This window comes from Pseudarthrobacter sp. CC12 (genome assembly GCF_039907755.1).
GTDB lineage: Bacteria > Actinomycetota > Actinomycetes > Actinomycetales > Micrococcaceae > Arthrobacter > Arthrobacter niigatensis.
Map to the genome: position 1 here is coordinate 1 of NZ_JARDJH010000040.1, position 43,197 is coordinate 43,197.

Sequence of the window (43,197 nt, forward strand, 5' to 3'; positions counted from 1 at the left end):
CATCGGGCAGTTTTACTGGCCGTCAGTGGGCACTTTCGTGGCCGCCTATGGGCAGTTTTTCATGGCCGCTAACAAACGCGGACGCTGGAGGAAATCCCTGACGTGGTCCGCTCCGCGGCCGCTGCCATATCCGGGCAGCCGGCCGCTTTTTTCGACGTCGTCATAGACTTCTAGCAGGACCGCCGGGTCCAAGTTTTTCCTCAACGGGAAGAGCCGGTCCTCAACAGCGAAGACAACAGCTTAACGACGCCACCAGTCGCGGGCCCCTACAACCTTTGAAGTACCCGACGCCAAGTACACGAAACCGGGGATTGGGGCGCTGGTGTTATTACCTGGTTTCTGGGACGCCCTGCGCGGTCATCGGCCCTCGCCTTTATCCGGACGCCGGTCCATACTGACCTCATGGCTGATGATGAAGGTTTTTTGGCCCCGGGTGAAGTCTTCTCTCTACGAGGCGGAGCTGGCGCTCCACAACGGTGACACCGGTCCACGCTGGGCGATTTGGTCCCGTAAGGAGCCGGTGAGCGTCCTTGGTGCCTGGCGCAGCGCCTTCGGGCAGCAGGAACTCGGCGATCTGTTCAGGAGCATGGGCCGGCAGTTCTCCCATTGCACTTCATACAGATTTGAACTGCAGGCGTATGGAGTCTTGGGCGACACGGCCTAAACGGCCGGACTGGAACACATCTCAGCCTCCGTAGACGGGGAACCGCGCACCTACGTCCTCCGGGCGACATAGATCTACCGCCGCGAAGGCGGCGAATGGAAGGTGGCCCACCGTCATGCCGATACCGCGAACGGGTGATGGACCGACATTAGCGCGGTCTTTGGTAACGCTTTCGCTACAGCGCCTCTCATGCCTTGCACGTCATATTAGCAGCATGCTTAGTATGGATGCAGTCGATCGGAAACGGCTGCGAACGGGGAATTGAGAAGGGTGTGCTCAGCGAACGGGGCGCACCTTTTTCATGCCCGCTTCCCGGCCGCCCGACACCGCCCGGGGACAACCCATGCGCTGATGCCGGTTGTCCGTTCATGACCCGGAGTAAACGCAAGGCGCCCTGCGCTGAGTGGGTGCTGATGCGCCGGAGGGCATCACTGCCCCGAAGACTGTGCGGGAGCCGGTGTTGCACAATCCGTGGTCCGGCACCACTTGGCCATCGCCGCCAAGCAGGAGCCAGGCGTCACAGCCGAGCCTCAGGCCGGCGAACAGCAGAATCGGCCAGCGGGCTGGGTTAGGCAGAGCTGCGGACGAACCACTCCACGCGGGCTACCTGGTCTTCTGTCAGGCCCTGGTCGGGGTCCGGCTGCTCCAGGTGCACCGGCTGGTCGTGCCCTTGCGCCCAAGCCCGGGCGTCCGGCCCGAGGACGTCATCGACCCACACGACGGAGTCCCATCCGGCATCCTCCGCTGCGCCCATCCTGTACAGCCACCGCTTTACCGAGGTCAATTTCGGCGTTGGTACGTCAGCGTCAGCCTGCCGGAACACCATGGTGACCCGCAGCGGCTCCGTGTCGAGCTCCAGCTGAGTTTCCAGTGCGGCGATCATGTCGGCGGGCCAGGTCGACACCCAGGCGATGCGTCCGCTGCGGGCCAACCGGCGGACCAGGGCGCGCTTATCGTTGGCGAGACGAACCAGCGGTCGGTCCCCGCCGCTGCCGGGGCATACGGCCGGGTTGAGTACCCCGTCGACATCCAGCAGGATGACCGGCTTCATGATGCTCCCAAGTCGCTACGAATGGGTAAATTCTATATTCCGGGGCAGATATCTACGGGCAGGACGCTCGGGGAAGGTGTCCCGCAAACCGGGAACCAAGGCGAGGAACGGTGCCAGCGGGCCCCCAGCCGCGAGCTCCAAAGGCACATCAAGACCGGTTGCGGCGCCTGCAAAGAGTTCCACTTAGCGCTGCAAAAAGACCGCCATTCCCAGGACGCCCGCGCCAAGGGCCGCACCGCCGAGGACGCCGCCTGTCTCGTTGGCTGGAGCCGCGCAACGCTCTACCGCCACCAGCAAGCCCATGCTGCACGCGAGAGCACCACGACCTAGACCGGGGTCCACGCGCTGAAGGTTCCGGCTTTCGGCCTCCTTAGCCAGCGCCAGGGTCTACTGCTCGGACCTCACTTCGCTCGGGCTGTAAAGGCGTCTTTCCGTTTTTTGCTGCTGTCCTGCGGATCGTACGTGCCCGCTCCACCGGTTCAACCGTCCTGCGGACGGCTGCGCAGCTGATGCCTTGTGTCGGCGCTTCGCTTATTTCCTCCCACAAGCCATCAGCTGCTTGCCCTTCGGGTTGCCCCGGTTCCGTCGGGCACAGCTACGCGCTGCTCCGCCAGCAGGCAAAAACAACCTGTGAGTCTTGCAGTGGTTGGTCTGGGACTAGCTGGCAGTGTTGATGCCGGTCGTTCTGCCTGGTGCGTGACTCGAAAAACAATTTGCCCCTTGAGGGTGCGTTTCCCCCGACTTGTCCGCGCTGGGTGGAGCGGCCGGTGTTGGCCTGTCCCACGTCGGTGGCTTGATTAGAAGCTTGCCCAGCCTTTGCAGGTTGTGGCTCATCACAGTTTTGCCTCGGGGTGACTCTTCCCAGGTTCAATGCCGGCCGTCATGCGGCCTGTCTTGTCCGTTCGAAAGGAAGGAGGGTTGCAGCGTTGGCTATCGTTGCTCAGACCCGCCCGTTCGTCATCGGCGTGGACTGCCACGCCCGCACCCACACTTACGCCGTCATTGAGGCCACCACCAGGCGACAAGTCGCGAGTGAGCAGTTCCCGACCACCCCGGCAGGGATTTCCCGCGCACTTGCCTGGGTAGGCCGAAGGACAGACGGAGATATGGCATGTTTATGGGCAATTGAGGGTGTCGGCACTTATGGGGCACGTCTGGCCAGGGCAGTAACCGACGCCGGCTATGACGTCGCCGAAGCCCCACGGATGGACGCCCGGGGTCGCCGGGGGATCGGCAAATCCGATCCGCTGGACGCGGCAGCCATTGGAACCGCTGTCCTGGGCCTGGAGGAGTCCCAGCTCCGAGCTCCCAGACGGGATGAAGGAACCCGTGCCGGACTCAGGATCCTCAGCGCAGCCCGCGATCAGTTGACCCGCGACCGAACATTGAATGTCAACGCACTCCTTGCCTTGCTTCGGGCACATAATCTGGGAATCGACGCCCGTAAGCCGCTGGTTCCCGCCCAGATCGCCACGATCACCCGGTGGCGGGAACGACAGGAGCCGGTCGAACTATCAATCGCCCGCGAAGAAGCCGTCCGGTTGGCGCGCCGCGTCCTCGAAGTCACCACCCAACTGTCTGCGAACCAGAAGCGCATGACAGAGCTGATCCAGCAAAGCCCCGCTGCGCCGCTGTTGGAAATGGTGGGTGCCGGGGCTGTCACAGTCGCCACCGTTCTGACAGCATGGTCGCACCCCGGCAGGGTTCGCAGCGAAGCTGCCTTCGCCTCACTGGCAGGGGTGAATCCCTTGCCAGCCTCAAGCGGCAATACCGTCCGGCACAGGCTCAACCGGGGCGGCGATCGGCGCCTCAACCGAGCCCTGCACACGATCACCATGACCCGGATGGTCCACGACCCCGGAACACGGGAGTACGTCGCCAAACGCACCCAAGAAGGCCGCAGCTACCGCGAAATCCGCAGGTCTCTCAAGCGCTACATCGCTCGAACCCTCTACCGCCAACTCAACACCCTTTACGCCACTGCCGAGCCGGCTCCATCCCACGTTCCAGAGGTGGTCCCTACCCGATAGGAGCACACGAACGCGCGGTTTAACGTGCCGGGGAATTCATGGGCGCGGCTGGAACATCCCGGAAACCGCTGCCCTGTACAACCTGGGCGTGGGCGGGGCATCTGAGGCGGACTTTTAGCGCACATGGTGGGAGCAGGTGTTCAGCGCCCAGACCCATGCCAGTTCCCCAAACTGGAGATGATCAACTGGTTCGAATGGGACAAGAACGAGGTCGAAATTAACGGCCGCATCCGACCGGACCGTCACTAACACACCCCAACCATCCGCGGCGCGTTCACCCGGCGCCCTGCCGGACTGGTTGCACTACGGGTCCGGAGCTAACTGCCGCCCCGCAGGGACCTAACCGCTTCCTTACAGCTGCCGGAAGTCTTTGTGCTTTTGCGGCTATGGGCGCATAGACGCTGTGCCGACGGTGAGCCAAGGAAAAGGAAGATATAAGGGCGTGGCCGGTCAGCAGACCGTGATGGGGTTTGAGGCGCTGGACCAGGTGCAGCTGGTTACTGGAACTTTGTACTGGGGCGTCGATGTGTAGGTCCACTTGGTGCCCACCTATCGCTCCGGCCAGGTTACTCAATAATGAGGAGGGTTCTGTCCTCAGAACCGGACCTGAGTACGTTAGCGTTCCAGGCCAGGAACACCAGGGAAGTGCCGTGATCTATCCTTTTGTGGTCGGACGTCGGGCTGTGATGACTGCTGCGGTGGCGACGAGGGAGTAAACGAGTGCGATTACAGCAAAGTTGGTGATTCTCCCCGGCTCGGCAACCGCTGCACTGACTGTTCCGGCAAGCCAACGTGGCGCTGATATGGCGAACCAGATTATTGCGACCGCATAGAGTGCTATGAGGGTGCGAGCGAAGCGGCGGTCAGCTGCGCGTTGGCTATGGACGGCTTTCAGTAACTTGCGCGGAGCAGCCCAGGTAGCGCTCATGGGGCGGGCTTCCAATAGATCTCGTAATGCCCAGAAGCCATCGTATTTATCGGTGGGTCTGAGATTGCTTAGGGCCACCGCGCACGAAGTAAGGAGGAGAGCAGCTGTAGTGCTGTCGCTGGTGGCTAGATAGAGTCCGGTGAGACCCGCAGTGACCCAGCCATCTATCGCGGCACCGGCGAGATCCGCCCGTATTCGTATTGATCTTGTCTGCGTGTCAAGACATGTGAGATCTACATAAAGAACTGGACCGTAGAGGTAGAGGCCCATTCCTACTGGAGGATCTTGGCCGGTCGCGCGGGCCACGGCATAGTGCCCGGACTCATGAGCTGCTCCTCGCAGCATTTGCCAGACAATCGCGGTGAGTATGAAACCCAATGCGTTGTCAGAGACGAAGTCCACGGTCGGTTGTACGGGCATGATGAGAGTGGAGTAGACACTCGTGATCATGAGAAGTAGCAGCCCCGTAAGGACTCCGGCCCATGACGTTAACGGCCTTGTGACGACAGCGATGGAGCGTACAACAGCGCCAATCCAGGGCGATGGGCGCTTGATGACGAGATCGGTGATCGTCGTGCCGTACCTGCTAGCCGCCTCAGTTGTCTCTATGGATCGGCCGGTGGACTCTATGATCCCCATCTTTGCGAGCAGTCTGATGGACTCCTGTGACACCGGGTCGTCGCTGATGTTTGGTTGAGCACCGCGCTGCAGCTCGAGCAGGAAATTGAGTGTCCCTGCGTCGACAATCAGTGGAGCAGGAGCCTCCGGAACTGTGACAACGGGATTGTCTTCAGTTCCAAGTCGAACCCCCTCACGCAGAACAAGCAGTTCCATAGCCGCCCCGCAGTACTTCGCCTGTTTCAGGAACGGCCGAGGCGAGGGCGGTGATTCTTTTGTCGAACTCCTCCGGAAAGCCATCGCAGACGCCCCACTGGGTCAGCGCGTCTTGCTTGAGACGGGCACCACACCCGCCTCCATGGGCAAATGCAACGGGGCACTCACTGCAGTTGGCGAGCTGATCGATCGTGCGCGACCTCCATTTGTCCCAAACCGGAAGCTCTTTTGTCTTCTCCGATGTGAAGGAACCAACGGCCTCGGAGGGCCGGCCGATGAGTTCGTGGCAGTTGTAGAGCTGACCACCCGGTGAGAAGTAAATGTTGCGGGAAGGAGCGCCACAAGCATCAACCATCGGGTTCTCCATAACCCACCTTAGGTATTCGCCGAGCGGGTTTGCGCCGGAGATAGTGTCGCCGCCGACCGATGGGAGATCCCTCTCACGGAGATACTCATCAATTTCGCTGAGTGTCATGTAGTGCTCTCCTGCCCCAGCATCAGCCGAAAACGGATCAGGATGAACGTTGACGTAATGGAGGCTGACTAATGGGTGAGCGAGCAGTCCGCGCGTCTGCAGGAGTTCAATCAGCCCTGGCAGGTCGTGAATATTACGTCGATCAATGTTTGGGCGGATCATGACACTTGACCCTCGCTCGAGGGCCAACTCGATATTGGCGAGGATTTGCCCAAACGTGGGCTTCCCGGAGAGTGGGATGCGCCGTTGATCGTGTGTAGCGGCAGTACCATCAAGACTAATCTGGAGTTCGGCTATTCGTGTTGGACCAAGGAGGTGCGCGAAGCGGTCTAGGAAGACCCCGTTTGTGGTGACGCGGGTCGGCAGCCCTTTCTCTTCGAAGTGGACCACGAGCTTCTCAATAACGTCCTGGAGGCGTGGGAGCAGAGGCTCTCCTCCGATCAGCTCGGCGACAGCCACTCCACGCTCGGCGATAAGACGATCCACGTGCCGAATAATTCCTTCTGCCTCGACCATGGTCAGATGTCGTTCGAGCAAATTACGCATTCCGCTGTCGGCCTGGAAGCAGTAAGAGCACGCGAGGTTGCAGCTGTTGGTCGTGACGACCATGACGTTCGCAGGTTCCGTGCCCGCGCGCATTTCCGCAACGAGTCCACGAAACCAAGCGACCTCCTCGTCCCGGTTTAGGCTGGTCAGGTAGCCCACGTCGAACGCGTAGTCGCGCCATTCAGGGGATACTTCCCGCTCTGCTACGTTGCGCAGCTCGTTTGCGGCGGATCGCGGAACAATATCGGCATTCCGCTTGGGAAGATTCATAACGACGGATCGGTCGCCTGGAATGTCAACGATCCGTGTGTAGGTGCTGAGGCGCATGAGACTTTGCTTTCTATTGGTTTGAATCGGCATGTTGGGTGAGTCCACTGACGAGTCGTTCAACCAAGTGACCGTCCTTGCTATCTGCCGCCGAGAACAGCCCGTCCGGGTTGATATCGCACCACCACCAACGGCCCTCTTGGTCACAAAGAACATCGGCTGTGAAGACGTTGAGGTCAAGTGCGCGAGCAACGTCGCGGCACTGATTCTCAATGATCAAGTTTTGGACGGGTTTCCTGGACGTATCGACGTATCGCTTGTCCACGAGGTCTGTATCGACGAGCGGTATCTGTGAGGTGAGCCCGACAATGCCGAACGAATACCCAACTCGCAGCTCTAGTGCGACATCGATCTTTTCCTGATAAAACCCAGGGCAGGGCTGGCGGATACCGCGGTCCGCTGCAGGTACCAGGATGGCCGCGGCGCGCTGTTCTCCGACTGATTGATCGACATGGATTGGCTTCCATATCCAATCCCCATAAGCCGGTGCGCTGAGACCGATTTTCGTCCGCGGTGCGAGGCCCATGTCTCCGAGAAGCATAAGCGTCTCGATCTTCAGATCTCGATGCAGCGGTGAGAGGGACCATCGTTCGCTCGCCTTGTCATGCTCACGTGCGAGAATTGGGGCCAGGGTATCTTCCCACTGGCGCTCGACAAAGAGGGCTTCCGCAAGGGGCGCTCCTTTATCTGCCTGGACTACAGGAGCAGGTGGGGATGACCTCCATCGCCGGTAAAAGACAGTGGCTGCCTTGGCCAGACTCGCGGGGGTGAGGTCGCCGGTGGGCGTTCGTAGCAGCCAGTCATGGCCGAGTTCCCACGAGAATTCATAGTCTGAGTTTGGCCAGCCCAGCTCAATCACGTCTACGCTTGCAATCGCCTTGATGGCGCAGAGGTCAGGGTCATCATGGTCGACAATGAGCAGTGGAACGGGATCGGTCATCTTGCTTTCATTTCCGCCGCTGAGGAGGCGATGGCTGCAAACCGTATCGCGTCCCATACCTGATCCTCCAGAAGCGCCGCCCACGCCGTACCGACATATGGCTTTGCCTCGTGCCACTGCCTTAGCAATTCCTCAGCGCTTTCGTTCGCAATACTGATTGCACTGTAAAATTCGCTATCCGTAGGCGGATGCTTTAGCCAGCGAGTTGCGAAACCACGTCGTCGCACGTCGCCGCGCGCCCAAGCGAAAAGTTCCCGGGAGATCGATTCCAGGGCCGCGAATTGTTGAGTTGCGCGGACCACGGGTTCGGCTGTGTGATATTCGATCGCGCAGACCACTGTGGATACAGCAAGAGGAGTGAAGCGGGAAGAATGGCCATTAGTGATAGCCTCGTCCGAGCACGAGTTCCAGTCCGCAAGACGTTCCAGTTGGAAATGTCTCCACTCGTCTATTGCTCCGCCAGGTCGGCAAACGATGGTGGCTGGAACGTCTACGAGCTTTTCGACGAGTTCAGGGGCGGCGGTACGACGATCTGCGTATGCGCTAACAATCCGTAGAGCTGCGAGGGCCGCGTCGAGCCGCTGCTCGGCACCATTATAAAAACCGTTCTCCTGTTCGCCGGACAGCACTCGGAACCAAACATCCTCCGGACGAATGAATTGGAGATCCTCCATAAGAACGCGGACAACCCGGTTTTCCCGTGATAATCCTCCCTTATCGCACGCATCCAGAAACATGGCTTTACGCTTTTCTGCACATGTGTCAGGAAAGAGGGATTCTACCCGGCCGACCCACGCTCCACCCGCTGTCCGGGAGGTGACTTTTACTTTCATTGATCTCCTGAGACCTGGGGGACCACATCACAAACCCGAGTAATCCCCCAGGCACAGTGGATCTACTTGCCGTACGAGCTGTAGCTGCACATCTTTCCAGTGCCGCTCATGGTTGCACGCACGTCAGTCGCCTTGACCACGCTCTGCAGGAACGTCGGCGTGGCCTTCTCAGAATTATTCTTTTCGGTCATCAATTTCACCCCCTTTTTTTGGTTACTTTAGAGAGCGGAAGCAATAAAGGGATAGATTATTTCTCCCTTGATTGGAAATATTTCAGGAAATTGATGGAACCTTGAGCGAAACTTGATCAAAGTCGCGAAAGCCGATATCTGACCCTCGGTTCGTCGGGTATGTCTGACGCTATCCGCCATTCCGGCAAGGCTGGTGTCTGGGTTTTTGCCACAGTGGAATGAACGTCGGCTCCGGCCATTCATTGGGACTGGGGGTGGTTGCCCGGCCCTTCCCTCTTGTTGGATGCACTGTCGCGCTCGTTAGATCGGTAGTGGATGGGCTGCTGGGAGGATGTCCCTATGTCTAAAAGACGGTGGGGAAGTGGGATTAGGTGCGACCAGCCGACGCTGATACCGCTCCTTCTTCTCCCGCCTCCGTGTCTTATAAAACAACAGCTTTTCAAGACACTGACCCCGAGTCTCGGGAGGGCCAGCGGCGGCCGCGCAAGCGGGCGGAATAGCCGGGTACCCGGCGTCTCGTAAAGGCGTCTCGCAGTAAATCGTCCCGCCGCGGGTCCATCAGGGGCTTTTCGAGTCAGAATTTCTTTGTGAGGCAATTGGGTTACATGTCATTTTCCGAAGTCGGCTGCACGGAATGTCCAAAGTCGCCTGCACTGCGCTCAGCCTCCACTTCAGGTTCATGCGAGCTATGGTGTGTCGTTAGAGCCTGTTGCGTTCTGAGTGAAGAGACGTTCCCGTTCCGTTGCGATAATGTCGCGCGCCAGCTCTGCTTCGGAGATGTCGAAGGCTTCGGGTGCGCTGTCGGCGGTTTCGCTGACGCGTGCGAAATCGTCGAAGAGTTGCTGCTTGCGGGCTAGAATCTCGGTGATCCTCCGGTCGACGCCCTCTTCGGAGAGCAAGCGGTGGACCTGGACTGACTTGAGTTGGCCCATGCGTCGAGCCCGAGCGATGGCCTGCCACTCGGTAGTTGGCTTGAGTTGGGGTTCGCAGATCACGACGACCGACGCGGCCTGAATGTTGAGGCCGACCCCTCCGGCAACGATCTGGGAGACGAGCACAGCGCCGTGTCCTGCGGCTGAGAACTGGTCGACCATGACCTGTCGAGCGGCGGCGGGCACTGAGCCTGTGAGCGGACCGAAGACCTTGCCCGGCAAGGTGTGGGCCACTTGGTCCAGTACGTCGCGGAAATGGGAGAACACGATCAGGCGTCGGCCGTTGTCTTCGGCTTCCTGGACGATCTCCACGAGGCGCTGCATTTTCACGGACTTGCCGCCGCACGTCATTGCCGCCCGACGCATGGCCATGAAGTTCCCAGCTGCGACGGCGTCGACGTAGGCGGCGGCATCCTCGATCGAGAGAGGGAGCCATTCGTCTACCTCGACTAGCTCGGGGAGCTCGGTGAGGACATCTTCTTGGTTGCGGCGGAGGTAGGCCGGCGCAACCTGCCGCCGGAAACGATGCGGAACCAGGTCGTTGCCATCGACTACGAGATCGGGGCGGATGTAGCCAACCAGATTTCGGAACTCGTCGATGCGGTTCTCCAGAGGTGTTCCAGTCAGTAGGATGGCGCGTTCCGTAAGGCTAATGATTTTTGCAGCCCGCTGGGAGCGCTGGGTGGTGGGGTTCTTGATGTAGTGAGCTTCGTCGACCACGACACATCCCAAGGACGCGAGGCCATGAAGATGGGGTTCAAACCATGGCAGGGTTTCGAAGGTGGTCACAGCGATGCCGCCGTTGCGGAGCCAGTGGCGAGCTGCAGTCGCTCGCCCTGGCCCATGAACGCGGTGCGGCTGGAGCCTGGACTTGGCTTGGACCTCGCGGACCCAGTTGGTCACGACCGCTGCCGGGCAGATTACCACTGAGTGGTGGGCCCCCTGGGAGCGAAGATGGGCGAGCACAGCGAGTGCTTCGATGGTCTTCCCGAGACCCATCTCGTCGCCGATGATCACCTTGCGCTGGACAAGGGCAAACCGGGCCCCGAAGCTCTGGTAGCCGCGCAGCGACGCGGAAAGATGCTGAGTGTTGAGTTCGAGTCTGCGTACGGCCTCGACGATATCGTCGGGAAGGTCGCCGTGAGCCTTCTGCTCGTCCTCAGTGATGAAGCCAAGCTCGGCGAGCAACGAAAAGTAGTCCGCCGGCCGACGGAAGAAGTCGTCCCAGGGGTCTGCCGCTACAAAAGCAGCCGTAGTTGCGCCGATCTGCTCTGCGCGGCCGCTGACGGCCTCTACTGCCCCAGTGAATTCCGCCACTGTTCCATCACTGGCGAGTACGACAATGTGGCTGACCTGATGATCGAGGGTGCGCGCCAGGGGAGTCAGAGATTCCTTTAGGGCCAGGTCAGTGGTGGCACCCCTGGTCTGCCGTATGGCGTCCCATGCGGCGAGCCGTCGAAGCAGCTCGGTGGCCTCTGGGGTGCGGCTCTTGATGTCAATCCGGACGGGCGTCTCGTCGTACGTTGTCTGCCAGAGCGTTTGGGCGGCACCGCGTATTCGAGTGGCGGTCGTTGCCCCAATCCCGGGTAGGTGCGATAGCAGGGTCCCACGGTCCAGGACGACCTGAACAGTGTTCAACCCGGCCTCGGTGAGCGGTCCGATGCGCAGGCGGTCCCGGGTCGCTTCTTTGAGTCGCTCCACGGGCATGTCGGCCAAGAGCCGCCGCACTTCGTGCTCTCGCACGGCTTCGCCCGCGGCAACGGCATTGGTGCGGAAGTGCTCCTCTCGCCGCAACGCGGCATCGATGGCCTCGACAGCATGTGGCAAGTGTGCGACTGCCTCGATGGGGAGCATGCCCTGGCTGCTGCCGAGATCGGCGAGCCGCTCACTCAGCCCCACCCAGTCGGCCAACGCAGCGGTAAGAGGGATCTGGGTGGGGCCATCGTCATGACGGTCGAGGCGATCGAGCAGCGGGGGGACACCAGCCGTAAGGGCCCACTCGCGGTACTGGTGCAGGAAGGTGGCGGCACCGGCACCGGATTCCCGCTTCTTATTGTCTAGGAAGAATCGGCGCATGCCGATGATAGTTTTCGCATCGTTGATTGCAGTAGCAGCATCGGTTGTCAGACTGTAGAGCGCCTTCCGTTGCTCTGGCCCGAGTTCCGGAAGGAGGGCTTGTCGTGCAGCGTAATTAAGGTACGCAGTGTCAGCTGGACGCAGTGGCACGACTCGCCAGGCGACTCGCCCCTCCCGCCGTACTTCCACAACTCGGCGGCGCAGGGAAGCGACGGCCTCGTCCCCGGCCTTTTCGACCATTGAACGGCGTTCCAGAACCGAGCGAGCTTGAGCGACCCAGTCGGCGACCTCGTCAGAGGTCGCACGGAGTCGCTGGCGTTCGTCCCGTTCCACGGCACCCCTTTATCGATCGGCTTTGCTGTAAAGATTAGTGCCGAGCACCGACGAACCCGCGGTTCTGTCGGCCGGTCTGGTAAGGAGAGTTGGCTGTCGATGGGGAACGGTCAATGGTGCTTCTGGAAGAGAGCTCACGCCCTCCGGCTGCGACAGAGGGAGCTGCGGGAAGAACTGGGACTGTCCACAGCCCTCGGGGTTCAGGTGTCGAGGAAGTCCCATTCGGCGCCAAGAACCCACCTCAGCGCAGAGAGCTTTCCGTGGAGCATTCCCCACTCAAAATCCGAATACGGGCCCAGGGCCTCCCCATATTGGGCTTCGACACGCTTCATAGGGTCTCCAGCTATCTTGAGGTACTTAGCCAGGCCTGCCGAGTCCTCGGCATCCTCAAGCTCATGGATACGGTTCAGCTTCCGCTGATACCAAATCCGGTCGAATAGCTCCTGCTCCCATTTCTGGATTTCAACGAGCAGGCGGGGATCTTCCACAAAGTCCGACTCGTCCAAGATCCCGGTCAACTCATCGCCAAAGTGATCCTGCAATGTTGAGTCGAGTCCATCGAAGCCGAGAGCGTATATAGAGCCCTTGTGCGCGAACGCATGCTCAAGATCCTTATGGGGTTGCCGCTTGTCGCCGTTGTCCAAGGAGAAATCGTTGGAGTTGCTCGTCACGAAGGCATGAGGGTTCTCTGCAAGATCGGCTTTCGCAGTCGCGGAAAGGTACAGCTCGATAAGAAGTGCGTCGGCGACGCTGTTCCGCGAACGATGAAAAGGGGCCTTCTTTTCCAGGCCTCTTTGGACGACCCGGCCGTTTACGCCGCTGCCCGGTTCCATCCGAATCCCTGCTTGAAGCAGCTCAAAGATGTCATCGAAATTCCGTGTAGTCATGGCTCCGATGAGGGGAACATGGTGTGCCAGGCCGTCGAGGGCGTTCAAGGCCTGTTCCAAGTCATGGTTGTCGTAGATTGTTCCGATATCTGTCCGCAGGAGTCGAAAACGATCTGCCACTCGAGTTGTCATTGCTTGCTCAGCACGAGGACGGTTGCGCTCAAATTCCTCTATGACGACTGCGGGTACAAGAAGACGCAGATCGCCCTGCCTGATGAACTGACGTAAGGTGACGATCCATTTTTGACCGTCACGCCGGGCCGCGAGATCAAGCCACGTCGACGTATCTACAAAGAGGTTCAGCACGGCCCCACACTAGCGGTCGATTCGGGGCTACCTCTAGACGGTTTAGCGCGTCGCAGGCAGTAACCACAGCACTCAAACAGAGGACAGCGGGGAAGCCGAGTACGAATAGACCAATAGTTAGCAAAGATCCCGGACGAGACAGGTGGGTATCTATGCCAATTGTGAGCCGCGCGGATACAGTTGAGGACAAGGCGCGACTGAATCGCCGGCCGTATGGGGGATGAGTATGGACGCACTCATAGACGCGTTCGAGCGTGATGTCAGGACGATCCCGAGGGACCAGTTCAAGGTCTACCAGAAGGGTTGGGAGGGGCAGATCGGGATGGCCCTGGTCGACGCCGTCTACTCGAAACAAACGCTTTACAAGACCAAGCGGGGCAGGGGACTCCTGCCCCGGTTGCTAGCGTTTCAGGGAAAACACCCGCAGGCTGGCATTGACTTGCGTGAGCTGATCAGGCTGGCGGAGTCGGAGTTGCGACACGTCCTCGGCAATGGGGTGACCAACGGTAGGACTAAAGCTTCCGCCGTGTTGGAAGCCGCCTCAGGCCTCGTTGAACTTGAGGTATACACGCACGAGCAGTACGACCACCAGAACGGGAGCCATCGAGGTGCCTACCTCGATGTTCACGGGCTAGGTCCGGTCACGCACAACTATTTCGGCATGCTGCTCGGCTACCCGGACACGAAGCCGGATACATGGATTATTCGAGCAGTTCAACGGGTAACCGACGCCGAGAGCTTGGGCGTCGTGGTCAAGTCCAAGCTGGCCAGGACTGTGGTGACGGAGGTCCACAGACGCACGAAACTTGGAAAGACGGTCACGCACATGGACCATGCCATCTGGCTGTCGGAACGCGAGCGGTAAAGGTTTCCCGGATGCCATCGTTTCGGAGCGACCACTGGGACTGATAGTGGGGAACGATGTTTGGGCCGGCACTGGGGCAAGAAGCCTGATTTGTCGGGCCTGTCGACTAGCGTGTTGGTGGGCTGTATATCAGGAGGTCAAACGTGCTGCTTGAGGAACTCAAGACGGGTCTACGCCTTCACGGGCTCATTCCCGCCGAGGTGGTCACTGTAATCGCCGTGCAGTGGCACGGTGGGGACGCATTGGAGTTGACCTACAAGACGACAGCTGGCGGCCTTGGGCAGCAGGTGGTGTTCCGCAAGGACGAGGACGCGTTGACGGTCGCTCAGACCGGCAGTCGTTCGTTTGACGCCTCTGCCAACGATTTCAAGCTCGTTGCCGAGGCCCAGCGGATCACCCTGGCGGGCCTGTTCGACCCGATGTTGGCAGTTGCGACCAGCGACGTGCGACCCCTGCCGCACCAAATCCGTGCGGTGTACGGCGAGTTGCTGCCACGCACTCCGCTTCGCTTCCTGCTGGCCGATGACCCAGGGGCGGGCAAAACAATCATGGCCGGCCTTTACATCAAGGAGCTGATCCTGCGGGACGATGTGAAGCAGTGCCTGATCGTCGCTCCAGGTGGATTGGTGGAGCAGTGGCAGGACGAGTTGTTCTTCAAGTTCGGACTTCGATTCGATCTGCTGAGTAATCAGTTGATCGACGCCAACGTTAACCTCAACGTCTTCGAGTCCAACCCTTTGCTGATCGCGCGGATGGACCAGCTCTCCCGCAACGAGGAGTTGCAGAAGCAACTCAAGGAGACTGAGTGGGATCTGATCATCGTCGATGAGGCGCACCGGATGGGGGCGCACTACTTCGGCGGCAAGCTGGAGAAGACCAAGCGGTTCCAACTCGGTGAGGTGCTCGGAGATATCACCCGCCACCTTCTGTTGATGACCGCCACCCCACATTCGGGCAAGGAAGAGGACTTCCAACTCTTCCTGACCCTGCTCGACCGGGATCGGTTCGAGGGCAAGAACAAAGTCACCGCCGACACCAGCGGGATCATGCGCCGCATGGTCAAGGAAGACCTACTCACTTTTGAAGGCAAGAAGCTCTTCCCGGAGCGAATTGCTGAGACCGTCCCGTATCAGCTGACGGCGTTGGAGTATGACCTGTACGAGCAGGTTACCGACTACGTCCGCGAAGGCATGAACCGCGCCGACAGGATAGGCGGGAAGCGGAAGAATACTATCGGCTTCGCCCTCACGGTCCTCCAGCGCCGTCTCGCATCCAGCCCCGAAGCGATCTATAAAAGCCTGGTGCGTCGCACCGAGCGGTTGGAGCGGAAGAAGCAGGAGATCCTTAACGGCACCTACTCCGAGTCCGAGCGTAGCGTCGACCTGGAAGGCTTGGATTCCGACGACTTCAACGCCGAAGAGATCGAGGAACTCGAAGAGGAGCTGCTCGACGCCGCAACCGCGGCCCAGACGGTCGAGGAACTCAACTCCGAGCTGATCGAACTGGCCGGACTCGCCAAGGCCGCCAAGCAAGTCCGTGACCTGGGCACCGACCGCAAATGGACCGAGTTATCGACAATCCTCCAGGACAACGCGCTGACTACCGACAAGAACGGCTGGCCGCGCAAGTTCATCATCTTCACCGAGCACCGCGACACCCTCGGCTACCTCCAGACCCGCATCAGCTCGCTGCTCGGCAGGCCGGACGCAGTCCGGGCGATCCATGGCGGTGTACGGCGCGGCGAGCGGCGCCAGATCACCGAGGAGTTCACCAAGAACCGCGACTGCCAGATCCTGCTGGCCACCGACGCGGCCGGCGAGGGCCTCAACCTCCAAGCGGCGCACCTAATGGTCAACTACGACCTGCCATGGAACCCCAACCGCATTGAGCAACGCTTCGGTCGTGTTCACCGCATTGGCCAGGAAGAGGTCTGTCGCCTCTGGAACCTCGTAGCCTCCAACACCCGCGAGGGCGAGGTCTTCTCCCGGCTGCTGGAGAAGATTGAGGAGCAGCGCAAGGCGTACGGCGGCAAAGTCTTCGACGTCCTCGGAGAAGCATTCAACGAGATCCCGCTGCGCAACCTGCTCCTGGAGGCCATCCAATACGGGGAGCGGCCGGACGTGAAGGCCAAGATGCACGAGATTATCGACGCCACCATCGGCGACGGTCTCAAGGAGATCCTCGACGAGCGAGCCCTCGCCTCCGAGCACCTCGCAGAGGCCGAATTGGCGGCGCTGCGGGCCGCGATGGACGAGGCACGCGCCCGTCGGCTCCAGCCGCATTACATCGAGTTGGCGTTCAAAGCGGCCTTTACCCGGCTCGGTGGCCGCATCGTAAAGCGGGAGCGGGGTCGCTATGAGATCGCCAATGTAGCCGCTCACGTCCGTTCCAACAAACACGGCCCGATCGCGACCAAGTACGACAGGGTCACCTTCGACCTGCCCCACGTACAACCCGACGGACTCGCTCGCGCAGACCTTATCGCCCCAGGCCATCCGCTGCACGATGCAGTGATGGACGAGGCGATCAAGAAGTTCGGCGGCACCCTCAACCGCGGCACGGTCCTGGTCTCCTCAACGCTCGAAGAGCCACACCTACTGGTTGGGGTGATCGAGGAAGTCGCCGATGCCACCGGCGCAAGCGTCGCAAGACGGTTCGGCTACGCCTACGTCGACAGCTTCGGCACCGTTACCCCCGCCGGGCCCGCACCTTACCTCGACTGTGTAGGGGCCCCCGACACACCAGCGGCCGCGGCCGCCCGGCAACTCACGTGGCTGCCGGACGCCGAGGACAAGGCCAAAAGCTGGATCATCGCCAACCAGCTCCCCGAATACCTCGCCGAGGTCCAGCCGCGTCGATCATCAGAACTCGGCAAGACCCGCACGCTCGTCACCAACCGACTCGAAAGTGAACGCGACCGTCTCCTCCTCGACGCCGCCGTCGCAGGGGAGAAGGAGCGGGCAGGCGAAAAGGCCAAGGAAACCTCTGAGAGTCTCAACCGCAAGGCTGTCGACCTCGACATCCGCCTCCTCAAGCGCCTGGAACTACTCGACCAGCAGGCCGTGATGTCCACAAAGCCGCCGCACATCGTCACAGCGGCACTCGTGCTCCCCGTTGACATGCTCGAGGACGACCTCCCACCCAACGCGCCCATGCATGCCAAGGAGACTAAGGAGGTCGAACGCCGGGGGGTCGACCTCGTGGTGGCCCGCGAACGCGAACTTGGCCGTAAGCCCGTCGAACAGGCGTTCAACAACCCCGGTTTTGACGTCCTCTCCACAGCGGCGAATGGCGACACTTACCGGATCGAAGTCAAGGCGCGCATCGAGGGGGCCGAAGACTTCTTCGTCACTCATAACGAAGTGATGACCGGCAAGAACGCCGTCCCGCGTTACCGCCTCGCCCTCGTTCGTGTAGATCAGCGCGGAGCACAGCACGACGAGGTCCGCTACCTCGACAATCCTTTTGCTACGACCGACCTAGGCGACTTCGATGCCACCGGCATCCGTGGCGACTGGGCCAAGGTCTGGGCCAAGGGGACGGGGCCGTTCTGACGAGCATCGAGAAGCGCGATGAGTTGCTCGCGATCCTAGCGAACCCCTCGCTCACCAAAGGGGCTCGCACACTGCGAAGGGTTGAAATGGCGGCCGAATTGCTCGGCTTCACCAAAGTCAGGGTTGCCAACCTGTTCGCTCTTCCATCGCACGCCACAGGAGAAATCGCCGTGCTCGGTGCGGAGGAAGACGGATGGCTGACCGCGCGTGAGTTGCTCGAACCGAGTCTCCAGACCGCCCACGGCATCCTTCTCGCCTACGGGGCCACCGCCCCCACCGGGGCCGCGCGTCTACACTTTGGACACCAGGTTGAGTGGTTGCACGGACTCATCGCTGCACGGCAACTGCCTTCATGGCATGTCGGTGACGGACCACGTCATCCCTCGCGGTGGCAGCGCTGGACCTACAGGGCACATCCCGGGGTTCCTTTTACTGACGCCTTGCGCAGCAGCTTCGTACCGGTGCATGCGGATCTTGTAGGAACGCCCCGGTAGGTTTAGACAGATAAGTCGTGATGCAAAGTGTCGTTTTAATCGAGTCCGTGCGGACTCAGAGGGTTGAGGATTAGTGCAGAAGCGGAAGTTAATCGAGGTGGCTCTGCCGCTAGAGGCGATTAACCGGGAGTCGGCGAGGGAGAAGTCGATCCGCCATGGGCATCCGTCGACGCTGCACCTCTGGTGGGCGCGACGACCGTTGGCCGCAGCTCGTGCAGTTCTGTTCGCCCAACTCGTTGATGACCCCTCGTCACACCCTGAGGAGTTTCCCACGGAGGCTGCGCAGCGGGCAGAACGCGAACGGCTCCACAAGTTGATCGAGCGGTTGACCGTGTGGGAAAACACAGCTGATGAGCGATTGCTGGCTGAGGCGCGCAAGGAGATTCTGCGATCGTCGGGCGGGGTTGCACCAACAGTTCTTGACCCCTTCGCTGGCGGTGGGACCATTCCGCTTGAGGCGAAGCGGCTTGGTCTGAACGCGCTTGCGAACGACCTGAATCCACTGCCCGTCCTTATTAACTCCGTCATGCTTGAACTTGTTGATCGATTCGACATCTCAGTGCCGCTCTCTGGAGTGGTTCCACGCTCGCCTTCCGAGGTGCTATCGGAGGACCTACGCCACTATGCTGGCCTGCTTGAGGAAGCCGTTCGTGCTCGGGTCGGGCACCTCTACCCAACACACAATTCCGGTGGTGAGCCCTTGGTGTACTTCTGGGCACGTTCGGTGACCTGCCCGAATCCTGCGTGTGGCGTGGAGGTTCCACTCGTTGGCTCCTGGACTGCTAGTGGGAGGAAGGGGTCGGAAACCTACTTTGTCCCGATTTCCAACGGGGACGACAACGGGTTCGACGTGCGAGTTGTCCACGGGAAAACAGGGGAACCAGCCGGCACGATGAAGCGAGCTGGAGCGACGTGCCCGGCCTGCGACGCAGCTATCCCTTTGGACTATGTCAAAGAAGAAGGTGTGGCCGGTCGTATGTCATCCCGCCTACTCGCCCTCCAGGTGAGGCACGGGAGAGCGCGCTCCTTCGTGGCTGCAGATGGTGCTCAGCGTCGAGCAGCGACAGATGTGCCCACCGTCGATGTTGGGTTCCTCGATGCAGACTTGTCCACACACAGCCAATACATGGCCCCTCCCCGATATGGCTTAACCAGATTCAGGGATCTTTTCTCCCCCCGGCAGTTGGCGATGCTCGTCGCGTTCGTCGAGGAGCTCGACGGCATAGAGGCACTAATCCTAAGCGAGGCGCGCACAGCAGGGCTTCCAGACGATGACCGTCGGTATTCCGAAGGTGGCCAAGGACCGCGAGCCTACGCCGAGGCAATGCGTATTCTCTTAGCCCTAGGGATTGGGCGTCTCACTAACCGCCAGTCCACGTTGTGCATCTGGGATGCAACTCGCGACAACGTGCAGCAGGTGTTTTCCCGACAGGCATACTCCATGACTTGGTTCTATGCAGAAGCCAATCCCTTCGCTGGAGCATCGGGTAGCTTCTCGGGACAGATCGATTTCCTTGTCAAGGCCCTTGCAGCCATCCCGCGGGGTCGCGGAGCGGTGACCCAAGGGCCTGCGCAGAACCTCTCGCTCACCACGCAGGTAGTCGTAAGCACTGACCCTCCTTACTATGACAACGTCCCGTATGCCGACCTTTCGGACTACTTCCTGGTGTGGCATCGCCGGATGTTGCGTGATGTACTCCCCATATTTCCGACGGTCCTCTCGCCCAAGACAGAGGAGTTGGTTGCAGACCACGTTCGCTGGGGTGGGAAGGTGGCCGCAAAGGAATTCTTCGAGAAGGGCTTCGAGGAAGTGTTCTCCAGACTTGGTGATGCTCACGACCCAGACGTTCCAATGACCGTCTACTATGCGTTCCGACAGTCTGATGCGACTGCCGATGGCACTGCGTCGACTGGTTGGGAAACAGTCCTGGAGGCCCTCATCCGCACAGGTTGGTTGATCGACGGAACGTGGCCGATGCGAACTGAGCAGGCTGGCGGGTTGCGTGCGCTTGGACGAAACGCTCTCGCGTCCTCGGTCGTGGTCGTCTGTAGACGGCGAAGCGAGGACTTCGGGACTACCGATCGTCGCGGATTCATTGCTGCCTTGGAGGCAGAGTTGCCTAGCGCGCTCAGGAAATTGGAACAGGGCCAGATCGCGCCCGTGGATTTACCGCAAGCAGCGATCGGTCCGGGGATGGCAGTGTTCAGTCGCTACAGCGCCGTCCTTGAGCCTGATGGGAAGAAAATGACCGTCAGGTCGGCACTCAGACGAATCAACGAGATTCTGGACCAGGTGCTGAATGAGCAGGAGAACGATCTTGACTCGACGAGCCGTTGGGCGATCGCTTGGTATCGCCAGAATGGCTACGGCGTTGGGAAGTTCGGTGACGCCGACAGCCTTGCCCGAGCTCGAAACACAAGCGTTGACGTGATGGACCGCGACGAGATCCTCACGAGCAGAGGGGGGAAAGTGCAGTTAATCAAGCCAGAGAATCTTCGGCGGGACTACGACATACTCAAGGATTCCCACACCAGCAATTGGGAGGCGCTCCACCATCTGATCAAGGTTTTGGAGGGCGATGGCATCGCACCGGCAGGCGAATTCCTCCAGGCGGCCTCGCGAAGGCCGGACGCGGCGGTTGATGCGGACTTGGTCAAGGAGCTGGCCCACCTGCTGTTCCGGGTCGCGGAGGGCAATGGCTGGATCAAGGATGCCCTGTCTTTCAATAGTCTTGTGACTAGTTGGCCCGAGATCCTAGACGTCGCCCGCGCGCCGAAGAAGCTTTTGGCCGCCCAAGGTGCTTTTGCCTTTGAGGACGACGAATGACCCAGCAGAAGCTCAAGCCGATTGACGCCGGAGAGATGCAGCTGGGGAAGCTGTTCACTGCCGAGTATGACTTCACGATCCCGGATTATCAGCGTCCGTATGCGTGGGGGAAGGACGAGGCGCTCCAGCTCCTAGATGACCTCAGGGCATCGCTGGACCGCGACACCGACGAACCGTACTTCCTGGGCTCCGTTGTACTGGTCAAAGAGAAGGGCGTCCCGGCTGCGGAGGTCATCGACGGCCAGCAGCGCCTGACCACCCTAACCATGTTGTTTGCAGTTCTTCGCGATCTTGCTACGAATGCTGCGCTCAGGGGAGACATTCAGAAGTTCGTCCAAGAGCCCGAGGTTCTGTGGGACGAGCGACCGGCGAAGCCTCGGCTCCGGCTTCGTGAGCGGGATGCGAAGTTCTTCCGTGAGCACATCCAGACGGACGGGGCTATCTCCAACTTGATCGGGCTGAGCGACAACCAGGTGAAGACCGACGCGCAGAAATCGATACGTGATAACACCATGGCGTTGCACGAAGCCCTCTCTGTCTTGTCAACGGACGACCGCACCGGACTCTTCAAGATGATGGCGTCGAGAACTTTCCTGGTCGTCGTGAGCACGCCCGACCTCAACAGCGCCTATCGCATCTTCAGCGTCATGAACTCGCGTGGCCTCCCGCTCACGCCACCTGACATCTTCAAGTCGCAGGTCATCGGCGCGCTTGCCGAGGGTGACCGAGCCGGCTATGCGGACCTGTGGGAAGACTTGGAGGAGGAACTCGGTCGAGCAGAGTTCGGAGACCTCTTCCTCTACCTTCGGATGATTGTGTCCAAGACACGGGCTGTACGGGGCATGTTAGTTGAGTTCCCTGAGCAGGTGCTGAAAAGCTATTTGCCCACGAACGGCAGGGGCTTCATTGATAATCTTTTAGAGCCGTATGCGCTTGCCGATCAGCGCCTGATCAATCAAGACTTCGATGCGGGCGGCCAGTGGGACAACGTCAATGCGTGGCTCAAGCGCCTTGTTCAGCTCGATAATGACGACTGGCGTCCGGCAGCGCTCTGGGCGTTGAAGAACCACAAGGACGACCCTGTCTTCCTCGACACCTTCCTCGGGAGGTTAGAGCGCCTTGCCGCTAGCTTCCTGGTACGCCGCGTCTACACCACCCCCCGAGTTGGCCGCTATCTCGAGCTTCTAAAGCAGCTTGACGACGGAGACGGCGTGAATGCCGCCGCGTTTGAGCTGACTGACGAAGAGAAGATGGACACCCGAGAGCGCATTGCTGGCGAGATCTACCTCGTAAACCCCGTCCGCAAGTACGTTCTGCTGCGACTCGACTCGATTATCGCTGCAAACCCTGGCGCCTCCTATGCGCATAAGATCATCACGGTCGAGCACGTCCTCCCGCAGAAACCCAAAGACGAGAGTCAGTGGGTAAACGACTTCACGGAGGATGAACGTGCCTACTGGACCCACCGGCTTGGTAACCTCCTCCTGCTTAACCGCACGAAGAACAGCGAAGCCCAGAACTACGAATTCGCTGTCAAGAAGTCAAAGTACTTCACCAGCAGCAAGGGCGCGGCGATCTTCGCCCTGACGACCCAGGTGCTTAACTACCAGGAGTGGACACCAGCCGTGGTGGGGAAACGGCATGCCGAGCTGACTAAGAAGCTCGTTGATGAGTGGGAGCTGAACTGATATGGCACTGAGTAACAGGGACCGTATTGATCGGATGTTCCAAGTGATGGCTCCGGCGCTGGACAGCTTCATCTCGGTCGTGATTGGTCAGGCCGATCAGGCTATGGGAGCGGAGTGGACCAAGCTCGTCCAGGGCAAGGATCTGAAGAACAACGTGCCCTCTGGGAGGGTCTACGATCCACTTGACCCCCAAGTCCAGTTCCGTATGCTCACCGAAGGTAACATCACGGGCGGCTACCAACAAGGCTGGTATCCGTTCAACCAAGCGTTGGGCAAAGCGGGAGAGTCTTTCGCGATCGAATTGCGAGAAGTCCGCAACAACTGGGCACACAACGGCACCTTCAGCGACGATGACGCCTACCGTTCGCTCGACACTGGCGAGCGGCTCCTCATGCTAGTTGGTGCGGCAGCAGAGGCGGAAGAGGTTCGAAGTATCCGGCTGAACCTGCGCAGGGTGACTGCCGACAAGGACGACAAGAAGTTCCTCAGGGCCGCGGTGAACAATCCGGAGGCATCTGGATTGAAGCCTTGGCGCGAAGTACTCCAACCGCACGACGACGTTGCGACCGGAAACTTCCACGCCTCGGAGTTTGCAGCCGACCTCTACAAGGTCGCGACCGGCGGCGAAGTTGACTCGGACTACGCCGATCCAGTGGAGTTCTTCAAACGCACCTATCTCACCGAGGGACTTCGCGACCTGATAGGTCGGGCTGTCCGGCGCTTTTCAGGGGATGAGAATACCTCACCCGTTATTAACCTCCAGACCAACTTTGGTGGTGGCAAGACACATTCGATGCTCTCGCTGTGGCATGTCGCAGCCGGGATCCCGATCGGGGAGTTCCCCCAGGAAACCCAGGAGCTGCTGACCGCCAACGGCTACACCGGTACCAGGGTAAATCGCGTAGCAATCGTGGGAAACCACTTCAGCCCGTCCGGCGTCACCAAGGATGACGGCACGCAGGTCAACACGATTTGGGGCGAGCTGGCATGGCAGCTCGGCGGACAGCAAGCGTTCGCCCTGGTTGCCAAGGCCGACGCGGACAGAACCCACCCCGGCGAAGCTCTGCACGCGCTACTGACGGAATACGCGCCTGCTGTCATCCTGATAGACGAATGGGTCGCCTACGCTCGCTCGCTCGTAGGCCGCGACGACCTGGCAGGGGGTACCTTCGACGACCAGTTCACCTTTGCACAGTCATTAACCGAGGCAAGCAAGGGAACTCCCGGCATCCTACTGGCGGTTTCCATCCCCGCATCAGAGAGCGGAGCCAGCGGCGACATGATCGCCATCGGAAACGCCGAGGAGGTGGGCGGCGCCAACGGCTTAGAAGCGCTCAAGCGACTCCAGAACGTCGTACGCCGTGTGGCCGACCAATGGCGTCCGGCCTCTTCGGATGAGGCGTACAACATCGTCAAGCAGCGCTTGTTCAAGGAGGCCGACGCCGCCGGACTAGCTTCGATCGGCGCGACGGCGAAGGCCTATGTCGAGATGTACCGGAAGTACACCGACGAATTCCCACGCGAAGTCCGCGACGTGAACTACGAGGACCGGATCAAGCGAACGTACCCTATCCATCCCGAGATGTTCGACACCCTCTATGAAGAGTGGTCGTCTCTCGAACGTTTTCAGCGCACCCGTGGAGTGCTGCGGCTGATGAGTACCGTCATTCATGCGCTGTGGATCGGCGAGGACGCCTCACCGCTCATCATGCCTGGCTCGATCCCGCTGGCGACCGCAAACGTGAATGCCGAGCTGACGCAATACCTCCAGGACTCATGGAAGACGATCATCGACGCGGACGTTGACGGACCAAACTCTGAACCAGCACGGATCGATTCTGAGAAACCCCTCTTCGGGCAGCGGGCGCTGACCAAGCGGCTCGCTCGCACCGTCTTCTTCAGCGCAGCGCCGACTATCGCACCGGGTTCGGTCCACAAGGGGACAGGCACGCAGCGCGTTTTCCTCGGTACCGCAGTCCCTGGGGACGTGCCCGGCAACTTCCACGCCGCCCTCACCCAGCTCGGCGACCGGGCGACGTACTTCTACTCCGGCTCAGGCAAGTATTGGTATGATCTCCAGCCCAACATCACCCGGACCGCGAAGGACCAGGCCGAGCGGCTGCACAAGGAAGACGTATGGGCGGAGATCATCAAACGCCTCCAAGGGCAAGCTCGCACCCGCGGCGACTTCGCCGGAGTTCACGTCTGCCCTGAGACCAACGGTGACATCCCCGACACGGACGAGGCGCGATTGGTCATCCTCCACCCCAAGGTTGCACATAAGCGCGGTGTGGACTCGGCTGCCAAGGACTTCGCGCAGAAAGCCACCGAGCAACGCGGAAGTGCCAACAGGAATCACCGCAACACGCTGGTCTACCTTGCCGCCGATGAGGCTCGGCTGGAGGAACTTAATAGTGCCACCCGAGACTTTCTCGGCTGGAGTCACGTATTGGCTAACGAAGCCGACCTTGACCTTACGCAGAACCAAAAGAACCAAGCTGCTCAGCGGAAAGCACAGGCTGACCAGACGGTCACTTCCCGATTGCTGCAGACATTCACTTGGGCACTAGTCCCGGCACAGCCTAACGCCGGGGCGCCGTTCGTGCTCCGTGAGACCAAGGTTGAAGGGCAGTCCGACTCCCTCGCAGACCGCGTGTCACGCCGACTCGGGAATGACGGTGACCTTTCCACCCGGCAGGCAGCGTCCACGATCCGACTCGCTATCAGCAAGGTGCCGCAGATCTGGAAGGACGGACACGTTTCACTCGGCGCATTGTGGGCCCTCTACAGCCAGTACCCCTACATGCCACGTTTACGTGACCGCCGAGTGCTCGACGAAGGCATTTTTGACATGCCAATGATTTGGCAGACCGATGCCTTCGCTCTGGCAACTGCCTACGACGAGACCGCTGGTCGTTATGTCGGTTTGTGGACACCGCAGGACAAGGGGGCCGCCCCTCTTGCTACGGACTCGCTGCTGCTCGTGCGTCCCGACGTCGCTGCCGAACAGAGGGATGTTGAGGCCCAGGCAATTACGGACACCAGTAACCAGCCTACTGTCGACCAGCCCGCCGCTCCGCCGAAGCCCCGCGTCGATGCCGCCTTCCCGAAGGCCAAGACCCGTTTCTACGGCGTCAAGACGCTCAATGCTGACAAGACCGCGATGGACTTCAAGAACATCGCCGAAGAAGTCCTCGCCCACCTCCGCGGTGATGAGGACACCAACCTTGTCGTCCGTATCGAGATCGAAGCCACCGACATGACCGGTTTCGACGAGGGTAAGGTCCGCACCGTCTCAGAGAACGCCCGCACCCTCAAGTTCGACCAGTCCGGCTTCGAGGAGTTGTGAGGCGGGACCTTCAGATGGGGGTCAAGCGGTGAAAGCGCCGTCGCCGCCAGCTGTACCTGCCGTATCTGAAGTCGCGCTTCACGACGATCCAGCCCCGCCGGGCTGGATCGAGCCCGGATGGGCTCAGGGGTTCGGTCCCGGGTCCGCCCTGACAGTCAGCCCGGGACGGGGGCATTCAGGGCAGCCAGTTTGGCTGGGGCCAGTTCACCCCCGAAGGGCTTTGTAGCGCTGGGTGTGGAGCCAGACGCCGAACTCGTGTTCCAGGCTCGAGCCGCAGGTTTCATTGCGGCAAGGGGTACGACAAAGAACGGGTTGCACGCCAATGGGGACAGGGCGGTTTCCAACGATCGTCGCAACACCTACTGAAAGTGGTGTTGTTTCATGCGCAGTTCGACGCGCCGATCGAGGAAAATGGGGCCTCCGGGCTTGGTCGAGAAGAGGCCCTTGTATGTTCAGCTCATGAAAGAAGGGCACTCCAACCGGGCAGCATGCAGGATTCTCGGGATCAACCCCAACACCGGCCTTCGTTGGTTGAATGGACGCAACGGGGTTGAGGGCTTGGTGCAGCAGGGCTTGGACCCTCGACCTCGAAAGGCCATTCCTGCGGCAGCTGTATCCAACCGCTATTTGTCAGAGGACGAACGGATCTTCATTGCCGACCGGTTGCTGGTTCGGGCGAGTCTCCGATCCATTGCTCGTGATCTTGGGCGGTCGCCGGCCACGATCAGCAGGGAGTTGGCTCGGAATCGCCCCGACTCCCGTCGCTACCATCCGTTCCGCGCCCAGAAAATGGCACAAAAGAGACGACCCAGGCCAAGACTGGCCAAGCTTGCCGGTGATGACGAGTTGCGGCACTACGTTGTGGAGTGCCTATCGAAGCGGTGGAGCCCTCAGCAGGTCTGCCGGGCCTTGAAGCAAAGGTTTCCAGGAGAAAAGCATCGGCATTTGGCGCATGAAACGATCTACCGTGCGCTCTATCATTTGAGCATCCGCCCCGTTCCAACCGGGTCTGCCCGGCTGCTGCGATCGGGTAAGTTCAGCAGGCGGCCGCGGATCAGGACCAAGGTAAAGCCACGCCAGTACATGGCCGATGCTCTGAAGATCGCTGACCGCCCAGCCCACATCGCTACCAGGGAAGAAGCCGGCCATTGGGAAGGCGACCTCATCATGGGGAAAGGGAACAAATCAGCGATAGTGACGCTGGTAGAACGCTCATCCCGTCTCCTCGTCGCCTTCGCGCTCCGCCCAGGGACCAGATCCGACAACATGCGTGACCAACTCATTGAAGCCCTGGGGCTCCTGCCGGCCACGCTGCGGAGGACCTTGACGTGGGACCGCGGATCCGAGATGGCCAAGCACGCCGAAGTCACCGCGGCGCTGGGGACGCTCGTGTACTTCTGTGATCCGGCCAGCCCCTGGCAACGTGCATCGAACGAGAATGCCAACGGACTGCTCCGCCAGTACTTCCGGAAGGGTGCAGACCTCAGCACGGTAGAACAAGCTGAAGTCCGGTTCGCCGCTGATGAAATCAACGGACGGCCACGAGCCGTCCTCAACTGGGACAGTGCAAATGACCGGTTTGCTGCGCTTCACGCGGCGGCGCTTCAGGGTGCGGCGGCGGCGCCGCTGCCCACAACCGGGGACAATCCTCACGGGTTATCCACCGCTACGACTGCAAGGGAGCTAACCCAGGGGCTCCCAATTTCAGCCGTGGATAACCCAAATTGACCCCCGCTGCGGATAGCTGGAGTCATTGAAGAGCTCTCCAGCAGGTCACGGATGAGAGCCCTTCTGACCGTGCAAACAAATCGTCATGAAGTCGTTGACACCACTTCTGGTTTTAGGGTTCCCCAGGGCGGATCTTGTATTACCACGGACCCTGCCGTCTTTAGAGATCGGTCAGGCCAACGCCTTCGTCATCGAGGCAGGGGGAGCGTTTGCCGGCCGGGGCTCCGGTTGAGCGGAGGCAGCTGCATTGAGGTCCTTTAACTGCGGGTAGGGACAGCCACACGAAACGCTGCATCTTGATGTACGTCCCGAAGTCCAGAACTGCGGCGTTCAACTTCGGCGCGAGGTCGTGGCTAACACTTACCGCCAGTGCTGTCTCTGCTCCCCGGCGGTCGTTTCCCGAGGTATTTGGGAGGGCGGGGCCGAGTTCGCACCAGAGCGGTTTACGCGGTGGGGTCCGCGAGAAATACAGGCCCTGTTTCCGGCATCCTCCGTCGCCTTGAAAGCAATGCAACGTTCCTCCGAAGACGGCCACCATTTCCACTGCCGCGGCGGTGAGGAAGAAGTGACCGTGTCCGGGTATGTCGGCCCTGAGGAGGCCGGTAGGTTGGCCGGCCGTCCCGGCTTGCGCAAGGTTTGAGTGATCGACGGGTCTGGGTCTGCGGCGGTCAGCAGGCAACGGACATGACCGTTCTAGTGCTGTGGATGCTTACCCGGGCAGCGTCCTCAGTGGCTTCGTTAGGGCCCGCAATCCCTGCCGTCGTTTCGCGGTCGCGGGGGTGGCTATTGGCTTGTTTCATGGTTCCGTTGTTTCCGTCGTCGAGAGGTGGGTGCGCGGCGAGCCGCCCGGAAACCGCTCCGCCTGAAAGGTTGCATTGCTGAAGAAGTGTGTCAGTCGTGGGCGGGTTCGCCGGTGACTGTGTGGTCGGCGTGGTTCAGGCCTTCCATGACGAGGCGGGTCAGGTGCCCGTCCGTAAGGCGGTAGATGACGTGGCGACTGTGCTTCTGCGTGGTGACCAGCCCGCTGAAGCGCAGCTTGGCCAGGTGTTGGCTGACCGAGGTGCGTGAGGCTCCGGTCTGCTCTACCAGGGTGCCGACGTCGGAGGGTTCCTGGGCCAGGAGCCAGAGCAGGTGCAGCCGGGTGGGGTCCGAGAGCATCCGGAACGTGGCGGTAGCCGCGTCCAGCCGGCGGGAATCCGGTGCGTCGGGGTGGTGGAGGCTGGCGGCCGGGGTGGGCTGTACGTTTTCCACCGGTTCAGCCTTTCATGGTCTCCGGCACGGGGCCGGTCCTGGATCCTGCGGGCCAGAATCGGAACGCCGCAAGTGTACTGATGGTAGCCACGATGGCCAGCACGGCGGCGGCCACGGGTTGGCCGGCGGCGGCGCCGATCCAGCCGGCGACTGGGTAGGTGATGATGAAGCAGGCGTGGGAGAGGGAGAACTGGGCGGTGAAGATGTAGGACCGGGTGCTGTCTGTTGCCGCCCGGCGCAGGAGGCGCGCCGAGGGGGTGTTGATCATCGAGGTCCCGGCGCCGAGGACCACCCACAGGCCCAGCAGCACCGGCCAGGTTCCCGGCGCGGCCAGCAGGGCGAAAGCCCCGGCCAGGCCGGCGGAAAGCAACACGGCGCCGGCACGCATGAAGACCCGGTCCGGCACCCGGTCCAGGATCTTGGGTGCGGTCAGCGCGACGAGCATCGACCCGGCACCGAAACAGGCCAGGGCGACCGCGACGTCGGCGTTGGAACCTCCGAACATGTCCCGGGCGTAGACGACGGTGTTCACCAGCACCAGGGCGGTCGCGGCCGCGACGGCAAGATTCAGGGCCATCAGGGCCCGCAGCTCAGGGTTGCGGGCAAAGATCCGCGTGCCCAGAGTGGTCCGGTGCCACAGCGTCCCTTCCTGCCGCACCTGCGGCGCCGCAGGAAGCCTGGTCGTGACCACGAGCGCCGCGGAGAACAGGAACCCGACCACGGTCCCGAGGAACAGATCATGGAAGGACAAGACGGTCAGCAGCGCTGCGGCCAGTGCGGGGCTGACCAGCGACTCCAGGTCGTAGGCCAGACGCGAGAGGGAAAGGGCGCGGGTGTACTGGCGTTCATCAGGGAGGATCACCGGGATCAGAGACTGGAACGCCGGGGTGAACGTAGCCGAGGCGCTCTGCAGCAAGAAAACCAGGACATAGATCTGCCACGCCTGGTCCACCATCGGCAGCATCAGTGCAATACCGGCACGGATCAGGTCCGCCCCAACCAGCACCGCCTTTTTCGGCAGCCGCTCCACGAGCGCCGCCATCAGCGGGGCAACGAACACATACGCGAGCATCTTGATCGTCAGTGCCGTACCCAGAACGGCACCGGCCTGACCGCCGGCCAGATCAAAGGCCAGCAGGCCCAGCGCCACCGTCAGTAGCCCGGTGCCCAGCAGGGCCACAACCTGGGCCGAAAAGAGCTTTCGGTAGGCCGGAACGGCCAGGACTTCAATCAAAACGACTCCTCGGAACTATCACGGATACATCAATACGTGCTTACATGTGCACTTATTAGACTAATGCGTCATTCCCCGGTTGGGAAACGATCCGACCTGCATGTTGCTTCACTCAGCACGCCCTGTTTCGAGGCTCCCGGTCGGAGCAGGCCACCGACGGTGATCTCCCCATGAGCTCGTTAGTGGGAAGCGGGTCAAGGGCCGCCTGGGCCCGACGGCTGTGCCGGCGCTGCCGGGCGGTATTACGCGGCGCTGGTTCCAAACAGCATTCCGAGCAGGTATGTGACGGCTGCTGCGCCGTAGCCGATGGCGAGCTGGCGCAGTGCCATCTTCAATGGGGCCCCTCCGGAGAGTAGCGCGACTATAGCGCCGGTAGTGAGCAAGGCCAGACCAACAATGATGCTGGCGATGATCAGGGCGGTGATTCCCTGCAACCCGAAGAGGTAGGGGAGTACAGGCAGGATCGCTCCCGAGCCGAAGAACAGGAAGCTCGACGTTGCCGCACCGAGTCCGGTGCCTACTGCTTCGTGTTTGTCATGTCCCGCGGGTACCGCGATTGGCGTCTCGGGCGGGTTCTGCAAGCTCTCGGCGGCCTTCGCGTTCGCCTCTTCCGGGCTCATGCCCCGCGCCCGGTACAGGAGGGCAAGTTCGTTTGCGCCGGCGTTCAGGTGCGGGAGTCGTGCCTGTGCGTCCTCGTTGGGGGTGGAGGCTTCGAGGAGTTCGCGCTGGGAGCGGACGGAGACGTACTCCCCGGCGCCCATGGACAAGGCGCCAGCGAGGAGACCGGCTACGCCGCTGAGGAGGACCACCGAGTTGGGCGCGCCGCTGGCGCTAATGCCCATGACGAGGGAGAGGTTACTGACGAGTCCGTCGTTAGCACCGAAGACGGCGGCGCGGAAAGACCCGGAGAGCCTGTTTCGTCCCCGTGTGGCGAGTGCGCGGACAATTTCCTCGTGGATCTGTTCGTCTGCGGCCATGGCGGCTGTGGCGTGCACATCGCGGGCGTATGGCGACCGTGCTTCGGCACGTTGGGCCAGGGCCAGGACGAACACGGATCCGAAGTGGCGGGCGAGGAAGCCAACGAACCGGGTCCTGAGGCCTCCGCGGCGTGGTTTGCCGACGTTGTCGCCGAGCATCTTCAGCCAGTGCTGTTCGTGCCGGGTCTCGGCCTCGGCCAAAGCCAAAAGTATTTCCCGTTCCTCCCCGGAACGGCGGCCCGCCAGGTCGCGGTAAACAGCGGCTTCGGCCCGTTCGTCGGCCAGATACTGGCGCCAGCGGCGAAGATCCGAGGGGCTACCGCCGTGGGAATCATCCCTCGTATTTGTGTTCTTGAAGTTGGTCATAGTCATCCTCAAGGCAGGTCTTCGGCCGGACCCAGCAGTCCGGGGAGCCCGGCCAGAGGGGCGTTTGAACGGACGTCTCGCTGGCTAAGGCCAGGCGGTGCACCAGGCAGGCCCTGTGGAACCGCATGTCAGCGTGCCGCTACGTCGTCCCCGGGCGGACGAAGGGAACAATTCCGCCCTCTGTGGAGACAGTCTTCCGCATTTTCAGTCTGGGTGGATACTTTTCGGGCTGCCGAATTTGAGGTTCGAGGTTCGCCTGTGCTGGCTCTTTCGGGCACGACCGTGGTCCGGCTTCCCAAGGACGGAAAGCCGGACCACTTTGTGGGGCTCGCGACGGCTACCGCGAACCTGGTTCGGTGCGACCGAACTAGACGCGTGCTTCCTCACGTTCGACCGGTTCGGGCACGCTGGGCCGGAACGGGGCGGAGATTGCCGGGAGGATGGCGCGGCGGTGCACGACGAGCAGGGCGACGGCGATGACGATGTGGACGCCGCTGAGTACGTACCGGCCGGTTGCGTCCGTGACGAAGAACTGCACCGCGAATAACCCGGCGAGGGCGACGGCGGACCATCGGTGGAAGCGCAGGGCGATGATGATCGCCACACCCATCAGTGTCTGACTGGCCGTGAGCACGAACTCCTCAACCTGCCGCGGATCCAGGGCAAGGTCTGTGCCGCCGCCGCCGAAGAAGTGGGCGACGGGCAGGGACCCGACGAGTAAGGTCCATTGGTTGATCTTGGACGCGATCAGCGTTCCGATGGCGGCCGCGCCCATTCCGCGCAGGGCGAAGAGCACGGCAATAATGAACTCGGGGGCCTCGGAGGCCAGCGGGGCCAGCCACTGCACCAGGAAGTAACTATCAATACCGAGCGCTCCGCCCGAATCGACCAGGGAGGTCGCGAAAGGCTCAGCAGCGGTCAGGATGATCGCCGCGGAGACGACAAACATACCCACAAACGTGATGCGGCGGCGTGTCTGTGGCATCGCGGCGATGTGAGCGGCCATGCCGACGAACTCCTCTTCGCCCTCGTCCGGGACCCAGCTGGCCCGCCACAGGTACGCGACGAAAATCAGGATCAGACTGATGCCGACCCACATGGCGATCTGCCCCATGATCGGGATGACGAACGCGAGGACGGCAACGATGGCCAACACACCAATGTCCAGGCGGCTGCTTCCGGGCAGCTGCAGCATCCGCGGCAGCTGCTTACCTTTTTCCCCGCGTGCTTTCGCCAAACGACGGGCGACGTAGAGGGCAACGAGAACGATCAGCGGCCAACCGAACCCGAGCAGCAGCCGGTTGGATCCGGTCATGTTCGCAGCCGCGAACTGCTCATAGGCCGGATCGGAGCCGGATCGGAAGGCGTAGTACAGGTCGACCGCGTACTCAGGAAGCACGGCGATCAGCGCCAGGATGGCGATGGCGAGTGCCCCCGAAATGTCTTTCTGGGCGGACTCGGCCGCCCAGGCAAGCATGAACGACGCAGCGACCACAGCTGCGCCGAAGACCACGAGGTCAAGGACGGGGTTGGGCGCAAACCCGGTGATACGGAAGACGATGGCCGGTGCGGCGATCGCGAGCAGGATGATGATCCTGCGCAGCAGCGGAGCGGGCATGGGTGTCCTTCGGTCGTAGGGCGACCGGAATCGAGAAGGCAAGAGACTCCGGCCACAGGATGGGCCGAAGGTCTCGCTCGCCCCGAGAGATATCGGGGTGGCACGCCGGGCAGTCACCATGACCGCCAGTATGTCGACGTACCGCAACGTCCGGGAAAAGCACGGACTGTGGGAGCTACTCCCCTTCGATTTCTCGATTCTTCCACACATTTAACGCCGATATATGCGTTTGCATGCTTTTAGGGAATCCGAATTTTCAACATCCGGAGACCCTTCACGGCATCCTTCGGTAGCCCAAAAGATCCGGCCGAAGACTGCTCGGCCGAGACGAAGGCCTACCCGGCCCGCTCTGTCGTAGTCATCCGTCGAAGAAAACCGGATCCTGATACGAGGGGCCCCGCAGCGCCTCAGGTCTACCGGAGGCTCCGGGTGCCCGGACGCGACAAGACTGCCGGAGCCTTTTTGCCTCCATGCCATAGCGGGTCCAGCCAACAGGGAGCGGTCCGGTGCAGAGCCACTCCCACAGCACCTCGGCCTCTTTCTCCGGGACAACAACCTAATGGGCTCGGAGGCTTATTTGACCGTCAGTGTCCCGTGCATATTCGGGTGATAGGTGCAGTGGAAGGCATAGGTGCCTGGCTGCGTCGGGGCCGTAAAGGTGGCCGTGCCTCCGTCGCCTTTGACCTTGGCGTCGAAAGCCTGCCCTTGGTCAGCGGTTACGGTATGGGCCGCGCTGTCCTGGTTGGTCACTGTCACCGTAGCGCCAGGGGACACTGTGACCGGATTCCCGTAGGCGAAGTCCTTGATGGTGATGGCTGTCACCGCGGACTCCGGCATTCCTTTGGTTGTGGAGGGCGCCGGGGAATCTGACCCCATCGGCATGCTTGAGGAGGCGGAGGCAGTGCTGGTTGCCGCTGATGTCGGGGCCGGCGAGCCACCGCTAGAGCCGCACCCAGCCAGCCCAGCCAGAAGAGCTACCAAGAACAGCGGAGTCCCAAACTTTCCAGTTTTCATGGCATACCGTCCTCGGTCACGACGAGAGGTTCGAACAGGAATCCCCTAAACGTCATTCTGCTCCCGACCGCCACGGAATGACACCCACGAGCGCAAAGAACGGGCTCGGACGGGGGAAATCGTGTCGTCGACCGCTGCCCAGCCACCGAGTTCGGGGATTACCGGCAGCGGACCTCCCGCGCTCCGCTCCGAATGTGGCGTTGCGTCCCGGCCCTTGTCTATTTGGTCATTATCGCGACGGGTAAAAGGGGGACTCTGATACCTTCAAGCTGAACCTGTTGCGACGATCGTTGGAAACCGCCCTGCCTGAGCTGTGCGGAGGGCTCCACCTGACCCCAGTGGGCACAACCCGTTCCCCAACGCCCTGTGCTCCGCTGCGCTCCCCCCAGGAAGCGGTGATTGTGTCAAGTATTTTTGGCCCCAGAGGGGCGATTGAAAGTGGCCCCAGGTTCACGGAACGTTGTTGTGGGTCTCGGGCTCGCGGGACGGTTTTCGCACCGGTTGGCTAAGGGTTCCTGTATCGCCCGGGGGAACGGCAGATGCCGGTCGGGGGTATGGAGTCGGGGCGCCGTCGTTGCTAGCATGTCAGATCTCTTGAGTGGGAGAAATCCATTCTGGAATGGAAAAGGTCCGACCTGGCGTGCGCCGGGCCGGACCTTTTCAGTGAGACGCGCTAACAGTCCAGACCCACTACCCGACCTTGCCGGAGAGTGCGACCAGTACCCCTGCCGTAGCGAAGTATTTGTTGCTTCCCAGATCGCGGATGGTTTTGATTCCCATACCGGCAAGCAGTTCGTCGTGCTTTTCGGTCAGTCCGGCAAGAGCCGAGGGCGGGGCCGAAAGGACCTCGTCCAGAGTCGAGTTCTCGTAGGCGTTGTCCAATGCCTTGCCCAATTCAATCGAAACAGCCATTTTCATGTCCTTTCATCGATGACGGAAAACAAGCCCAGCCAGCCTGCGGCTGCACGAACGCCGGGATTTATCCCTGCGCCGCTGGGAGACACGCTATCGCAGCGTCGGTCTGTGGAACGTGAGCGTGCCGAAGCGATTGGGCGGCGGTTTAGCCCTGAAAGCGGATTTTGGTGGGTTTGGGTCCGCCGGCTTGATTAGGGCCTGCGGTCTTGCCGTAGGGAATCCCGGATTTCCGTGAGCAGGGCAATCTGGGGGTCTTCGGCCGCTTCTTCCTTGACGTCCGGGTTGATGCCGAGGCGCCGGTTGCGGCGCTCGATCATGTGGTTCATGGGCACGACGATGACGAAGTAAATGGCTGCCGCCACGAGCACGAAGTTAACAATTGCTGTGAGCAGGACACCGAATTTGATGTCGTTTCCGTTGAGGGTCACGACGGCGAAGCTATCGAAGTTCGGAGATCCGACCAAGGCCGCGATGAACGGCATGAGAACGCTTTGGACTAGGGCCGTGACTACGGCGCCAAAGGCGGCACCAATCACGACGGCGACGGCAAGGTCTACGACGTTGCCCTTCATGATGAAATTCTTGAATCCGGTCAACATAGCGATCAAACTACCCCACGCGGATGCCGTATCGGTTACTTTTGGGGAAAGTTTCGAGGGGAGTCACCGAGTGCCTGCCGGCGCCCGTGGCATGAGGTCGGATTCACCTCCGTGGGGACCTTGGGTTCCTGCAGCGGGGTTGTTCACCTGTTCCGAACTTCTACGCGCGATGCCATGGGCCAGGCGATAGGAGTCGGTGCCGGTTTCGATGATGGTGCCGTTGAAGGTGAGCCGGTCCACGATGGCGGCGCAGAGGCGCGGGTCGGTGAAGGTTTTGGTCCAGCCGGAGAATGACTCGTTGGAGGCGATGGCGATGGAGTTTTTCTCCTCACGGTCGCTGAGGACCTGGAAGAGGAGTTCGGCGCCTCGACGGTCAAGTTCCATGTAGCCAAGCTCGTCGATGCAGAGCAGGTCCACGCGGCCGTAGCGGGCTATGGTCTTGGCCAGGACCTTCTCGTCTGCGGCTTCGATGAGTTCGTTCACGAGTCGGGTGGCGAGGGTGTATTTGACTCGGTAGCCCTTCTCCGCGGCGGCGGTGCCGAGTCCGATGAGCAGGTGGGATTTGCCGGTTCCGGAGTCCCCAATCAGGCAGAGGGGTTGTCCTTTGCGGATCCATTCTCCGGTGGCCAGGGTGTGGATGGTGGCGGAATTGATGTTCGGGTTCGCGTCGAAGTCGAAGTCCCCGAGCCACTTGTCCCGGGGAAGGTTCGCGGCTTTCACGCGCCGGATCGAGGAGCGCCGGTCCCTGTCGTCGCACTCGGCCAGCTGCAGTTCGGCCAGGAAGCCTTGGTAGGAGAGTTGTTCCTTCCTCGCGACGGCGAGGGCTTCATCGAGGACTGCCCGGATGGTGGGCAGGCGCAGCCGGCGGCAGGCCTGGTCCACGGCGGCAACTGCTGCCTGTTCGGTCAGGCCGCGGCGCCGGCGCAGGGTCGGGGTGATGGTGGTCGCCGGTGCGGTGGGGCTCATGAGATGTTCTCCTTTGACGCGGTTCCTGCGGGGTGTTGGGAGCGTTTGGCCAGCAGCTCGTCATAGGCGCGGACCGATGGCAGGGGCCGGCTATCAGGTGGCAGCCCGGCGATGACGGCGACGGGGTCCATGAGGCGGCGCTGGGTGAGACTGACAACCCGTTGCACCTTCTCTTCAGCATGAGCACCGGGATGACGGCCGGACCTGGCCCCACCCCGGCAAGATGCCGTAGCGTGTCTGCGTGCTTCGACCGCAACGACGTCGGCGCTGACCGCACCCACTACGAGGGCCGCGGTGATGCCTGCGTGGATGTCTTCGGCGTCCATGGACCGGTGGAGGAGCAGGACGTCGATGAGTTCACGGGTCCCGTCGGCGTCGCCGTTGACCCGGCGGGAGGCGGCCCAGAATGCCTCGTGCGCGCTGCTGAACGTCCCGGACTGCCGCGCCCGGGCCAAAGCGGTGGAGCCTGGAAGGGCGCCGGGCTTGGTTTTGAGGACTTCGAGATAGTGATCGAGCTGGACTGACTGACCGGACCGGGCGGCGAGCCGCTGATGCCTGGCGACCACGGTGCGGCCGTCGAACACCACGACCTCGGACGCCCGCAATGAGACCCTGACCCTTCGGCCGATGAAGCGGGCCGGGACGGAGTACTTCACCATCCTGACCGTGATCATCGAGGACCTATCGACCCTCGGGTTCAGCACCAGACCGGATCGAATTCCTCGGCTGGCAGCGGGGCCAGGAGCGGCCGTTCGATCTCGAAGTCCTGACCGATGGTGCGGATCCTGTCATTGATTCGCCGGCGATCGTCCTGGGCTTCCCATCCGCGGATGCGGTCGTTGAGCTCGTCCAGGGATTCAGTGACTGGCGTGGGCGAGAGTCTGTTGCGGCGGAACCAGCCCACCTCACCTTCAACGCCGCCCTTTTCGTGGGCCCCGGCGATGCCGGGCTGGCAATAGAAGGGGTCGAAGCCGTAGTGGGAACGGAACAACACCCATCTGTCGTTCTCCTGGCGCTGCCGGCCTTGCCCGAACACCACAGCGGTGACAGCACTGCTGAGATTGTCCTAGCGGATGTGTTTGGTCGGGATGCCGCCCAGAACGTTGAAGGCCTCGACGTGGCCCTCGAGAAAGGCTTCCTGGGCCTGGGTCGGGTAGATCCGGTGGATGGCTCTGCCCGAATGCGATAGCCGGAAGATGAACATGTGGCACTTCGTCTTCACCCCGTTCAGCACGACATAGACCTCGCCGAAGTCCACCTCAGCCTCAGCACCCGGAGCGTGTTCCTGAGGAACGAACACCTCAACGCGGCGGCCGGCCTCCACATCAATTTGGGCCGGACGGACCCTTACGTAATCACGGACCGTCGAATACGACAGCTCCTGCGCTCCGTGCTCTTCTATGAGCCGGGCCAAAATCCTGCGTGCAGTATGGCGCTGCTTCCGCGGCGCCGTCGTGTCCTCGGTCAGCATCGCATCGATCGCGCCCTTGAAGGGCTCCAGCCTCCAGGACACGCCTTGTCTCTGTTTACGCTCCGGAGGGGCAGCTGAATCCAGTGCCTGCCTTACCGTTCGCCTGTGAACCCCGTACCGGACCGCCAACGCACGAACCGACAGGCCCTCAACCCGGGCGTCCCTTCGAATCCGCGCGAACAACTCCACTCTCGACTCCATCCAGACCAGCCTTCCGCCGCATCCATCCAGTGATGAATCCAACGTTGAAGGTGGGGCCACAAATAACCGCCACAGGTGCCCGGCGAGTCATGAAGTGGGGCCGGAAATAACCGTCCTGCCGGGGCCATATAAACCTGTCACAGCCAAAGCGGTCCTCCGCTTTGCTCCGGCCTGTAAAAGCGTTGTTTTTGCCTTACATGTGGCTGGGTTGTTCTCCGTACAAGGCCACTGATCGTAGCCGTCCGGGGGCCCGACCCGTCAACCCACGCTCCCGTTCAGGTCCACGCGGTCGCTGCGCTCCCTTATTTCGCGGACCTGCCCGTCCGCTCTTCGGGGTTGACGGCCCACCCTCGACCGGCTGGACCAGTGGGGCCTCGCACGGCGGGGCAGGAAGGAGGTGGCTACATGAGCATCGACGAACTGATCAAGCTCGCGACTTCGGTCGTGAGCCTGGCGACAGCGGTCATCGCTCTGCTTTCCACGCGGAACGCGCTCTTAAAGGGCAAACGCTCCCGAGCGGTCACTCGGAAGCGTAAGCGTACAGCTAGGAAGGTGTAGCTACTCAAACCGGTGGTCGTGACCGTGAATGGTTGCGGCCACCGGCTCCTTCTTAGCCTAGGTTCTACTCAACGATAAGGAAACCCTCATGGAACCACTGACGATCGTGAATTTCGTGCTCTCGCTGGCAGCGCTGGGCGCTTCCATCACCGCGTACCGCGCCATCTCCAAGGTCCGGAAGGACCAGGAAACCTAGGCCCGGCGCAGGCTGGGCCGCCCCCTAGCAGGGCCGGCCCGGCCCTACGTGGCCGGTTCGGTGCCGGGTGTTGTGTCCTCATCCCGTACGCGGCGCAGCAAGGCCGCCATATTGCGCACGGCCGCGGGGTCTTTTTGCCAGGGCTTGCCGTTACGGGTACAGGCGTGAACGCTGTTCACGCCGGAGCCTTTAGCCGCTTCGGCGAATTCTGCCCATGCCTCCTGCAGCTCTGACAGCTCCTCAGGGGTTAGCGGCTCTTCCGCCGCCGGCTCGCTCACTACGAGCGGAGTCGCAGCCTTATCGGTACCCGTCTGGCGTCTGCCGAACAAACTCCTCAAACCCACGGATTACCCCTTCATTAACGAATAAGTGTCCCGCCAAGGTGGGCCGCATTGGGGGAACGGCCTGCCCTGGCGGGACCCTTCCACCGTATCAACACCGGCCAGACCTTTTGACCAAGACGGAGGGCCGGCATTCCAAGGAATGCCGGCCCTCCGCTGTGTAAACATCCTGCTGCTTACGCCTTCGAGCATGCCACATCGACTGGCTTACGTGGGAGTTTCAGGCCCTACCGTCACCGGCCAACTGGGGGGAACGGCCGATGACGGGGGCAGTACAAGTTTACGGCCGCGAAGCCTGGTTTGCGCTGCGCTTCAACCAGTTGTGGGCGTCCGCTGGCGCGGCCGGCTGTTGGGCGCTGCCGGTCCGTCGCAGAGCTCCTGCCCGTCATCACCTGGTTGTTTACAAGCGTTTTTTGTTGCTGTCCTGCGGATTCTAGGCGTCCGCTCCAGCCTGTCTAGCCCCGGTTCCGCAAGCTCCACCGGGGCCTGCGGCGCAGGAATTTCCCGCAGGCGCTCCTTCGTCGCTTATCTCCTGCGGGAATTTCCCACGCCTTGCCCTGCGGGTAGACAGGCCTCCGTCGGCCGCCGAGCAAGCAAGCTTGCCAGCAACCAAAAAACAACGCGGGGGAACCGGGGAGCTGGCCGGTCACCTAAGCCGCCCCACTCACCCCACTTCTCGGACAAGAAGGAACACCACCAAATGAACGCAATCAGCACCAAGACCGTGACCACAGCCGACACCGGCGAGACCATCGAGGGCGTGACCGTCCTCGGGGATTACCACATGAACGGTGGCTACGACTGGATGGAACTCATCGGCGAACACGGCTGGGCCGTGATCCCCAGCTGGGGGCACGATGGCTGGGACCTGGGCCAGTGGCCCTACGTCATGGTCGCCGGAATCCGCACCGCCGACGCCATCGGCAACCTGTTTGGCATGGCCACGTACTGCGAAGGCGACGTGACCTGCACGTACTACCGGACCAAGGCCAAGTTCTGGGACGCGATCAGCGAACAGGCGTTCTTCCACTGGAAGAACGGACAGGCCCACGGCCCGGACGACCTGCCCGAAGCCGCCGCCGAACTGCCCAGCCGGTACCGCATGCCCTACGCCGTCAACGCCGCCTAACCGTTGAAACCCTTGCCGGGCGGAAACCCGCCCGGCAAGGGCCCTGCACCGCCATCTTCACCAACGGAAAGAATCATGACCGAAAACAACCGCATCACCGAAAACACCGCCCAGACCGTTGTGTTCCTCGAAACCCTCGCCGCCCTTGTTGAAAAATCTCCCGTCACCTACAGCGCGGCCGCCGCGAAAGACCTCGCAGCGCACGTCCGCGGCATGGCAGAAGCAGTGGTCAACGACGCCCGCGTTGACCCTGGCCTGCTGGACGTGACCCGGCAGTACGCCGCGCTGGACTGGCACAACGAACTCGTCGCCGTCCTGTTCTCCCCGGAGCACCGGCCCACAATGCACTAAACCCCGCGGCGGACTCACTTACTCAAATACTCAAATGAGTAAGCGAGTCCCCCTCATTGCTGCCTAACCGTCGCCAAAGCGCGCGGGCGGTCCGCCGCCGGTGGCTGGCTCGGGTTGGTGGTCGCCGGCAGCGGACCGCCGTTCCCGCCAACAGCCCCGGACGGATCACCTGTGCTGGCGGCAAGCCATGGGGGAGTGGCCGGCCGGGGCAGATCCGGTGGCCAGGGGAAAGGCATGCTCGCAGGGCTCGCACTGGTCTGCGCTGCGCTTCAACCAGTTGATGGGCGTCCGCTGGCGCGGCCGGCTGTTGGGCGCTGCCGGTCCGTCGCAGAGCTCCGGCCCTGACTCACCTGGTTGTTTACAAGCGTTTTTTGTTGCTGTCCTGCGGATTCTAGGCGTCCGCTCCAGCCTGTCTAGCCCCGGTTCCGCAAGCTCCACCGGGGCCTGCGGCGCAGGAATTTCCCGCAGGCGCTCCTTCGTCGCTTATCTCCTGCGGGAATTTCCCACGCCTTGCCCTGCGGGTAGACAAGCCTCCGTCGGCCGCCGAGCAAGCAAGCTTGCCAGCAACCAAAAAACAACGCGGGGGGAGCAGGGGAGCTGGCCGGTCACCTAAGCCGCCCCACCCACCCCACTTCTCGGACAAGAAGGAACACCACCAATGACTGAAAAACTGACCATCACCGGTTCCGCTGACCTGATCGCCGCCGTCCCGCACCTGCTGGGCACCCAGCCCAAGGAGTCGTTTGTCGTGCTGACGTCACGCTTCGGCACCCTTGGAGCAACCCTCCGCATGGACGCACCGGCCGAGTCCGCACCACTGGACTACGCCCAAATGATGGCGACCTACGCCGCTAACGACGACAAGGCAACGGGCAGCTTCGTGATCGTTTACACCGACGAGAAACCGGCCTACGGCTTCCCCTACGCTGCTCACGTGCTCGCACTCAGCAGTGAGCTGGCCATGGCACGGATGCCCGTCCGCACGGTCCTGCTGGTCACCAGCGCCCACTGGGCAACCTACGGTACGGAAGAAAAAAACCCGCTCGACACCATCAGGGACAGCAACGCCAACGTCACGCTGACCTACTTCGGTTCGGCGACGGACATCGACGTGTACAACCCAGCGTTGCTGGGCAGGTGGGCGCTTCCGGTGGAAGCACCGGAGGGGACCTTCGAGGATCTCGAAATGGCGTGCGCGACGTGGGAGGCGGTCCTAGACGCAGATGGAATGCCTGACACCGAGACCGCACGCGCGCTGGCGGCGGCATTCCAGCAGCGGCACCTCCGTGACTATCTGTTCCGGGACACCATCACCACCCACAACGGCAGTTTCGGGGACGTGTTGACCGGCAAGTTCACCGCCCGTCCCGACTGGGACCGCGTGGACCGGGCTGAGGCTGTCGCGTTCGAGCTGATGAAAGTTGTCCCGGCAGGGCAACGCGCCCCCATGCTGACCCTGATGGGCTGGCTGGAATGGCTCAAGGGCCACGGAAGTCAGGCCGACCGCTACCTGAAGCTCGCCGCTGAGGACGTTTCCGATTTCCGCCTCGCGGTGCTGCTGGGGGAACTGATCAACCGCGGAAACGTCGCCGACGTCGCCCTGGACGCTGACAAGTCCTACAAGCGCCGCCTGATCTAACACCCCGGAGGCCGGGACGGATCGCCCTTGAGGTATCCGGCCCGGCCTTTCCGGTGGCGGGGCGGCCTCCTCCGCTGCGCTCCCCCGGCCGCCGATGACGCTGACGCGGGCGGAGCCCCGCCCCCAGTGAACATGCAGGATCCCGGGCTACAGTGGGCACAACCATTACAGCGGGAGGGCGCAACTGTGGGAACCGAATACATCCTGACTGAGGACGACCAGCCAGCTGCTGACGCCAGCCTGGCCGAAGACATCATCGAACTGCAGCTGCTCACAGCCGGCGAAAAAACGGGCCCGATCGACACCGCCCACGCCCAGGAACACCACAACTTCTAGCACCAGGCAGCAACGACGCTGCCCCCGGGTTTCCTTTGTCCGAGGAACACCAAAGAGCCGGCACCGCTTAGGTGCCGGCTCTTTGGTTTTCAAGACCAGAATGGGCGTCCGCTGGCGCGGCCGGCTGTTGGGCGCTGCCGGTCCGTCGCAGAGCTCCGGCCCTGACTCACCTGGTTG

Annotated in this window: 29 protein-coding genes and 2 pseudogenes; 13 read left to right on the top strand and 18 right to left on the bottom strand. The window is 61.7% G+C overall.

The genetic code is table 11. The features are described 5' to 3' along the window. Nucleotides 1–1,232 precede the first annotated feature (1,232 nt). On the bottom strand, nucleotides 1,233–1,715 hold the full coding sequence (locus PV772_RS19695; RefSeq protein ID WP_347887287.1) for an HAD domain-containing protein: 483 nt from the start codon (nucleotides 1,713–1,715) through the stop codon (nucleotides 1,233–1,235). Between the two features lie 926 nt (nucleotides 1,716–2,641). Between PV772_RS19695 and PV772_RS19700 the strand changes: the two genes are divergently transcribed. Then, entirely contained in the window at nucleotides 2,642–3,745 is a 1,104-nt protein-coding gene (locus PV772_RS19700) for an IS110 family transposase (RefSeq protein ID WP_347887288.1), read from the top strand. Nucleotides 3,746–4,400: 655 nt separating this feature from the next. Here the strand turns inward: PV772_RS19700 and PV772_RS19705 are convergent. From PV772_RS19705 to PV772_RS19735, 7 genes are all read right to left on the bottom strand, one after another. Beyond that, nucleotides 4,401–5,507, bottom strand: coding sequence for a hypothetical protein (locus PV772_RS19705; RefSeq protein WP_347887289.1), 1,107 nt, complete (start codon nucleotides 5,505–5,507; stop codon nucleotides 4,401–4,403). After that, nucleotides 5,485–6,855 (bottom strand): radical SAM protein, encoded by a 1,371-nt coding sequence (locus PV772_RS19710; protein ID WP_347887290.1) that lies wholly within the window; start codon nucleotides 6,853–6,855, stop codon nucleotides 5,485–5,487. Before PV772_RS19710 ends, PV772_RS19705 begins: the two co-directional genes overlap by 23 nt. 13 nt (nucleotides 6,856–6,868) lie before the next feature. Then, nucleotides 6,869–7,795 (bottom strand): hypothetical protein, encoded by a 927-nt coding sequence (locus tag PV772_RS19715; protein ID WP_347887291.1) that lies wholly within the window; start codon nucleotides 7,793–7,795, stop codon nucleotides 6,869–6,871. Continuing rightward, on the bottom strand, nucleotides 7,792–8,628 hold the full coding sequence (locus PV772_RS19720) for a hypothetical protein (RefSeq protein WP_347887292.1): 837 nt from the start codon (nucleotides 8,626–8,628) through the stop codon (nucleotides 7,792–7,794). The genes PV772_RS19715 and PV772_RS19720 overlap by 4 nt, the downstream gene beginning before the upstream one ends. A gap of 62 nt (nucleotides 8,629–8,690) precedes the next feature. Continuing rightward, nucleotides 8,691–8,819 carry a hypothetical protein gene (locus tag PV772_RS19725; protein ID WP_347887293.1) on the bottom strand — a complete coding sequence of 43 codons (129 nt, stop codon included), beginning with the start codon at nucleotides 8,817–8,819 and terminating at the stop codon, nucleotides 8,691–8,693. 686 nt (nucleotides 8,820–9,505) lie between these two features. Further along, complete coding sequence (locus PV772_RS19730) at nucleotides 9,506–12,160, bottom strand: DEAD/DEAH box helicase (protein ID WP_347887294.1); 2,655 nt, start codon at nucleotides 12,158–12,160, stop codon at nucleotides 9,506–9,508. A gap of 200 nt (nucleotides 12,161–12,360) precedes the next feature. Next, complete coding sequence (locus PV772_RS19735; protein WP_347887295.1) at nucleotides 12,361–13,353, bottom strand: PIN domain-containing protein; 993 nt, start codon at nucleotides 13,351–13,353, stop codon at nucleotides 12,361–12,363. Between the two features lie 226 nt (nucleotides 13,354–13,579). Here PV772_RS19735 and PV772_RS19740 point away from each other — a divergent pair, with 226 nt between their 5' ends. The 7 genes from PV772_RS19740 (at nucleotide 13,580) to PV772_RS19770 (ending at nucleotide 27,858) form a co-directional block, all read left to right on the top strand. Further along, entirely contained in the window at nucleotides 13,580–14,218 is a 639-nt protein-coding gene (locus PV772_RS19740; RefSeq protein ID WP_347887296.1) for a hypothetical protein, read from the top strand. A gap of 143 nt (nucleotides 14,219–14,361) precedes the next feature. Then, on the top strand, nucleotides 14,362–17,772 hold the full coding sequence (locus tag PV772_RS19745) for a helicase-related protein (RefSeq protein ID WP_347887297.1): 3,411 nt from the start codon (nucleotides 14,362–14,364) through the stop codon (nucleotides 17,770–17,772). A gap of 5 nt (nucleotides 17,773–17,777) precedes the next feature. After that, nucleotides 17,778–18,266, top strand: coding sequence for a DUF1643 domain-containing protein (locus PV772_RS19750; protein ID WP_347887313.1), 489 nt, complete (start codon nucleotides 17,778–17,780; stop codon nucleotides 18,264–18,266). A gap of 73 nt (nucleotides 18,267–18,339) precedes the next feature. Next, complete coding sequence (locus PV772_RS19755; RefSeq protein ID WP_347887298.1) at nucleotides 18,340–21,093, top strand: DUF1156 domain-containing protein; 2,754 nt, start codon at nucleotides 18,340–18,342, stop codon at nucleotides 21,091–21,093. Then, nucleotides 21,090–22,781: a DUF262 domain-containing HNH endonuclease family protein gene (locus PV772_RS19760; protein ID WP_347887299.1), complete on the top strand. Its 1,692-nt coding sequence runs from the start codon at nucleotides 21,090–21,092 to the stop codon at nucleotides 22,779–22,781. Before PV772_RS19755 ends, PV772_RS19760 begins: the two co-directional genes overlap by 4 nt. A gap of 1 nt (nucleotide 22,782) precedes the next feature. Then, nucleotides 22,783–26,130 carry a Swt1 family HEPN domain-containing protein gene (locus PV772_RS19765; RefSeq protein ID WP_347887300.1) on the top strand — a complete coding sequence of 1,116 codons (3,348 nt, stop codon included), beginning with the start codon at nucleotides 22,783–22,785 and terminating at the stop codon, nucleotides 26,128–26,130. A 459-nt stretch (nucleotides 26,131–26,589) separates the two neighbouring features. Then, a complete protein-coding gene (locus PV772_RS19770) occupies nucleotides 26,590–27,858 on the top strand; it encodes an IS30 family transposase (RefSeq protein WP_347887301.1) in 1,269 nt (422 codons plus the stop codon). An 891-nt stretch (nucleotides 27,859–28,749) separates the two neighbouring features. Here PV772_RS19770 and PV772_RS19775 read toward each other — a convergent pair. The 9 genes and pseudogenes from PV772_RS19775 to istA form a co-directional block, all read right to left on the bottom strand. Then, the gene (locus PV772_RS19775; protein WP_347887302.1) at nucleotides 28,750–29,109 is read right to left on the bottom strand and encodes a metalloregulator ArsR/SmtB family transcription factor; all 360 of its coding nucleotides are present in this window, start codon (nucleotides 29,107–29,109) and stop codon (nucleotides 28,750–28,752) included. A 4-nt stretch (nucleotides 29,110–29,113) separates the two neighbouring features. Next, complete coding sequence (locus PV772_RS19780; protein WP_347887303.1) at nucleotides 29,114–30,343, bottom strand: MFS transporter; 1,230 nt, start codon at nucleotides 30,341–30,343, stop codon at nucleotides 29,114–29,116. Between the two features lie 242 nt (nucleotides 30,344–30,585). After that, nucleotides 30,586–31,686: a VIT1/CCC1 transporter family protein gene (locus PV772_RS19785; protein ID WP_347887304.1), complete on the bottom strand. Its 1,101-nt coding sequence runs from the start codon at nucleotides 31,684–31,686 to the stop codon at nucleotides 30,586–30,588. Between the two features lie 367 nt (nucleotides 31,687–32,053). Further along, entirely contained in the window at nucleotides 32,054–33,304 is a 1,251-nt protein-coding gene (locus PV772_RS19790) for a sodium:proton exchanger (RefSeq protein ID WP_347887305.1), read from the bottom strand. 573 nt (nucleotides 33,305–33,877) lie between these two features. After that, on the bottom strand, nucleotides 33,878–34,126 hold the full coding sequence (locus PV772_RS19795) for a cupredoxin domain-containing protein (protein ID WP_347887306.1): 249 nt from the start codon (nucleotides 34,124–34,126) through the stop codon (nucleotides 33,878–33,880). A gap of 882 nt (nucleotides 34,127–35,008) precedes the next feature. Further along, nucleotides 35,009–35,230: a hypothetical protein gene (locus PV772_RS19800; RefSeq protein ID WP_330193862.1), complete on the bottom strand. Its 222-nt coding sequence runs from the start codon at nucleotides 35,228–35,230 to the stop codon at nucleotides 35,009–35,011. A 194-nt stretch (nucleotides 35,231–35,424) separates the two neighbouring features. Next, the gene (mscL, locus tag PV772_RS19805; RefSeq protein ID WP_284976239.1) at nucleotides 35,425–35,832 is read right to left on the bottom strand and encodes a large conductance mechanosensitive channel protein MscL; all 408 of its coding nucleotides are present in this window, start codon (nucleotides 35,830–35,832) and stop codon (nucleotides 35,425–35,427) included. Between the two features lie 174 nt (nucleotides 35,833–36,006). Continuing rightward, a pseudogene (istB, locus tag PV772_RS19810) lies at nucleotides 36,007–36,798 on the bottom strand (IS21-like element helper ATPase IstB); the annotation flags it as partial. Further along, nucleotides 36,795–38,470 (bottom strand): annotated as a pseudogene (istA, locus tag PV772_RS19815) (IS21 family transposase). The pseudogenes istA and istB, both read right to left, overlap by 4 nt. A gap of 405 nt (nucleotides 38,471–38,875) precedes the next feature. On the opposite strand from istA, the gene PV772_RS19820 reads away from it, so the two are divergent. Further along, complete coding sequence (locus PV772_RS19820; protein WP_347887307.1) at nucleotides 38,876–39,028, top strand: hypothetical protein; 153 nt, start codon at nucleotides 38,876–38,878, stop codon at nucleotides 39,026–39,028. A 240-nt stretch (nucleotides 39,029–39,268) separates the two neighbouring features. Here the strand turns inward: PV772_RS19820 and PV772_RS19825 are convergent, their stop codons facing one another. Next, entirely contained in the window at nucleotides 39,269–39,502 is a 234-nt protein-coding gene (locus PV772_RS19825) for a hypothetical protein (RefSeq protein ID WP_347887308.1), read from the bottom strand. 763 nt (nucleotides 39,503–40,265) lie between these two features. Between PV772_RS19825 and PV772_RS19830 the strand changes: the two genes are divergently transcribed. The 4 genes from PV772_RS19830 (at nucleotide 40,266) to PV772_RS19845 (ending at nucleotide 43,020) form a co-directional block, all read left to right on the top strand. After that, the gene (locus PV772_RS19830; protein WP_347887309.1) at nucleotides 40,266–40,694 is read left to right on the top strand and encodes a hypothetical protein; all 429 of its coding nucleotides are present in this window, start codon (nucleotides 40,266–40,268) and stop codon (nucleotides 40,692–40,694) included. Between the two features lie 75 nt (nucleotides 40,695–40,769). After that, nucleotides 40,770–41,045 carry a hypothetical protein gene (locus tag PV772_RS19835; RefSeq protein ID WP_347887310.1) on the top strand — a complete coding sequence of 92 codons (276 nt, stop codon included), beginning with the start codon at nucleotides 40,770–40,772 and terminating at the stop codon, nucleotides 41,043–41,045. Nucleotides 41,046–41,703: 658 nt separating this feature from the next. Further along, nucleotides 41,704–42,684, top strand: a complete 981-nt coding sequence (locus PV772_RS19840; RefSeq protein ID WP_347887311.1) for a DUF4192 family protein — start codon at nucleotides 41,704–41,706, stop codon at nucleotides 42,682–42,684. 186 nt (nucleotides 42,685–42,870) lie between these two features. Beyond that, a complete protein-coding gene (locus PV772_RS19845; RefSeq protein WP_347887312.1) occupies nucleotides 42,871–43,020 on the top strand; it encodes a hypothetical protein in 150 nt (49 codons plus the stop codon). Nucleotides 43,021–43,197 lie beyond the last annotated feature (177 nt).

Bases quoted from the DNA above. Each gene is read 5' to 3' on its own strand.
- PV772_RS19725 (WP_347887293.1), bottom strand. From the start codon at position 8,819: ATGACCGAAAAGAATAATTCTGAGAAGGCCACGCCGACGTTCCTGCAG.
- PV772_RS19820 (WP_347887307.1), top strand. From the start codon at position 38,876: ATGAGCATCGACGAACTGATCAAGCTCGCGACTTCGGTCGTGAGCCTG.
- PV772_RS19800 (WP_330193862.1), bottom strand. From the start codon at position 35,230: ATGGCTGTTTCGATTGAATTGGGCAAGGCATTGGACAACGCCTACGAG.
- PV772_RS19835 (WP_347887310.1), top strand. From the start codon at position 40,770: ATGACCGAAAACAACCGCATCACCGAAAACACCGCCCAGACCGTTGTG.
- mscL (WP_284976239.1), bottom strand. From the start codon at position 35,832: ATGTTGACCGGATTCAAGAATTTCATCATGAAGGGCAACGTCGTAGAC.
- PV772_RS19840 (WP_347887311.1), top strand. From the start codon at position 41,704: ATGACTGAAAAACTGACCATCACCGGTTCCGCTGACCTGATCGCCGCC.
- PV772_RS19695 (WP_347887287.1), bottom strand. From the start codon at position 1,715: ATGAAGCCGGTCATCCTGCTGGATGTCGACGGGGTACTCAACCCGGCC.
- PV772_RS19760 (WP_347887299.1), top strand. From the start codon at position 21,090: ATGACCCAGCAGAAGCTCAAGCCGATTGACGCCGGAGAGATGCAGCTG.
- PV772_RS19770 (WP_347887301.1), top strand. From the start codon at position 26,590: ATGAAAGAAGGGCACTCCAACCGGGCAGCATGCAGGATTCTCGGGATC.
- PV772_RS19790 (WP_347887305.1), bottom strand. From the start codon at position 33,304: ATGCCCGCTCCGCTGCTGCGCAGGATCATCATCCTGCTCGCGATCGCC.
- PV772_RS19765 (WP_347887300.1), top strand. From the start codon at position 22,783: ATGGCACTGAGTAACAGGGACCGTATTGATCGGATGTTCCAAGTGATG.
- PV772_RS19715 (WP_347887291.1), bottom strand. From the start codon at position 7,795: ATGACCGATCCCGTTCCACTGCTCATTGTCGACCATGATGACCCTGAC.
- PV772_RS19720 (WP_347887292.1), bottom strand. From the start codon at position 8,628: ATGAAAGTAAAAGTCACCTCCCGGACAGCGGGTGGAGCGTGGGTCGGC.
- PV772_RS19705 (WP_347887289.1), bottom strand. From the start codon at position 5,507: ATGGAACTGCTTGTTCTGCGTGAGGGGGTTCGACTTGGAACTGAAGAC.
- PV772_RS19740 (WP_347887296.1), top strand. From the start codon at position 13,580: ATGGACGCACTCATAGACGCGTTCGAGCGTGATGTCAGGACGATCCCG.
- PV772_RS19785 (WP_347887304.1), bottom strand. From the start codon at position 31,686: ATGACCAACTTCAAGAACACAAATACGAGGGATGATTCCCACGGCGGT.
- PV772_RS19830 (WP_347887309.1), top strand. From the start codon at position 40,266: ATGAACGCAATCAGCACCAAGACCGTGACCACAGCCGACACCGGCGAG.
- PV772_RS19710 (WP_347887290.1), bottom strand. From the start codon at position 6,855: ATGCGCCTCAGCACCTACACACGGATCGTTGACATTCCAGGCGACCGA.